General features: G+C 43.0%; 50 protein-coding genes (1 of these 50 running past the window's edge). 13 read left to right on the top strand and 37 right to left on the bottom strand.

The genetic code is table 11. From position 1 onward, the window contains the following. The 9 genes from C9J45_RS10405 to fkpA form a co-directional block, all read right to left on the bottom strand. Positions 1-184: GTP-binding protein (locus C9J45_RS10405; protein ID WP_233217677.1), on the bottom strand; the 184-nt coding region annotated here is incomplete at its 3' end. A gap of 100 nt (positions 185-284) precedes the next feature. Then, positions 285-2,390, bottom strand: coding sequence for an elongation factor G (gene fusA, locus C9J45_RS10400; RefSeq protein WP_107207519.1), 2,106 nt, complete (start codon positions 2,388-2,390; stop codon positions 285-287). An 89-nt stretch (positions 2,391-2,479) separates the two neighbouring features. Beyond that, complete coding sequence (gene rpsG, locus C9J45_RS10395; protein ID WP_005371760.1) at positions 2,480-2,950, bottom strand: 30S ribosomal protein S7; 471 nt, start codon at positions 2,948-2,950, stop codon at positions 2,480-2,482. A gap of 95 nt (positions 2,951-3,045) precedes the next feature. Continuing rightward, positions 3,046-3,420 carry a 30S ribosomal protein S12 gene (rpsL, locus tag C9J45_RS10390; protein ID WP_004399892.1) on the bottom strand — a complete coding sequence of 125 codons (375 nt, stop codon included), beginning with the start codon at positions 3,418-3,420 and terminating at the stop codon, positions 3,046-3,048. Positions 3,421-3,596: 176 nt separating this feature from the next. Then, entirely contained in the window at positions 3,597-3,890 is a 294-nt protein-coding gene (gene tusB, locus C9J45_RS10385; RefSeq protein WP_107260663.1) for a sulfurtransferase complex subunit TusB, read from the bottom strand. Between the two features lie 7 nt (positions 3,891-3,897). Beyond that, complete coding sequence (gene tusC, locus C9J45_RS10380; RefSeq protein WP_005371769.1) at positions 3,898-4,254, bottom strand: sulfurtransferase complex subunit TusC; 357 nt, start codon at positions 4,252-4,254, stop codon at positions 3,898-3,900. A 10-nt stretch (positions 4,255-4,264) separates the two neighbouring features. Further along, positions 4,265-4,657 (bottom strand): sulfurtransferase complex subunit TusD, encoded by a 393-nt coding sequence (tusD, locus tag C9J45_RS10375; RefSeq protein WP_107292503.1) that lies wholly within the window; start codon positions 4,655-4,657, stop codon positions 4,265-4,267. After that, entirely contained in the window at positions 4,654-5,376 is a 723-nt protein-coding gene (locus C9J45_RS10370) for a transcriptional regulator (protein WP_005371773.1), read from the bottom strand. The genes tusD and C9J45_RS10370 overlap by 4 nt, the downstream gene beginning before the upstream one ends. 184 nt (positions 5,377-5,560) lie before the next feature. Further along, positions 5,561-6,415: an FKBP-type peptidyl-prolyl cis-trans isomerase gene (fkpA, locus tag C9J45_RS10365; protein WP_107207516.1), complete on the bottom strand. Its 855-nt coding sequence runs from the start codon at positions 6,413-6,415 to the stop codon at positions 5,561-5,563. A gap of 191 nt (positions 6,416-6,606) precedes the next feature. Here fkpA and C9J45_RS10360 point away from each other — a divergent pair, with 191 nt between their 5' ends. Then, on the top strand, positions 6,607-7,584 hold the full coding sequence (locus C9J45_RS10360; protein WP_107207515.1) for a WD40 repeat domain-containing protein: 978 nt from the start codon (positions 6,607-6,609) through the stop codon (positions 7,582-7,584). 8 nt (positions 7,585-7,592) lie between these two features. Beyond that, complete coding sequence (locus tag C9J45_RS10355; protein WP_005371779.1) at positions 7,593-7,814, top strand: SlyX family protein; 222 nt, start codon at positions 7,593-7,595, stop codon at positions 7,812-7,814. 73 nt (positions 7,815-7,887) lie between these two features. On the opposite strand, the gene slyD is transcribed toward C9J45_RS10355, so the two are convergent. From slyD to kefG, 4 genes are all read right to left on the bottom strand, one after another. Further along, positions 7,888-8,451, bottom strand: coding sequence for a peptidylprolyl isomerase (slyD, locus tag C9J45_RS10350; RefSeq protein WP_107207514.1), 564 nt, complete (start codon positions 8,449-8,451; stop codon positions 7,888-7,890). Between the two features lie 82 nt (positions 8,452-8,533). After that, positions 8,534-8,743, bottom strand: coding sequence for a YheV family putative zinc ribbon protein (locus C9J45_RS10345; protein ID WP_107207513.1), 210 nt, complete (start codon positions 8,741-8,743; stop codon positions 8,534-8,536). A gap of 35 nt (positions 8,744-8,778) precedes the next feature. Then, a complete protein-coding gene (kefB, locus tag C9J45_RS10340) occupies positions 8,779-10,584 on the bottom strand; it encodes a glutathione-regulated potassium-efflux system protein KefB (protein ID WP_107292502.1) in 1,806 nt (601 codons plus the stop codon). Continuing rightward, entirely contained in the window at positions 10,574-11,164 is a 591-nt protein-coding gene (gene kefG, locus C9J45_RS10335; protein WP_107207511.1) for a glutathione-regulated potassium-efflux system ancillary protein KefG, read from the bottom strand. The genes kefB and kefG overlap by 11 nt, the downstream gene beginning before the upstream one ends. A 229-nt stretch (positions 11,165-11,393) precedes the next feature. Between kefG and C9J45_RS10330 the strand changes: the two genes are divergently transcribed. Beyond that, the gene (locus tag C9J45_RS10330; RefSeq protein WP_107207510.1) at positions 11,394-13,316 is read left to right on the top strand and encodes an ABC transporter ATP-binding protein; all 1,923 of its coding nucleotides are present in this window, start codon (positions 11,394-11,396) and stop codon (positions 13,314-13,316) included. Positions 13,317-13,394: 78 nt separating this feature from the next. On the opposite strand, the gene C9J45_RS10325 is transcribed toward C9J45_RS10330, so the two are convergent. Next, a complete protein-coding gene (locus tag C9J45_RS10325; protein WP_107207509.1) occupies positions 13,395-13,994 on the bottom strand; it encodes a LysE family translocator in 600 nt (199 codons plus the stop codon). Between the two features lie 178 nt (positions 13,995-14,172). On the opposite strand from C9J45_RS10325, the gene C9J45_RS10320 reads away from it, so the two are divergent. From C9J45_RS10320 to C9J45_RS10305, 4 genes are all read left to right on the top strand, one after another. Further along, a complete protein-coding gene (locus C9J45_RS10320; protein ID WP_107292501.1) occupies positions 14,173-15,576 on the top strand; it encodes a PLP-dependent aminotransferase family protein in 1,404 nt (467 codons plus the stop codon). Positions 15,577-15,588: 12 nt separating this feature from the next. Next, positions 15,589-16,560: a hydrolase gene (locus C9J45_RS10315; protein WP_107290821.1), complete on the top strand. Its 972-nt coding sequence runs from the start codon at positions 15,589-15,591 to the stop codon at positions 16,558-16,560. 60 nt (positions 16,561-16,620) lie between these two features. Further along, entirely contained in the window at positions 16,621-16,836 is a 216-nt protein-coding gene (locus C9J45_RS10310; protein ID WP_005371799.1) for a YheU family protein, read from the top strand. A gap of 181 nt (positions 16,837-17,017) precedes the next feature. After that, the gene (locus tag C9J45_RS10305) at positions 17,018-17,887 is read left to right on the top strand and encodes a phosphoribulokinase (RefSeq protein ID WP_005371800.1); all 870 of its coding nucleotides are present in this window, start codon (positions 17,018-17,020) and stop codon (positions 17,885-17,887) included. Between the two features lie 69 nt (positions 17,888-17,956). On the opposite strand, the gene C9J45_RS10300 is transcribed toward C9J45_RS10305, so the two are convergent. Beyond that, on the bottom strand, positions 17,957-18,361 hold the full coding sequence (locus C9J45_RS10300; protein WP_107207506.1) for an OsmC family protein: 405 nt from the start codon (positions 18,359-18,361) through the stop codon (positions 17,957-17,959). Positions 18,362-18,740: 379 nt separating this feature from the next. Between C9J45_RS10300 and crp the strand changes: the two genes are divergently transcribed. After that, a complete protein-coding gene (gene crp, locus C9J45_RS10295) occupies positions 18,741-19,373 on the top strand; it encodes a cAMP-activated global transcriptional regulator CRP (RefSeq protein ID WP_045149918.1) in 633 nt (210 codons plus the stop codon). Positions 19,374-19,561: 188 nt separating this feature from the next. After that, positions 19,562-19,744 carry a hypothetical protein gene (locus tag C9J45_RS10290; RefSeq protein ID WP_008988108.1) on the top strand — a complete coding sequence of 61 codons (183 nt, stop codon included), beginning with the start codon at positions 19,562-19,564 and terminating at the stop codon, positions 19,742-19,744. A 55-nt stretch (positions 19,745-19,799) separates the two neighbouring features. On the opposite strand, the gene C9J45_RS10285 is transcribed toward C9J45_RS10290, so the two are convergent. From C9J45_RS10285 to rpe, 8 genes are all read right to left on the bottom strand, one after another. Continuing rightward, positions 19,800-20,588 (bottom strand): DUF1338 domain-containing protein, encoded by a 789-nt coding sequence (locus C9J45_RS10285; RefSeq protein ID WP_107292500.1) that lies wholly within the window; start codon positions 20,586-20,588, stop codon positions 19,800-19,802. 44 nt (positions 20,589-20,632) lie between these two features. Further along, complete coding sequence (astD, locus tag C9J45_RS10280; RefSeq protein WP_107292499.1) at positions 20,633-22,090, bottom strand: succinylglutamate-semialdehyde dehydrogenase; 1,458 nt, start codon at positions 22,088-22,090, stop codon at positions 20,633-20,635. 29 nt (positions 22,091-22,119) lie between these two features. After that, positions 22,120-23,136: an arginine N-succinyltransferase gene (gene astA, locus C9J45_RS10275; protein ID WP_107207503.1), complete on the bottom strand. Its 1,017-nt coding sequence runs from the start codon at positions 23,134-23,136 to the stop codon at positions 22,120-22,122. A 115-nt stretch (positions 23,137-23,251) separates the two neighbouring features. Then, the gene (locus tag C9J45_RS10270) at positions 23,252-24,472 is read right to left on the bottom strand and encodes an aspartate aminotransferase family protein (protein WP_107292498.1); all 1,221 of its coding nucleotides are present in this window, start codon (positions 24,470-24,472) and stop codon (positions 23,252-23,254) included. 328 nt (positions 24,473-24,800) lie between these two features. After that, a complete protein-coding gene (locus C9J45_RS10265) occupies positions 24,801-25,376 on the bottom strand; it encodes an aminodeoxychorismate/anthranilate synthase component II (protein WP_107207501.1) in 576 nt (191 codons plus the stop codon). Positions 25,377-25,489: 113 nt separating this feature from the next. After that, positions 25,490-26,512: a tryptophan--tRNA ligase gene (gene trpS / locus C9J45_RS10260; RefSeq protein ID WP_107247110.1), complete on the bottom strand. Its 1,023-nt coding sequence runs from the start codon at positions 26,510-26,512 to the stop codon at positions 25,490-25,492. 91 nt (positions 26,513-26,603) lie between these two features. Then, a complete protein-coding gene (locus C9J45_RS10255) occupies positions 26,604-27,290 on the bottom strand; it encodes a phosphoglycolate phosphatase (protein ID WP_369917542.1) in 687 nt (228 codons plus the stop codon). Continuing rightward, positions 27,290-27,964 (bottom strand): ribulose-phosphate 3-epimerase, encoded by a 675-nt coding sequence (gene rpe, locus C9J45_RS10250; protein WP_105061101.1) that lies wholly within the window; start codon positions 27,962-27,964, stop codon positions 27,290-27,292. The genes C9J45_RS10255 and rpe overlap by 1 nt, the downstream gene beginning before the upstream one ends. Before the next feature lie 178 nt (positions 27,965-28,142). Between rpe and C9J45_RS10245 the strand changes: the two genes are divergently transcribed. Then, positions 28,143-28,349, top strand: a complete 207-nt coding sequence (locus tag C9J45_RS10245; protein ID WP_107260651.1) for a DUF2970 domain-containing protein — start codon at positions 28,143-28,145, stop codon at positions 28,347-28,349. On the opposite strand, the gene dam is transcribed toward C9J45_RS10245, so the two are convergent. The 9 genes from dam to pilM form a co-directional block, all read right to left on the bottom strand. Beyond that, positions 28,350-29,207, bottom strand: a complete 858-nt coding sequence (dam, locus tag C9J45_RS10240; RefSeq protein WP_107292497.1) for an adenine-specific DNA-methyltransferase — start codon at positions 29,205-29,207, stop codon at positions 28,350-28,352. A 114-nt stretch (positions 29,208-29,321) separates the two neighbouring features. Further along, positions 29,322-30,959, bottom strand: a complete 1,638-nt coding sequence (locus tag C9J45_RS10235; RefSeq protein WP_107292496.1) for an AAA family ATPase — start codon at positions 30,957-30,959, stop codon at positions 29,322-29,324. Between the two features lie 13 nt (positions 30,960-30,972). Beyond that, on the bottom strand, positions 30,973-32,052 hold the full coding sequence (gene aroB, locus C9J45_RS10230) for a 3-dehydroquinate synthase (protein ID WP_005371828.1): 1,080 nt from the start codon (positions 32,050-32,052) through the stop codon (positions 30,973-30,975). Positions 32,053-32,076: 24 nt separating this feature from the next. Then, positions 32,077-32,595, bottom strand: coding sequence for a shikimate kinase AroK (gene aroK, locus C9J45_RS10225; protein WP_105061105.1), 519 nt, complete (start codon positions 32,593-32,595; stop codon positions 32,077-32,079). Positions 32,596-32,981: 386 nt separating this feature from the next. Beyond that, positions 32,982-34,688 carry a type IV pilus secretin PilQ gene (locus C9J45_RS10220; RefSeq protein WP_107207522.1) on the bottom strand — a complete coding sequence of 569 codons (1,707 nt, stop codon included), beginning with the start codon at positions 34,686-34,688 and terminating at the stop codon, positions 32,982-32,984. A gap of 31 nt (positions 34,689-34,719) precedes the next feature. Beyond that, positions 34,720-35,235, bottom strand: a complete 516-nt coding sequence (locus C9J45_RS10215) for a pilus assembly protein PilP (RefSeq protein ID WP_107207495.1) — start codon at positions 35,233-35,235, stop codon at positions 34,720-34,722. A 3-nt stretch (positions 35,236-35,238) separates the two neighbouring features. After that, the gene (locus C9J45_RS10210) at positions 35,239-35,853 is read right to left on the bottom strand and encodes a type 4a pilus biogenesis protein PilO (protein WP_107247105.1); all 615 of its coding nucleotides are present in this window, start codon (positions 35,851-35,853) and stop codon (positions 35,239-35,241) included. Between the two features lies 1 nt (position 35,854). After that, positions 35,855-36,460 carry a PilN domain-containing protein gene (locus tag C9J45_RS10205; protein ID WP_107207493.1) on the bottom strand — a complete coding sequence of 202 codons (606 nt, stop codon included), beginning with the start codon at positions 36,458-36,460 and terminating at the stop codon, positions 35,855-35,857. Next, a complete protein-coding gene (gene pilM, locus C9J45_RS10200) occupies positions 36,457-37,440 on the bottom strand; it encodes a type IV pilus biogenesis protein PilM (protein WP_107207492.1) in 984 nt (327 codons plus the stop codon). Before pilM ends, C9J45_RS10205 begins: the two co-directional genes overlap by 4 nt. 148 nt (positions 37,441-37,588) lie before the next feature. On the opposite strand from pilM, the gene C9J45_RS10195 reads away from it, so the two are divergent. Continuing rightward, a complete protein-coding gene (locus C9J45_RS10195) occupies positions 37,589-40,225 on the top strand; it encodes a penicillin-binding protein 1A (protein WP_107292495.1) in 2,637 nt (878 codons plus the stop codon). A gap of 69 nt (positions 40,226-40,294) precedes the next feature. Here C9J45_RS10195 and oxyR read toward each other — a convergent pair whose 3' ends face one another. Beyond that, the gene (gene oxyR / locus C9J45_RS10190; protein ID WP_107292494.1) at positions 40,295-41,206 is read right to left on the bottom strand and encodes a DNA-binding transcriptional regulator OxyR; all 912 of its coding nucleotides are present in this window, start codon (positions 41,204-41,206) and stop codon (positions 40,295-40,297) included. A gap of 155 nt (positions 41,207-41,361) precedes the next feature. Between oxyR and C9J45_RS10185 the strand changes: the two genes are divergently transcribed. Next, a complete protein-coding gene (locus tag C9J45_RS10185; protein ID WP_107292493.1) occupies positions 41,362-42,090 on the top strand; it encodes a glutathione peroxidase in 729 nt (242 codons plus the stop codon). Between the two features lie 153 nt (positions 42,091-42,243). Here C9J45_RS10185 and argH read toward each other — a convergent pair whose 3' ends face one another. The 4 genes from argH to argC form a co-directional block, all read right to left on the bottom strand. Beyond that, complete coding sequence (argH, locus tag C9J45_RS10180; protein WP_107260639.1) at positions 42,244-44,121, bottom strand: argininosuccinate lyase; 1,878 nt, start codon at positions 44,119-44,121, stop codon at positions 42,244-42,246. Between the two features lie 92 nt (positions 44,122-44,213). Beyond that, entirely contained in the window at positions 44,214-45,422 is a 1,209-nt protein-coding gene (locus C9J45_RS10175) for an argininosuccinate synthase (protein ID WP_045083862.1), read from the bottom strand. Positions 45,423-45,495: 73 nt separating this feature from the next. Further along, on the bottom strand, positions 45,496-46,275 hold the full coding sequence (argB, locus tag C9J45_RS10170) for an acetylglutamate kinase (protein ID WP_107260637.1): 780 nt from the start codon (positions 46,273-46,275) through the stop codon (positions 45,496-45,498). A gap of 10 nt (positions 46,276-46,285) precedes the next feature. Beyond that, on the bottom strand, positions 46,286-47,299 hold the full coding sequence (gene argC / locus C9J45_RS10165; protein ID WP_107260635.1) for an N-acetyl-gamma-glutamyl-phosphate reductase: 1,014 nt from the start codon (positions 47,297-47,299) through the stop codon (positions 46,286-46,288). Positions 47,300-47,924: 625 nt separating this feature from the next. On the opposite strand from argC, the gene ppc reads away from it, so the two are divergent. Further along, a protein-coding gene (gene ppc / locus C9J45_RS10160) for a phosphoenolpyruvate carboxylase (RefSeq protein ID WP_107247099.1) crosses the window boundary here: on the top strand, positions 47,925-50,266 show its 5' portion. It continues 289 nt past the right edge of the window; only the first 2,342 of its 2,631 coding nucleotides appear in the window; its start codon is at positions 47,925-47,927; its stop codon lies off the right edge, out of view.

Genomic DNA, 50,266 nt, shown 5'->3' with positions numbered 1-50,266 from the left:
TGATACCGCGCTCACGCTCTTCTGGAGCGTTATCGATTGATGCGAAGTCACGAGCAGCACCACCGTACACTTTTGAAAGTGTAGTACAGATAGCAGCAGTTAGAGTTGTTTTACCGTGGTCAACGTGACCGATAGTACCAACGTTTACGTGCGGTTTTACGCGTTCAAATTTTTCTTTAGACACAATTGTGTTCCTTCCTAGTTAAGATACGCCCCCTACTAGGTCGGGGACGGCTCTGAAGTTTGTATTTTATGCGTCAATAGCCATCGACGCAATAATGAAATTAGTTACGTTCTGCAATAATTTTGTCAGTAACATTCTTTGGCATTTCAGCGTACTCGCTAAACTCCATAGAATAAGACGCACGGCCTTGTGTTGCTGAACGCAAATCAGTTGCATAGCCAAACATTGCCGATAATGGAACTTGTGCACGAATAATTTTAATACCCGCATTGCCTTCGTCCATACCTTCGATCATGCCGCGACGACGGTTAAGATCGCCAACAACATCACCCATCCAATCTTCAGGCGTGGTAATTTCAACTTTCATCATAGGCTCAAGCAATACAGGGTTTGCTTGTAGCGCACCTTGTCTTAATGCCATTGAACCTGCGATTTTAAATGCAATATCGTTAGAATCAGTTTCGTGGAATGAACCGTCGAACAGCGTTGCTTTAACATCAACCATTGGGTAGCCAGCAAGCACACCACTCTTCATTTGTTCTTCGATACCAATCGCAGCAGCCGTGATATACTCTTTCGGCACGCTACCATTCACGATTTCATCTACGAATACGAAACCTTCACCAGGCTCAGTTGGTTCTAATCGTAAGCAAACGTGACCATATTGATTACGCCCACCCGTTTCACCAGCTTGGCGAATGAATTTACCTTCGACTTCCGTTGTACCACGAATACTTTCACGGTAAGCAACTTGTGGGTTACCCACATTACAGTCAACGCTAAATTCACGTTTCATTCGATCAACAATGATATCAAGGTGAAGTTCACCCATACCAGAAATTAATGTCTGGCCAGATTCATTATCAATTTCTACTCGGAAAGATGGATCTTCCATCGCTAATTTTTCTAGCGCGATTGCCATCTTATCCTGATCGGCTGTTGAACGAGGCTCAACAACGATCTGAATTACTGGTTCAGGGAAGTCCATGCGCTCAAGAATCACTTTATGATTTTGATCACATAGGGTGTCACCTGTTGTCGCAAATTTAAGGCCAATAGCTGCAGCGATATCGCCAGCACGCACTTCTTTGACCTCTTCACGCTTATTCGCATGCATTTGAACAATGCGACCTAAACGTTCACGTTTATCTTTAATGCTGTTAAAGACAGTATCACCTGAATTTACAACACCAGAATAAACACGCATGAATGTTAACGTACCTACAAACGGGTCTGTTGCAATTTTGAACGCAAGAGCTGCAAAAGGTTCATTGTCATCTGAGTGACGTTCAACAGGGTTACCGTTTTCATCTTCACCAGTAATTGCTTTTACTTCTGTTGGTGAAGGAAGGAAATCAACAACTGCATCAAGTACTGCCTGAACACCTTTGTTCTTGAATGCAGAACCACAAGTCGCGAGTACGATTTCGTTGTTGAGTGTACGTTGACGAAGACCAGCTTTAATTTCAGCTTCAGTCAGTTCGCCTTCTTCAAGGTATTTATCCATTAGTTCGTCATTCGCTTCAGCGGCAGACTCAACTAAATTCATGCGCCATTCTTCTGCTTCTTCTAATAACTCAGCAGGAATGTCTTCATAGGTAAAACTAGTCCCTTGATCAACTTCTGACCAGTTAATGGCCTTCATTTTGATCAGGTCAATTACACCTTTAAATTCATCTTCAGCACCAATATTCAGTTGAATAGGTACTGGGTTTGCGCCAAGACGGGTTTTAATTTGCTCGATAACGCGAAGGAAATCGGCACCAGTACGGTCCATCTTGTTAACGAAAACCATGCGTGGTACTTCGTATCTATCAGCTTGACGCCATACAGTCTCTGACTGAGGCTCTACACCTGAAGAACCACAGAACACAACAACAGCACCATCTAATACACGTAGTGAACGTTCAACTTCAATGGTGAAGTCTACGTGTCCTGGAGTATCAATGATGTTGATTCGGTGCTCGTCGAACTGCTTGTCCATACCGCGCCAAAAGGTGGTTGTTGCAGCAGAGGTGATCGTGATGCCACGTTCTTGCTCCTGCTCCATCCAATCCATAGTAGCAGCGCCGTCGTGTACTTCACCAATCTTGTGAGATAGGCCTGTATAAAACAGGATGCGCTCGGTCGTTGTTGTTTTACCGGCGTCAACGTGAGCACAGATACCAATATTACGGTAGCGCTCGATAGGCGTTTTGCGTGCCACGGTTGTATCCTCTTACTAAGGTGAACCTTAGAATATGGTTTAGGCACAGCAGGAAAACCTGCCGTGCCCAAGCGGTATTACCAGCTATATTACCAGCGGTAATGTGCGAACGCTTTGTTCGCATCTGCCATACGGTGAACGTCTTCACGTTTCTTAACAGCAGAACCTTTGTTGTCAGCCGCATCAAGCATTTCGCCTGCTAGACGCTGAGCCATAGATTTTTCACCACGCTTACGCGCAGCTTCAACTAACCAACGCATAGCTAGTGCATTACGACGTACTGGACGTACTTCTACAGGCACCTGGTAAGTTGAACCACCCACACGGCGAGACTTAACTTCTACCGCTGGACGTACATTTTCAAGAGCTTTTTCAAATACAGCTAGGTGTTCTTCACCAGAACGCTCAGCCATAGTTTCTAGTGCAGAGTAAACAATTTTTTCTGCAGTAGATTTTTTACCGTCAACCATAAGGATGTTAACGAATTTTGCCAGCAATTCTGATTTGAATTTAGGATCTGGAAGGATCTTACGCTGACCGATTACGCGACGACGTGGCATGGATTATCTCCGTTGTCTTCTTCAGGTTATCCAAAACTTTTCAGTTTCTTCAAAATTAAATAATTTTAGTGTTTGGCCTTACTTAACGGAATCCATTAAGACTTAGGACGCTTCACACCGTACTTAGAACGACCTTGTTTACGGTCATTAACGCCTGCACAGTCAAGTGCACCACGAACAGTGTGGTAACGAACACCCGGTAAGTCTTTAACACGACCACCGCGGATAAGAACAACTGAGTGCTCCTGAAGGTTGTGACCTTCACCGCCGATGTATGATGTTACTTCGAAACCGTTTGTTAGACGAACACGACATACTTTACGTAATGCTGAGTTCGGTTTTTTAGGTGTAGTAGTGTAAACACGAGTACATACACCACGTTTTTGTGGGCACGCTTCTAGTGCTGGCACGTTGCTTTTTACAACTTGCTTAGCACGTGGCTTACGTACCAACTGGTTAATAGTTGCCATTAAATAGCTCCTGAATATTACTTTCGTAAGGTGAAAAATCTGCCTCCCAACAACAGGAGGACGCGAAATTTTAGGCATCGCACCCTAGGGTGTCAAGATCTAACCAACGATCAATCAAGTGATCATTTCTTAAACAATCCGTTTTTTATCACTTTCAAGGCTAATATCATACTTATTCACGCCCATTTCATATGCTGCTCATGCTTAACGGTTAACGAAACAAAGCCTTTATAATCAATAACATTAAGATTCTCATCACATTTACCTTGCAATCCACGTGCAATGAGATCAGCCTCAAGTAAATAAATTTTTACGCCAATATTTTTTATTACATTTAAATAATTATTTTTTGCCAAACTGGCGATCACAGCATCTTCTAACAGCAATATTTCATCACCAGCGGCAACATATGCTAAACATTGGACCAAAGATTGGCTTTGATAGGGTGAGCGAGTAACGGTATGAAGCATTACGACCTCAAAATGTAAGAAGTTGTCGACATTGATGCATTTTTTCTATTAATTGTGCTTGTTCACAAACAATCACATCGATGATCAAATCATCTGTTGTTAGTCCGCGCGCACGGAGTGATTCAGCATTCACATAAATATTTTCAACATCATAAAGTTCAAGCATTTTAAATGTCGCAATATAATCTCGACTTAAAATTGCTTGTGGCTGCTGCTGTTTTAATAACTGAAATACGCCATCATCAATAAAATACAGTGACAACTCTTCAGTATAAGCCGAACTTGCCAATACAGCATCTAGCCCTTCTCGCCCACTATTGTTGCCATGTGGTGAAGTTCTAAAGATAAAGCCCAGTGAATTCATATCTATACCACTAAAATTGTATGACGCGATCTGCCGTTAACAAGACTTCAGCAAGACCACCAAGCCCTACCTGTTCAAAGCCATCTGCAAGATTGACAGCAGATAATTGGTTTTGCTCTGCTTCTTGTTCACTGACAATACCGCGACGCAATGCGGCAGCCACACAGGTTTGCAATTCAACATTATGCGTTTTAGCTAATGCTTGCCATGCCGCCACAAGATCAAATTCATCGGATGCTGGTGCCGTTAATGCAGAGCCATTTAACACGCCATCTTGATAAAAAAACACGCGTTGTAATACGTGTCCTTCTTCAATTAATGCACTTGCAAATTGATAAGCTGAACGTGAGGTTTGGTTTCCGTATGCAGGACCATTGACCACGATAGCGTAAGTTAAGCTCACTTCTCACCATCCTCGGTTTTTCGCTGGCGAATATACAGATACACAGTGTGTTTGGAGATATTTAAACGATCTGCAACACGATTAATCGCATCTTTAATATCGAAAATGCCTTTATCAAACAACTCCATCACGATTTGACGGTTTTTGGCATTATTTGATACGTTTTTATCTGCATTAATTTCTTCGATAGTACGTTCTACCGTTTGATCAACGAGCTCATCAACATCGCTGGCAAAGTTAACGGTTGATGCCGCTTGTTTAGCTTCATCAGTAGGCATAAACGACTGCAGAATTTGAGAGAAAGGGGCATCTAAATTAACGTTTATACACAGTAAGCCAATGATATTATTTTCACCGTTACGAATGGCAATCGTGATTGACTTCATTAAGTCACCACCTTTAGCACGGGTGAAATAAGCACGAGAAAAATTGCGCTCAGAACCTTCAATATCGCGTAGCATGCGTAATGCAAGATCAGTGATTGGCGAGCCAACTTTACGGCCGGTATTTTCTCCGTTAGCAATCTTAATCGCAGAGGTGTTGAGATCGGCTAATGAATGGAGCACGATTTCACAAAAGGGACCAATTAACGCTGCTAAACCATCAACAACGGCTTCATAAGAGCGAAGAATAATATAATCATGCTCAGAGAAGATTCGGCTATCGACGATATCACTGTCGACCATCACCTCTGAACCAAAGTTATCAGTTGAAACCACTTTTCAATCTTCCATGTTGCAATCAATACTATTAATACGACTTATACATTCAACTTATGTATTAAATAGAATCAATAAAATTTAAAATATTGCTAGTAAGTTTATCAGATAATTAAAAAGAAAAGACCCGACATAAGTCGGGTCTTGATATTTATCAGCATATTTATTGGTAAATATTGCTCAACTATTGTGTTTTTGTCTCTGTAGCTGCTGGTTTTTCAGCTGGTGCCGCTGCAGGTTTTGCAGTTTTATCACCTTTAATACTTAGTAGCTCAACTTGGAATACCAATGTTGAATTAGCTGGAATGCTTGGGTTTGCTTGAGCGCCGTAAGCAAGTTGTGGCGGAATAACAAACTCAAACTTTGAACCTACAGGCATTAGCTGAACGCCTTCAGTCCAACCAGGGATTACTTGATTTAAAGGGAAAGTGGCAGGTTGATTACGCTGGTAAGAACTGTCAAATACGGTACCGTCAGTTAGCATGCCTTTGTAATTTACTTCAACTGTATCGGTTGCTGTTGGTTTTGGACCTGTACCTTCTTTCTCAATCTTGTACATTAGGCCGGTTTTAGTTGTTACAACACCCGCTTCTTTCGAGAACTTAGTACGGAACTCTTCACCAGCTTTTATGTTTTTCTCAGCTTCAGCTTTTGCTTTTTCTTCAACAATTTTAGCTACGCGCTGGTCAAGTTCTTGAAGCGCTTGTTGGGTTTGCTCTTGCGTTAAACGACTCTTACCCGCAAATACATCTTCAACACCTTGAAGTACGTCTTGACGATTTAGGTCTAGACCTAGCTCTTTTTGCTGATCAAGGTTGGCTGATAGGTATTGCGCCAGTGATGCACCAATTGCATAAGCTGCTTTTTGATTTTCAGTTTTAAATTCAACTTTAGCATCAGCAGCTGGAGTCTTAGCAGCAACCTGCTCTACTTTCGCAGGTTCAGCAGGCTTATTGGTGTCTGCTTTATTATCATCCTGACAACCAACAGCGAGGAAAATTGTTGCTGCCAATACAGACATCTTTAGAACAGGTTTCATGTATTTCTCCATCAGTCAGTGAGGCAATGCCTCATTTTTTAACTGTACTTTTTAGAATGAGTATGAAAATAAAGTTATAACAATATACTACTAGCATTTGATTAAGTAACTGTAAAAAGCATGTCAGTTCAGTTATTTAATCAGACTAATTTACTCTACTAGTTACCCTATGCAAGCGGAACAAGAGCTTAATGTATAAAACTTTTTTTTCATTTTGTTTATTTTTATCCACTTTGACCTTGAGTGGTTGTTTCTTTTCTGGCTCAGAAGTCCAACGCTGGCAATTAGCCCCACAAGGTGCAACCAGTTTTAGCCTTAGCCGAGATGGTCGTTTTGCAATAGTTGCTGCAATCGAACAAGGTATCGTGCTATGGGACTTACATCAAAACAAAAAGTTAGCTGATTTTGGTTCTCAAGATCAACATCACAGTACGGTGATAAGTAGCCATATTTCTGACAATAAACGTTTTGCTATCACGGCCACAGCACAAAATTTTGCTATTTGGGATCTTGGCTGGTCCCAAGCACAAGGTTTATGGTCGATTGATGACACTACCATTAGAGATGTCGCTATTGCCAATAATGGCGACGACATCTTATTAGCGCTAAGTAATGGTAAAGCCTTATTTATCAATATTAGCACAGGAAGACGACTTGAGTTTTTAGCTCATCAAGAGAAAGTTAATAGTGTCGCTCTCTCGCCTAATGGCCGTTACGCGCTATCCGGCGGCAATGATCATAATGGCTATTTATGGGATACCCGAACAGGACAAATCTTGTATGGTTTCCCTCATAAAAGTCGCATTACTCGAGTCGCACTACAACGAGATGGAAAATTTGCCCTGACGGCCGATGGCACCAATGACGTCTTTATTTGGGATTTAACCAACGGCAAGAAAATATCAGAACTAGATATTACCCTTCGCCAACAAACCCTTTCGAGTGCGCGTTTTTCTGATGATGGTTCAATGGTGGCAACTGGCACTCCCTCACGCCGAGTGGAGTTATGGCAAACATCGGATGGGAAAAATATCGGTAGTTGGAAGGCGGAACGTCAGCAAGACACTCGACCCGCTACAGCAGTGGTGTATGATGTCGCTATTAGCCCAACAGGTAACGTCATCTCTGGATCATCATCTGGATTTGCCCAAGCCTGGTCAACCGATTGAAAACGACCATGACTGAGATTGAACAATTACAACACCGTATTGATGAACTTGAAATGAAACAAGCCTTTCAAGAGCAAACTATTGATGATCTTAATGATGCCCTTACCAAACAACAGTTCATGATTGACCGCATGGAAGTTCAGATGAGATTTTTAGTGGGTAAGGTAAAAGGCATGCAAGCACCAAATATGGCTAGCGAGTCGGAAGAAACTCCGCCGCCACACTATTAATCGTGTTTGACTAAAAAATGAAAACAAAAAAGGAAGCCTAAGCTTCCTTTTTTATTGATATCATCAAATGATATTAGTGAGAGCAGCAACCGCCTTTCTCTTCGCCACCGCAGCAACCTTCGTCACTGTTACCGTGATCGCCACAACCGCCTTCGCCGCCACAACAACCACCACCTTGATGTAGGTGACCGTGTGCAATTTCTTCTTCAGTCGCTGCGCGTACTGCAACAACTTCAACATCAAAACCTAGCGTTTGACCAGCTAGCATGTGGTTACCATCAACAACTACGTGATCGCCATCAACTTCAGTTACTTCAACAGGGATTGGACCTTGATCAGTATCTGCTAGGAAACGCATACCAACAGTAATTTCATCAACACCTTGGAATACGTTTGCAGGAACACGTTGAACCATTTCGTCCATGTGCTCGCCGTAAGCGTCAGCAGGAGCAACAGTTACTTCGAACTTGTCGCCAGCTACATGACCTTCAAGCGCTGCTTCAAGGCCAGGAATTAGATTGTTATGACCGTGAAGGTAATCAAGTGGAGCTTCAACTGTTGATTGATCTACAACTACACCATCTTCAGTTTTCACTTGGTAAGCTAAGCTTACTACTGTGTCTTTAGCGACTTTCATGTTTACTCCAAAATTTGAGCTTGGGGTGATAAGTTTTGCTCGACATCATACAGGATAATATGGCAATGATGCTAATTCCGTATTAGTCAGGCTTGAAAACACCTATCACTTGTTGTTTGGTCGTTGACGAAAGTTGTTCACTTTCTTGTACCGATTGTGGCACCCGTGTATCTGCATGATCACAAGCCACACACTCGACATATTCAACATCATCTTGTTGCCACCAGCGTAAAGTATCGATGGTTTGACAACTAGGGCATGCAGCCCCTGCGATAAATCGTTTTTTTATCATCCTGCTCTTTCCTTGATCATCACACAAGCGCTAGCTTAATCCCAACCATGATGGCGCTCTTCCTCACCTCGCATTTCACGATCGAAAATTTCTTCTAACTCTTTACGGGCTTCTTTTTGCCTTGATGCTAAATTGACGTCTTCACTATGCTGCGGCAATAGGTCCCGTAAGGCTTGTGTATCTATTTTACGAAAATGTGCCTCTGCACGTTTCGCTTTATACGGATGCATACCTAAAGATATGAGGGCTTGGCGACCTAAATCAAGAGCACCAGCAAAAGTTTCACGTGAGAAACATTCAACACCTTGACCTAGTAATTGATGCGCTTCAACACGACTTCTCGCCCGCGCTAATATTTTTAAGTGCGGGAAATGTTGCTGACACATAGCCACCACTTCCATGACTTCTGTCGGTGCATCAGTACAGATAATAATAGCTTCCGCATTATCTGCCCCTGCAGCGCGGAGCAAATCTAACTGAGTAGCATCACCGTAAAAAACTTTATAACCGAACTTGCGTAAAAATTGGATTTGGCTCGGATCTCGCTCAAGTACAGTCACTTTAATTTTATTAGCAAACAGTAATCGTCCTATAACTTGTCCAAAGCGTCCAAACCCCGTAATGATGACACGAGGTGCACGATCAACAATATCCGACTCTGGCTCCGGTTGCTCACTCGCTTTGAAGCTTCGCACAAACCAGCGATTTTGAAGCGTTAATACGAGCGGCGTTGTCATCATTGATATACTTACAACCACCAGCAAGAAAGCTAATAATTGCGCATCGAGTAAACCTTCAGCACGAGCGGCAGTAAACAAGACAAACGCAAACTCACCCCCCTGACTTAAAATCGCCGCCATCTGACTACGTGACTTTTCTCTTACGCCAAATATCCGGGCTAAAAGATAGAGCACGATGCCTTTTACTGCGATTAATGCTAATACCGCGGCTAAAATCTGTAATGGATATTGCCACAGTAACCCAATATTTACCGCCATACCCACTGAGATAAAAAACAGCCCCAGTAATAACCCTTTAAACGGCTCTATCGCAATTTCTAATTCATGGCGATATTCGCTCTCAGCTAATAGCACCCCCGCTAAGAATGCCCCTAACGCCATGGATAATCCAAGCGCCTGCATAATCAATGCAATACCAAGCACTAACAGTAATGCCGCAACATTAAACAGTTCACGAACACCACTCATCACCACATAACGAAACAGTGGACGAAGTAAAAAATGTCCACCGACAAGTAATACGGCGATACCACCTAACATCCAAAATGCATCATTCCAACTCCCCCCTTTACCGCCAGCGAGAGCTGGGAGTAAGGCAAGCATTGGGATCACTGCTATATCTTGAAATAACAGTACCGCAAAACCCGATTGCCCAGTTTCACTTCCTGATAATTGCTGCTCTTCTATTACACGTAGTGCAATTGCTGTTGAAGATAACGCCAGCCCCATGCCAATCACGGCTGAATCGCGCCACGTCAACAAAGGTAAAAAGCCATTAAAGCTCATAACCACTACGGCAATAACCCCACTGGTGATCACCACCTGCCCACCACCTAACCCTAAAATGGGTTTACGCATTTGCCACAGTGTTTTCGGATTAAGCTCTAAACCAATCAGAAACAGTAACAACACAACGCCAAATTCAGAGAAATGGAGGATAGCATCAACATCGGAGATCAAGCCTAAGCCCCAAGGGCCAATGGCAATACCCGCAATCAAATAGCCTAACACTGAACCTAAGCCAAGCTTTTGCGCCAAAGGGACGGCAATAATAGCTGCGGCCAAAAAAACCACACTTAGAACAAGGAAATCATTGGTCATTGTTGGTCTCCTTCTTCGTTAAGCTAATTCGAGGCTCAATAATCAAAGGGTTCGCTAACCATGATTGGTATGCGCGTGCATGTTGGTTTAATTCATCCTGCGTGACGCGTCTTGCCCAGTGCAAGATAAGTGGCGGTAACCAATGCATTTGGCAAAGATCAGCACAAATTTCAAATGGCTTTAAAATGGTATCAATACCATAACGGTTATAACCATCTGGACTATAAGCTTCTGCTCCACCGCCAGTCGTGATCACCGAGCGCCAATATTTACCCACGGTTTCATTACCGTCACCGTGAGCGAAGCCTTTGCTTAACACTCTATCAAACCACTCTTTCAACAATGATGGGCAGGAATACATATAGAGCGGATGCTGGAAAATAATGATGTCGTGACTCGCGATCAGCTCATGCTCTGCGACAACATCGATAAAGAAATCGGGGTACGTGGCATATAAATCATGCACAGTAACGTGACCTAATAGCTCAATGTCTTGCAACATTGCGCGATTAGCAACGGACTCATCAGGATCAGGATGAGCAAAAATAATGAGAATTGATGGTAAGTTTTGTCGTGTCATAACATCCTTTGACAATCGTTCATATTCATCATGTGCAACAATAAGGACTTGCTCAGTATTATTCCATCATACCTAATTGTTAACAAACATGATCTTTTGTTTATCATTTGTTCAGCAAAACGTAACCTAAAGCAATAGAGAGATGTTAGCCACTCTGCGCTGTTTGAGTTAGACTTCCGCCCATAAGTCCAGTTTATTTAGTGGAGCGGGCAAGACCCCGGCAATATTGATGATTATCTTTTCAGATATCCAACTTCTACGTGGTGGCAAAGTATTACTTGAAAACGCCACTTCAACGATCCACCCGGGCGACAAAGTCGGTCTTGTCGGTAAAAACGGTTGTGGTAAATCGACCCTGTTCGCTTTACTGAAAAATGAGCTCAGCTTAGATGCTGGCAACTGCCAATTTCCGAGTAACTGGGAAATGGCATGGGTTGCTCAGGAGACACCAGCGTTAGAGCGCGCAGCTATTGAGTATGTCATTGATGGCGACCGTGAATACCGTGAACTTGAACGCCAACTCCTTGCCGCAGAACAAGCTGATGATGGTACTAAAGTCGCAGAGCTTCACGGTAAAATGGACACCATTGGTGGCTATAGTATCAATGCTCGTGCGGCTGAATTACTTGACGGCCTCGGCTTTTCACAGCACCAGATGCAATGGAACCTAACTCAATTTTCGGGTGGTTGGCGTATGCGCCTTAACCTTGCTCAAGCGCTATTATGCCGCTCTGATCTGCTACTACTCGATGAGCCAACTAACCACTTAGATTTAGATGCAGTAATGTGGCTGGAAAAATGGCTGCAAAGCTACCGTGGTACCTTGGTGTTAATTTCCCATGACCGCGATTTCTTAGATCCTGTGGTTAACCGCATTATCCATATTGAAAATCAAACCATGCACAGTTACACCGGTAACTATTCATCGTTTGAAGTACAACGCGCCGAAAAACTAGTGCTACAACAAGCGATGTACCAGAAACAACAAAAGCAAATGACGCACATGCAGTCATACATTGAACGTTTCCGTTACAAGGCCAGTAAAGCACGCCAAGCGCAAAGTCGTATTAAAGCCCTCGAACGTATGGAAAAAGTGTTACCGGCTCAGTTTGATAACCCATTCAGTTTTGAATTCCGCGAGCCAAGTGCTCTGCCGAACCCAATCTTAATGATGGATCAAGTTGCCGCAGGTTATGACGACTTACTGATTTTAGAAAAAATTCGCCTGAATCTTGTTCCTGGTAGTCGTATTGGCCTACTTGGTCGAAATGGTGCCGGTAAATCGACTCTGATAAAAATGCTATCGGGTGATTTACCAGCGAAAGCCGGTGATATGGCGTATTCGCAAGGGGTTAAAATTGGTTACTTTGCCCAGCACCAATTAGAAACCTTGTACCTTGATGATACCCCAGTTCAGCATATGGCACGTATTGCGCCACAAGCAACCGAGCAACAACTCCGTGATTATTTAGGTAGCTTTGGGTTTATTGGTGATAAAGCGCTAGAAAAAGTCGGTCCGTTTTCTGGCGGTGAGAAAGCCCGCTTAGTGCTAGCACTGATTGTATGGCAACGTCCTAACCTATTACTGCTCGATGAGCCAACCAACCACCTTGATTTAGATATGCGCCAAGCACTAACGTTGGCACTGCAATCTTATGAAGGTGCAATGGTTATTGTCAGTCACGACCGTTACTTATTACGTGCAACAACCGATGACTTATATTTAGTGCATGATCGCCAAGTCGTTCCGTTTGATGGTGATTTAAATGATTATCACAAATGGCTTACCGAGCAACAGCGTAATGAGCGCCGTGATCAACAAGCAACAAAACCTGAAACCAACAAAGATAACAGCGCGGCATCGCGTAAAGAGCAAAAACGTCTAGAGGCAGAGTTCCGTAAACAAACAGCCCCTATTCGTAAAGAAATCACCAAGCTTGAAAAACAGATGGACAAGCTTAATGCCATTATCACCGATGCTGAAACCGCATTAAGTGATAGCAGTATTTATGAGGCTGAGAACAAAGTCCGTATGAATGAGCAATTAAAACTGCAAGGTGATGCAAAATCGGATTTGGAAGATGTAGAAGTTGCTTGGATGGAGTTACAAGAGCAATTAGAAGAGATGGAATCTCAATTTAGTGCCGAATAATATCGCCTAACACCTATAACGCCAACGAGTACTTCGTTGGCGTTGTTATTTTCAGTTATCTAGAACAAAGGGCAACCACTACCAAATCATCATCACGCATGCTGCCGTTAGTGCTCCCATCGTCTGATTAAACCGAATCGTGCGACGTTCTGATGTTAGCCAATGACGTATCACCACTCCAGTTGCAGTCCATAGCGAAACGCAAACAAAACCCACCACGAAAAATACCGATACAATCATTAATATCGATAACCAATAGTGCTCCCCGCTAACGGCGAAGGTGCTTACTGCCGTTGCTGACATCATCCATGCTTTAGGATTAACGTATTGAAACAGAGCAGCAGAGAATACACTCATCGGTTTCGCCTTCACTGTTTGCTCTGTTTTACTCATGCTGCCAGCAGTGGCTATTTTCCATGCTAAATACAATAAGTACGCACACCCAACAACTTTTAATACCTCGTGAACCATAGGATAACGTTCAAAAATAATGCCGAGCCCTGCCGCCAGTAAACTGATCATGCTCGCCATACCCACACTGATCCCCGTAATATGCGGAACACTACGCCAATAACCAAAGTTTGCTCCAGAGGCGGTCACCATCATATTGTTAGGCCCCGGCGTGCCTGTCATTAATATGGCAAATAAAATAACTGAGATGATTGTTGATCCTTCCACACACTTTCCTTAATAAACGATAGAAATAAAACTATCCAGATCATCTCCCACGAAATTGTACCGATACAATTTTAGTTATTTCGCGACAACATAAAAAATCTCTGGCAATACGGTTGTTTTGTGCGCACAATTTAACCTAACAAGGGAAGTTATTAAGATCAAAGGATTTATTGTCACCATGACAATCGAGAAAAAGTTATTAAATATCCAACTTATCGCTAAAACTAAAGAACCACTTTATCGTCAAATTGCAGATGGAATTGCACGAGCTATCGAGCAAGGTGACATCGCAATTGGGGAGAAACTCCCCACACACCGCGCACTTGCCGATCAATTACAGGTTACCGTCGGTACAGTGACACGTGCTTATGCAGAAGCGGAACGACGTCATCTTGTCGAAGCACGTATTGGGGCTGGGACGTATGTCTGTGATAACAATAAAAACCATCACTGGATCTATCAATTAGAAGAGTTACAGACTGAAGAATGTAATTTCGGCTATAACATTCCTCCGCGATTTGATCGCAGTGAGATGATAAGCAAAGCGATGGCAAAAATTAGTGCTAATCCCTCGCAATTAAATGACATGATGTTGTATCAGCCACCACAAGGGATCGATAATCATCGTCATATCGTTTGCCAATGGTTAAATCAAAAAGGCATTAATGTTTCATCAGAGCAGATGTATTTCACCTCAGGCGCACAACATGCTGCGGAATTATTGCTGAGTATTTTCTGTCGTGCTGGTGATACCGTGTTAGTCGAACACTTTTGCTACCCCGGCTTTCTAACCCTTGCTCGTCAACATGGTATTACCCTAAAAAGTGTTGAGATGGATGAAGATGGGGTGATCCCTGCCAGTCTCGCATCGGCCTGTGAACTCTACCAACCACGGCTAATATATTTAACACCAACCCAGCAAAACCCAACTTCGGTAACAATGCCGCTCTCTCGTCGTGAAGAAGTGATTAGCGTGTGTCGTGAGCATAATGTGTTAATTGCGGAAGATGACGTCAACGGATTACTGCCGCCCTCACCGCCACCGCCTTTAATCAACCTAGCACCTGAACATGTAATCCACATCGGAGGGTTATCAAAATGCCTCGCACCAGGACTTCGCTTAGGTTACATCCAAGTGCCGAAACAGTGGCAGCAACATCTAAGTGCAGCACTCTATAACCACAGCTTAATGATCAGCCCACTGCTCTCTGCTATCGCTTGTGAATTAATTGTTCAAGGTGATGCCGATCGGGTATTAACGACCGTTCGTACTGAAATACAACAACGGCAATTATTGGTACAGCAATACCTTGGTGAGTTTGCCATTACAACCCAGACTTATAGTTTTCATGTTTGGCTGCAATTACCAGAAGACTGGCGCTTAAGTGATTTTATGGCGGTAACAACAGCCCGTGGAGTCATAGTTAAATCAGCAGAATTATTTACTCCTAGAGGTAATCATATTCAACCAGCAGTACGGCTCGCCATTAGCTCACCGCTAAACCAACAGCAATTGATCTTTGGCTTAAAAACCATTGCCGAGTTATTACGCCACCCCCCTTTATCCCATTTTTCGCTGTAACAGAGGATATTCATGTCTCAATTTACGCCAGCATCAGGGTTACAAAATCCACACATTCAAACCTTATTACCGCGATTTGTTCGTCGCCAGCCACTATTCACACCTGTGACGCAACGACTGACCACGCCTGATGATGACTTTCTTGATCTCGCTTGGACAGAAGCTCCTACAGACGATAGCAAACCATTAATGATCCTATTCCATGGTTTAGAAGGCAGCTTCCATAGTCCGTATGCCAATGGACTATTATATGCTGCAAAACAACAAGGTTGGCTTGGGGTTATGATGCATTTTAGAGGCTGCAGCGGTGAGCTAAACCGTCAACCTAGAGGTTATCACTCAGGTGAAGTCAGTGATGCACGCTTTTTCATTACATGGTTACGTGAGCAATTCCCCCTACGGCCTTTTATCGCAGTGGGAGTATCCCTTGGCGGTAATATGCTGATTAACTATCTTGCAAAATATGGTGACGACAGTGATCTCGTTGCCGCTCAAGCGGTGTCTCCCCCATTAAATTTAGCCTCATGCTCGGCACGTATTCAACAAGGTTTTTCTAAGATCTATCAGCAATATCTACTCAACTCGATGAAGCGCACAATGGCAAAACGAATAACACTTCATCAAGATAAAATGCCCATCACCCACCAGCAATTAGCTGCGATAAATACGGTATGGCAATTTGATCAGCACATTACCGCTCCTCTCCATGGTTTTATTGATGCTGACGATTATTATCAACGTTGTAGTGGCCTTCAACAGCTCAACTTGATCAGTACACCACTGCGGATTATCCATGCCAAAGACGATCCGTTCATGACCGAATCGGTGATCCCATCACAACCATTGCCGAGTAATATCGACTACAACTTATATGAAAAAGGTGGCCATGTTGGGTTCGTTAGTGGTTCTATTTTTAAACCGACGTTTTGGCTCGAACACAGCGTTCCAACATGGTTTAAAACCAAACTCACCACTCCTCAATAGGGCTAGTGATATTTTTATCATATACTGCGCGTATCAGTAACGCAGTCGACGAGACATAAAATGATCATTCCTTGGCAAGATATCGCCCCAGAAACACTGACTAACCTGATTGAACAATTTGTGCTACGTGAAGGCACTGATTACGGTGAAGTTGAAATGAGCTTAGAAAACAAAGTGAATTACGTGATGCAGCAACTGAAATCCGGTGATGCTGTGATTGTATTTTCTGAATTGCATGAATCTGTCGACATAAAATTACGCAATCAGTTGCAATAAGTTTTATTAATGTGAGTCGTGCCCAGAGAGTTACGACTCAAAACTTGCCTCCGCTAGCAGTTTCACTTTTCAATCCCGACATCCCTGTTAACTTGTAGTAGCATTGTTGCCCGATCAGGTAATTTTATTATTGCCTGCTTTCTCATTTATCTTTCGATAATCAACAACGACAAGGTTAGTCATGTCTGCAAAACATCCTATTATTGCAGTTACTGGTTCATCAGGAGCAGGAACCACGACGACTTCTGAAGCATTCCGAAAGATGTTCAATATGATGAACATTAATGCGGCATGGCTAGAAGGCGATAGCTTCCATCGCTATACCCGCCCTGAAATGGACACTGAGATCCGCAAAGCTAAAGAGCAAGGTCGACATATCAGCTATTTTGGCTCAGAAGCCAATGACTTTGCCCAATTAGAGCAATTTTTCAAACAATATGGTGAAGATGGCACTGGCCGCTTTCGCCGTTATCTACACACATTTGACGAAGCCGTACCCTACAACCAAATGCCCGGAACGTTTACTCCGTGGCAACAGTTAGCAGAAAACACTGATTTACTCTTTTATGAAGGCTTACATGGTGGGGTTGTCGATGGCGAGATCCATGTCGCACAGCATGTTGATCTTCTTATTGGCATGGTACCCATTGTTAACTTGGAGTGGATCCAAAAAATTGTTCGTGACACGAGAGATCGAGGGCACTCTCGCGAAGCGGTGATGGAGTCAATCGTTCGCTCCATGGACGATTACTTAAATTATTTAACTCCGCAATTTTCACGCACACATATCAACTTTCAACGTGTACCAACCGTTGATACCTCAAACCCGGTGAGTGCCAAAGGGATCCCAAGCTTAGATGAAAGCTTTGTTGTGATCCGATTTCGCGGTTTAAATAATGTCGATTTTCCGTATTTACTTTCCATGATCCAAGGCTCATTTATGTCACGTCATAACACGCTTGTCGTCCCTGGTGGAAAAATGAGTTTTGCAATGGAATTGATCATGCGCCCCCTTATCGAGAAACTGATTAATACAGGGAAAATCAGTTAAGTTTGCACAAACGAAAATAAATAGAAAAAAGGTTGGCACAAACACCAACCTTTTTCATCTCAATCATTATTAAGCAGTGATGATTTCATACGAATGAGTCAACTTAACCTTTTCACCAATCATCAAGCATACAGAGCAATATTTCTCTAAAGAATCAGCAATGGTGTTAGCCACTAAGGTTTCATTTAAATCAAAACCTGAAACAATAAAATGCAAATTGGCTGCGGTAAATAAACGTGGCGCTTGCTCTCGACGCTCAGCTGAAATAAGAACCTCACAACCCACAATATTTTGCGCTTGGGATTGTAAACCACTGACAACATCTACTGAGCTACACCCTCCCGCCGCCATTAATACCAATTCCATTGGACTTGGAGCTTTATCCCCTCCATTACCATCCATGACTACACTATGACCGGAGCTAGATTGACCTAAAAAAGTCATATCTTCTACCCATTTTACTCGGGACTGCATCGCTTAATCCTTATTCAAACGCCCAATAATTGTCTCTAGTCTTATTGATTAAATAATGAATGTAAATCCTAATTCTCCGCCTTAATAACAACTTTTTTCCTCTCTAAAAATCGTCGTAATAATCATTACTTATCGCACCACTTAAAATTATCTCGCCGCATTGTGATCCTGTGCACAGTTATCCATATGAAATGAACGAATCTACTAGATCAATATCAAGAAAAAGGCGCAGAAAAAGGATACACTCTAACTTATTCAAGTTAGCTTGCAGCCCAGCGGCTGAATGGATACCCTATCAGTAGGCAGTTTTTTTTCTCGTGATAAAAGTTAGAAAAGAAACCAATGCTGTTGGGCAACAAATGCAGAGGAAGTTAGTAATATGGTTCCAGGTAAACCGCAAACAGATCCAACTTTAGAGTGGTTTCTTTCCCATTGTCATATTCACAAGTACCCATCGAAAAGTACGCTGATCCACGCAGGTGAGAAAGCAGAAACGTTGTACTACATTGTGAAGGGTTCTGTTGCTGTACTAATCAAGGATGAAGAAGGTAAGGAAATGATCCTTTCTTACCTAAACCAAGGTGACTTTATTGGTGAGCTTGGCTTATTCGAAGAAGATCAAGAGCGTACTGCTTGGGTTCGTGCGAAAAGTCCTTGTGAAGTAGCAGAAATTTCATTCAAAAAATTCCGTCAGTTAATTCAGGTTAACCCTGATATTCTGATGCGCTTATCTGCTCAAATGGCAAGTCGCCTACAAGTGACAAGCCAGAAAGTAGGTGATTTGGCATTCTTAGACGTTACAGGTCGTATCACACAGACATTGCTAAATCTTGCAAAACAACCAGATGCAATGACGCACCCTGATGGCATGCAGATTAAGATCACTCGTCAAGAAATCGGTCAAATTGTTGGCTGTTCTCGTGAAACAGTGGGTCGTATTCTGAAAATGCTTGAAGAGCAGAACCTTATCTCTGCTCACGGTAAGACGATTGTTGTTTACGGTACGCGTTAATTTTTAACGTCTTTAACCGTACGAAAAAAGCCGCACACTGTTGCGGCTTTTTTATTTCTTATTGATTAATAATCCCCCCATAAATACCTTTAAAAAGTGTGTCATTAATGCCATTAATTAATTTGTATTGCTCAAATTAAATGCTAAATTCAAGCAATGAATGGACTTCATCTTTTTTTGGTTTTTATATGGATATTGAACGTTTTGCCCCGAATAGCTACACCACTGTACCTGGTGCTATCGCTCCTCAACCTACAACTATTGAGATGACAGGCTTTAGTGACCGTCGTTGTTATTTAGAACAGCAAACAGGTTTACGTCGCTGTCCTGTTGAAGACAGTGGTATTTGGGGATCGCCCCTCGATAATTAACAGATTTAAAAAAAAGCAGCCAATTGGCTGCTTTTTATTGCCTTGTTTACACTGTTCAAGAGTTATAAGTACTTTCAAAGATCTTATCTGCCGAAGCTTCTACAAACCCGGTATAAATCTCACCATCTGGCTGTAAATAACGTTTAGCAAACTCATAAAATCCGCCAGAGACCAACATCTCACCATCAGAAAACGTGACCATGACTTTATCAGCCATGGTTGCTGATTGCTCTAACATCACAGTAGGATCGCCTTTTACCGCACCTCCCGCCTGATTAATGTCAAAACCACTTGATTCGAGAAAATGGTTCACTTCAGAAATTTCATTAAATTGCTCAAGCTGATTAATATCAACAGTAAAATGATTAGCACCAAAACCATGCGCTGCCACCCACCCTGCATATTCACTTTCTGCATTTAAAAACTGATAACTATCACGGCTTAACTGCCATGGTTTACCTTGAGAAAGAAAAGCAGGATCAGCAAAATAAGCATCATCAACTTGATCGACAAGCTGACGTACTTCTGTTTGTAACTCTGTTGAACATAACCCTAATTGCAGTTCACTAATAAATACTTTAGGCGCAGAAGGATCGGGATGTTCAAAGTGCTCTGCATATAACTTTTTCGCTTTGAAATGATATCGACCTTTGGGTTTATAACCTACCGCAATAAATGGAGCCGCTAATCTTGCTAAACCACATTTAGGTAGTGCAAAGGTACGCAACGCAATATGATCATTTCTAAGTGACGCATCTTCGGTAAGTAATTGCCGAATATTCAGCGCTGAAGGGCATAATCGCTGAGTATAATCTTGCCATAACGCGGTAAATAATTGTTCCATGCTGCACAATCCTTACTGTAAGTAATACAGTGAACCTATTAGTCTCAGAGTGAAATACCCGGAGATAACTGCTCAGGTAAGCATGTTGCCTCACCTTCCATTGATGCCATTGGGTAAGCACAATAATCAGCAGCGTAGTAAGCACTTGGGCGTAAATTACCAGATGCTCCTGGGCCACCAAACGGTGCATCTCCACTCGCTCCCGTTAACTGGCGATTACGATTTACAACCCCCGCGCGAATATGATCAATAAAATATTGCCATTCACTATCATCGGTTGATACAAGCCCGGCTGATAAGCCATAACGGGTGTCGTTCGCAAGACACACGGCTTGAGCAAGATCTTGATAACGCACTACCTGCAATAATGGGCCAAAGTATTCTTCATCGGGTAAATTTTCGATATTCGTAACATCAACGATCCCAGGTGTAACCACCGCTCCCTGTCCGCGCTTTGCCTCTACCAATACTTCGCCACCAAGCGATACTAATTGTCGTTGAGTTTGCACAATATTGTCTGCGGCTTGGCGGGAGATTTGAGGCCCCATAAACGGTGCAGGCTCGGCAAATGGTCCATCGACCACAATCGCTTTGGTTGCTTCCACTAAAGCTGCCAACAACGCATCCCCTTCGCTACCCAAGGGTAAGTATAGTCGGCGAGCACAAGTACACCGTTGTCCTGCGCTGATAAAAGCAGATTGTAAAATGGTATAAACGGTAGCATTGAGATCACCATAAGCATTGGAGATCACCATCGGGTTATTCCCCCCCATTTCTAATGCCAGCATCTTGCCCGGTTGACCTGCAAATTGGCGATGCAGAATATGCCCAGTATTGGCACTGCCCGTAAATAATAAACCATCAATATCTTTTGAAGCCGCAAGTGCCTCTCCAGTTGGGCGAGCTCCCTGCACAAGATTAATAACCCCATCAGGTAATCCGGCTTGTTGCCAGAGTTTCATTACAACTTCAGCCGTTTTAGGCGTTAATTCAGAAGGTTTGAATACCACCGTATTACCTGCAAGCAATGCAGGTACGATGTGGCCATTGGGTAAATGACCGGGGAAATTATAAGGCCCAAATACAGCCATCACCCCTAATGGTCGATGACGTACAACTGCTGTGGTACCTGCGATATCTTTCTCGCGTTGGCCTGTCCGTTCATGATAAGCACGTAAAGAAATCGCCACTTTCCCCACCATTGCTCCTGCTTCTGTTCGCGTCTCCCATAACGGTTTACCCGTTTCTTCTGCTATCGTAATGGCAATATTTTCACTATTGGCTTTCACCAGCTCAGCAAATTTTTCCACGATGGTTTGGCGCTCAACAAGGGAAGTATGACGCCATTGAAGTAATGCTTCACGCGCGGCATTCACCGCTTGCGAGACTTGCTCACTTGTCGCGGCTCGGCCTTGCCAAATCACTTCATCAGTAAAGGGGTTGAGCGATGCCATCTCATCACCTAAACCATCAACCCATTGACCCGCAATCCATTGACTCATACTTTTCTCCCCTCTTTATATTCGTAGTTTTACAGCTCAATAAAGCGCACAGGCTCACCGGTATTAACCATGAGAGTATCAGCGACCTCTTGCGTCATAACCACGGTTTGCGCTTTATCATTGATTTCCAGTGGGCTCGCAACCGCACGAAAATCAGTAAATGATGTATTCGCCACTAGGCACTGCTGTTCACTTTGATGATCGTTAATTTCAACGATATAACGCTTTGAGTGGCGAACCGTTTCAACATTACGTACATCACATTCAACCGTCGGGCCTGCATCAAAAATATCGACATAACCACGGCATGAAAATCCTTCATTTTCTAGCAAGCGTAATGCAGGACGCGTGTTGTCATGAACTTGACCTATAACCGCTTGGGCTTCTTTGCTCAATAAATTGACGTATATCGGAAGTTTAGGCATTAAGTCCGCAATAAAGCCTTTTGCTCCGATCCCCGTTAGATAGTCAGCATGAATAAAATCAATCGAGAAAAAGTTATCTTTTAGCCATTGCCAAAAAGGTGAGTTCCCTTCTGCATCGGAAACACCGCGCATTTCAGCAAATACCACATCGGCGAAACGATGACGATGCTCTGCCATCATTAAAAAGCGCGCTTTAGACAATAGACGACCATTTAAACCTTCACGCCATGGTGTACGTAAAAATAACGTGCAAAGCTCGGTATCTCCGGTGTAGTGATTACCTAATGTCAGTAACTGTACGGTATTGTGGACCCCTAATCGGCGCGAGGCATGAACCACAGTACTTAGATGATAGTTATAAAAAGGGGCTTCTAAGCCAATCGCCGCTTCAATGGCAGTAGTACCTGCTATCTCGCCGGTATCTGTATCTTCAGCGACCATCAGGTAGCCTTCATCCTCAGGGCGAACGACATGTTTGGCAAAGCTGCGCTCTGAATGAGCAATGCGGTTACGAAGCATTTCTTCGTTAACAGGTAATGAAGTAAAACCATGACCTGATTCTTCAGCGCACTGCATGAGTGCAGAATAATCATCAGCGATGATAGGACGAATAACCAGCATCGACTTCCCTCCTGATGCAGGTAGTGACTATTGTCACTAACTAGATGGATAACAATAAGTCTTATAAGATAACTGGCAGTCGTTCCTCAACTGCCAGCAGCAATGCAAAGTAGAATTACTCGGCGTTATAGAGTGTTGCGATAGCGCGTTCTAGACGAGCCATACCTTCATCCACATCGGCTTTTTCAATCACTAGCGATGGCGTAAAGCGCACAACACTCGTACCAGCAACTAGCATCATTAAGCCTTCTTTGCCAGCTTGAACAAGAATGTCACGTGCACGACCTTGCCACTCTTCTGTGAGAGACGCTCCCAGCAGTAAACCTTTACCGCGGATCTCAGCAAAAATTGGGTATTTAGCATTAATCGCTGTCAGCCCTTCACGGAACCACTGTTCACGCTCTTTCACGCCAGCTAGAACATCGGGTTTACTCACTTCATTAATTACCGCTTCTGCGACAGCGCATGCTAACGGATTACCGCCATACGTTGAACCATGAGTACCGACTTTTAAATGTTCTGCTAATGCTGTTGTGGTAAGCATTGCGCCAATTGGGAAACCACCACCCAGTGACTTAGCCGTCGTTAAAATATCAGGTGTTACACCTAAGCCTTGATAGGCAAAAAAATCACCGGTACGACCATTGCCAGTTTGGACTTCATCAAATATCAATAGGGCTTGGTGCTTATCACATAACTCACGCACGCCCTGAACAAACTCAACGCTCGGGCTAACCAAACCACCTTCACCTTGCAATGGCTCCATCATCACCGCACAAGTTCGCTCAGACATAATCTCAGCTAAAGCTGATAAGTCATTATAAGGAATATGCGTTACCGCTTGAGGTTTAGGGCCAAAACCATCTGAGTAAGCTTCTTGCCCACCAACAGTAACGGTGAAAAAAGTACGACCGTGAAAACCTTGATGAAAGGCAATAATTTGATCTTTTTCAGCACTAAACTTATCGACCGCATAACGGCGAGCCAATTTCAGTGCCGCTTCGTTAGCTTCAGCTCCCGAGTTAGCAAAAAAGACTTTGTCAGCAAAACATAACTCAGTGAGTTTTTTCGCTAAACGCAATGCAGGTTCATTAGTTAACACATTACTTAAATGCCATAACTTATCGGCTTGATCTTTTAATGCATTAACCATAATTGGATGGCAATGACCCAGACAACTCACCGCAATTCCACCGGCAAAATCGACATATTCACGATCATGTTGATCCCATACTCGCGCACCACTGCCACGTACTGGGATCTCAGCCATAGGTGAATAACAAGGTACCATTACCTCATCAAATAAATTACGTTCTACTCTTTGCTCTGTAGTCATCACATTATCCTTCTGTGTATAACGCTATAATCATAGTATTTACATTTTATTAACCTTTGCCAATAGCAGAATATTTTTTTTGCTCTTTGGCAACGATGCTTTTTTTAATAAAACTGACATAGTTATGCGTTATCTCGGCAAGTTTATTAACCAACAAAGACAAAAAGGTGTGTTTCCTATCAGGAAATGAATAGCACAGAGAAATATGCTAGTGAATAGCTTTGCAATTTCAACAAATGAGAGTTGGAAATATAAAAATAGAAGATGTGTGGTTGATATCGCGATTTTAAGACAGGAATATAATAAAAATCGCGATTTAATTCGAAATCTAGCGCTTAAGAAAGTTGGCTAATAAGGCGTGCCCTTGCTCCGTTAGAATACTCTCGGGATGAAATTGCACCCCTTCTAACGGCAATGTTTTATGAGCGATCCCCATAATTTCATCAAGTTCCCCTTCACGCTCAGTCCATGCTGTAATGTTAAAGCAATCTGGCAGCGTATCTTGTTTAACGACTAAGGAATGATAACGAGTCACTGTTAATGGATTATTTAACCCTTCAAACACACTGGTATTATTATGCTTGATCGGAGAGGTTTTACCATGCATCACTTGCCTTGCTCGTACCACATCCCCACCAAAAGCTTGTGCTAACGATTGATGGCCTAAGCACACGCCTAAAATAGGCAATTTACCAGCGAAGTATTCAATGGCTTGTAGTGATATACCCGCTTCATTTGGGGTACAAGGTCCAGGAGAGATGACTAAATGGGTGGGTGCTAGCGACTCAATACCTGCGAGATCAATCTCATCATTACGGACAACCTTAACCTCAGCGCCTAACTCACAAAAGTATTGATACAGGTTATAAGTAAATGAATCATAGTTATCAATAATTAACAGCATATATCTACAGCGACCTTTTCTATTCTGCGCCCTATTGTGCAACACATCACTAGAAACGCAAACCATAAAAAAAGCAGAGCAAATGCCCTGCTTAATCTATCTATCGTTACTCGTTAGTAAGGGCGAGCAACAAAGCCTACCGCTTGGTATGCTTTTTTCAGTACTTCAGCCGCACGTGCAGAAGCTTTTTCAGCACCTTGCTTCATTACGCTATCAAGGTAAGCACGATCAGCACGAATACGATGGTATTCAGCTTGTACTGGCTCAAGCATAGCAACTAATGCTTCACCCACATCTTTCTTAAATGGGCCATACATTTCAACGCCTGCATATTGTGCTTCAATTTCAGCATACGTCTTGCCTGTTGCGCCTGAATACAGACCCATTAGGTTTGAGATCCCTGCTTTGTTCTCGGTATCAAATGCAATGCGTGGTGGTGTTTCTGCATCAGTTTGTGCTTTGTTAACCTTCTTAAGAATCGATTTTGGATCTTCCAACAAAGTGATCACGTTCTTACGGTTATCATCAGACTTCGACATTTTCTTAGTCGCGTCTTGTAGGCTCATGACACGCGCACCAACCGATGGAATGTACGGCTCAGGAATTTGGAAAATTGGACTTTCTTCTGTGCCATACAAATTATTAAAACGTGTAGCAATATCACGAGCTAACTCTAAGTGCTGCTTCTGATCGCTACCTACAGGTACTTGATGTGCGCCATATAATAAAATATCAGCTGCCATCAATACTGGGTAACCGAATAAGCCCACGTTTACATCATTCGCATGACGCGCTGATTTGTCTTTAAACTGCGTCATACGACTTAGCTCACCCATTTGGGTGTAACAGTTTAATAACCAGCCTAGTTGAGCATGCTCCGGCACATGTGACTGAACAAATAACGTGCTCTTTTGTGGATCAACCCCCACCGCTAAACAAATCGCTAATGCATCTAATGTTGCTTCATGTAGCGCTTTAGGATCTTGACGTACTGTAATGGCATGTAAATCAACCACACAGTATTGGCAATCGTAATCGTCTTGCATCTGTTCCCACTGACGCAGCGCACCTAGGTAGTTACCAATACTTAATTCACCAGAAGGCTGTACGCCACTTAATACAATGGGTTTACTCATGATCAGACAATCCTGTTAGTTTCTTATTCATAGAAAAGCGAGAGGCATACTCCCGCTTTTTACTTTGTTAGCCAGTGTACACTGGAACGTACTAGTCGCCTAGTTTAACCACATTTGCTAATTGCTTGAAGTGATCGCACACAACATCAGGTGCACTATCTGCAATAGGCTGACCGTAGTTATAGCCGTAGGTTAAACCCAACGAATGACATGTTGCAGCCTTTGCTGCCAAGATATCATTGCGAGAATCACCCACCATTAACATCTCAGACGCGGCAATATTGTGTTTTTCCATTAACCAATGCAGTGCATAAGGATCTGGTTTTTTCAGTGGGAAAGTATCACCACCAATCACATCAACAAAATACTCGCTGATGCCATGCTCTTCAAGTAAATGCGGGACAAATTGCGACGGTTTATTGGTTACAATCGCCATTGACATACCCGCTTGATGAAATGCAGCGAGTGTCGCTTTTACATCTGCATACAATGCACTTTTTACATGACCGCCAAGCTCGTAGTAGTGATCAAATAATTGGCGAGCTTCTTTTTGTAGCTCTGGATCAATCGTTGGATCGACATCAACACTTCGGCTTAATGCGCGACCAATTAAAATATCAGCACCATTACCGATCCAAGTGGTAACTTGCTCTACGGTCACGCCTTCTCGTCCAAGGTGACGCATCGTTTTATCAGCAGCATCTGCTAAATCAGGTACGCTATCGAGTAATGTGCCATCTAAATCAAACGCTATAAACTTGATGTTTTCAAATACCATTAGCATTTAGCCTCAGCTAATTCTGCGCGCATTTTGTCTATCGCGACTTTATAATCAGGTTCATTAAAAATGGCAGAGCCCGCGACAAACATATCTGCGCCAGCAGCTGCAATTTCTCGAATATTATCAACTTTCACGCCACCATCAATTTCAAGACGAATATCACGGCCTGATGCATCAATACGTTTACGAACTTCACGTAGTTTATCAAGTGTTGCTGGAATAAAAGATTGACCGCCAAAGCCAGGATTCACTGACATCAATAAAATCATATCGACTTTATCCATAATGTAATCAAGGTGGTGAAGTGGCGTTGCCGGATTAAAAACCACACCCGCTTTACAACCATGCTCTTTGATCAGTTGTAAAGTACGGTCAACATGATCTGACGCTTCAACATGAAACGTGATCATCGTTGCGCCTGCTTTAGCAAAATCAGGAATAATGCGATCCACCGGTTTTACCATTAAATGCACATCAATCGGTGCGGTAATACCGTAGTCACGAAGAGCCTTACAGATAGGCGCACCAAACGTTAAATTAGGCACGTAATGATTATCCATAACATCAAAGTGAATAACGTCTGCACCCGCAGCTAACACCTTGTCAACGTCTTCACCCAAACGTGCAAAATCAGCCGATAAGATAGATGGAGCAATCAAGAAGTCCTTCATGTACTTGCCTCTCTTCGATACACAAAACCTGATACTTGGAAAACCAAGCTCAATAAATTGCCATAATTCTACCCGAACCGTGAAATATTGTCCCAATGGATTTATTTATTACTTCAGTTGATCAAAATGATGAGACAAGCCACTACACTCAGTAAAAAGGGGAAGAAGAAGAGGGTAGATGAATATAGCTAAGTCAAAGAAAAGCACACCATTACAAGTTATTGTGAGTGTGTTAGCGGCGTTATTTGGCGTTCAATCAGATAATAATCGGCAGCATGATTTTAAGCAATCAAGCCCATGGTCATTTATTGTTGTGGGGATTGTGGTTATTGGCGCAATGATTATGGCAATCATTGCCGTTGCGCAATGGGCAACGGCGATCTAATTATTCTTCTTCAGAAGCAAACGCGGGCGCCTGCTCTGTGCTTGAAACGGAGAATAAAGCTAACAGCTCATCGACCTTATTGCGCCCACTACCATTGCGGCTAATGGTACGTTTTACTTTAACCACAGAAAGATCTGCTCCTGTGTATAAACGACGCGTTAGTGCTGTATCGTGGTTAGAAATCAACACCGCTATATCTCGCTCTGCTGCCGCTTTTTCTGCAACGTCAGCAAGGGTGGCCTGATCATCTAAGCTAAAGCCATTACCAGAATAAGAGGTAAAATTAGCCGTGCTAGATAATGGCGCATAAGGCGGATCGCAGTACACCACACACCCTTTTCTCGCGCGTGAAAATGTTTGGAGATAACCTTCACAGACAAACGTGGCTCGTTTTGCTTTTTCCGAGAAATAATACATTTCAGCTTCAGGGAAATAAGGTTTTTTATACGAGCCGAACGGCACATTGAAGCCACCTTTTTTGTTATAACGACATAAGCCGTTAAAACCATGGCGGTTCATGTATAAGAAATACAATGAGCGTAAATACGGATCATCACTCGCATTAAATTCTTCACGAATTTTCAAATACGCTTCTTTATTATTGTATTCAGGCGTGAAAAATTTACGTGCATCTTCAATATAGCGTTCAGGCTCATGCTTGAGGATGTTATAAAGATTGATCAGATCAGGGTTGATATCGGCCAATAAGTAATGGTCGTAATCGGTATTAAGAAAAACCGACCCCGCCCCAACAAAAGGCTCAACCAATTTACGCGCAGGCGGTAGATGTCGTTTAATATCCTCAACGAGAGAGTATTTACCCCCAGCCCATTTTAGGAATGCACGATGCTTTTTCATTAAGCTAAACCCACCAACACTAGCAATATTGTCACGAAAGGTCGCGGATTGTACCTCATTTCTACCCTCTACCGATACCAATTCACGTAAATAACTGCCCTCACAGCTTTATTTTCAACGTTCTATTTCTTGTTGAATTTTTCGATATGATTTAGGCCACGGCCTTAACGCTTTTAATTGCTTCGGTAAGGCTTTTATTGCCGAGCGTGCCCGAGTCGCTGTTGTGTAATCACCCGAAATTACAATAAACCATATTTTGTCGTCTCGACGTGTTTTATAAATACGAGCAGAAGACTGGATTTTATTCTTTTCAACAAAGGCTTTAGTTTCATTCCAGCTCATCGAAGCTGACAATTGAATAGCATAATGCCTTTTATTTATCGCGAGTATAGAGGCCGTATTAGCAAGCTTAATCGGCGTTTGAACAGCCCCCTCTTTTTTCGGCAGTCGCGGTTTACTATCTGACTTTGCAGTCATTGTCGTTGCAGAGAGCTTTACTTTGGGCTCTGTTATCTTAACAGCAGATGCAGGTAAAGCGCTTGAATCATGTGACTTAATACTAGTCACTGACGAGCTTTGGGCTTTTACGTCAGTCTCATCTTCGAGTGTTACCGCATTGCCTGTAATGGCTTGCTGACGAGTCTGTGTCGCTACACCATCAGATATAACAGGCTCACTTTGAGCAGGTACGTCTAGCACCTCTTGGGTAAATTCTTTGGCAGCACTTTCGCCTGTACCACCAACACGTTGCTCATCAAGTATCGCATCAATCAGTGGTGATGGTACAACTACCCGTTGCGCTTCATTTTCAGCACGTCCCACCGTCAGCCCTTCACTATGGATCTCTGTTGGTAATGGCGTTTCATCAATAACAATACCACTACCTGTACTCTCGATGGTATCGGCCACAATAGGCTCAGCCTTAGATGCAAGAAAAGTCTCACCAGACGTAACTTTCGTTGTCTTTGTGCCTTGTAATGCCTTAAATCCAAACCATCCCACAATGCTGATACACACTATGGCAATCAACCCTATTAACAGTTGCGCCGGGGGTAAACGTCGTGATCCTTGACTCATCGCAGTCACGTCCTGTTGTGGTAATTGTTGTAATGCACCAGGGCGAGGCTCAACTCTCGCTAATCGTGACTTAATATCTCGTCGGTGCTGACTTCCAAGCAGCTCATCATTGAGTAACATCTCGCTAAACTGACTAATTTCATGCGGGCTTAATTCACTAATTTCTAACTCAAGTAAAGCCGGCCCTATTGTACGAACAATATCGCCGAATGGCTGAGTGATGGCATTAGGATCAGCAAAGAGCAATACATTAATTTGCCAACCAGAATGCATTTCTGTTTGACGAACCAGTGCCCATAATTCAGCAAGTAATTCAGGCGCTAAAAAGTGTGCATTATCAATAATAATAACGAAGTTGATCTTTTCAGGCAGTAAATGCTCAGCACTTTGACTTAACGAATCTTGCTCGTTAAACATTGGGGTTGAATGAAATTGTTGCAGTAGCAGTGTTCGTTGTTGCAGCAGTGTTTGATCATCTGTGCACGTCAGTAATGCTTGTTCAGCATGTTGGGCATAGTTTTCGAGGTATTGATGTGCAAGCCATGTTTTTCCTGAGCCCTGCGTACCATTCAATAAAATAAGATGAGAGCTAAATCGAGTAATAAATTGTACTCGAGAGAGCAACTGGATCTGGCTATCCAGATCCAAGTTTTTTGCCTCTAGTGTGCTACGCATGAATAACCACGACTTAGTGATTAATCACATCCCGCAATACTTCATGTGTCACGTTAGACACGACTTCAGCACTGCCAATGGATGTCGGTAGAACCAATCGTAGCTGGCCTGATAATACCTTTTTATCGCGCATCATGTGCTTAATAAAATCATCGAAGCCCATTGTTTCAGGTGCGATTACCGGTAGCTTTGCTCGCTCATGCAGTCGAATAATTCGCACTACATCGTCATCACTAATAAGGCCTTGTATTGCCGCAGTTTTAGCCGCTAGTACTGTGCCTGCCGACACCGCTTCGCCGTGCAGCCAGTTACCATAGCCCATCTCTGCTTCAATCGCATGACCAAATGTATGACCGAGATTAAGTAAAGCTCGTACACCTGATTCTTTTTCATCAGCCGCAACAACATCTGCCTTAATTTGACAACAACGTGCAATGGCATAACACAATGCATCGTTATCGAGTGCTTGTAAGCGTTCAATGTTGTCTTCTAACCAGACAAAAAAGTCGTGATCGGCAATAATGCCATACTTGATCACTTCAGCCATTCCCGCTGCAAACTCACGTTCAGGTAGGGTTTGTAAGCAGTGATTATCAATCACTACCGCTTTGGGCTGATAAAAAGCGCCTATCATATTTTTACCCAATGGATGATTCACTGCGGTTTTGCCGCCAACAGATGAGTCCACTTGAGAAAGTAATGTTGTAGGTACTTGAATAAAATCTACGCCACGTTGATAACTTGCAGCAGCAAAGCCCACGACATCACCAATGACACCGCCACCGAGCGCTACAATCACAACATCACGACCATAATTACCATCAAGTAAGAAAGTCATGATTTGATTAAAAGTCTCTAACGTTTTGTATTGTTCACCATCAGGGAGAGAAAGTAATGCCACTTGGCACTCTAATGAACTGATGGTTTCCATTACCTGCTGTGCATACAGCGGGGCAACAGTTTCGTTACTGACCACTACCACCCGCTTTCCCGCAGGAATCGCAGATGCAAACAACGCCGAGTTGCAAAACAACTCGGCGCCAATTGAAATAGGGTAGCTTCTGTCATCTAAATTGACATTGATCCGTTCCATGGTCAGCTTCTCTCTTTTTGTTGATTAACGCTCTTCTAGCATTTTGATGATTTGGTTCGCCACTACCTTCGCACTTTGATCATCAGTGCGAACAACGTAGTCAGCGACTTCTTCATATAATGGATTGCGCTCTTCTGCAAGTGCTTCCAGCACTTCACGAGGCGTATCAGTTTGAAGTAGAGGACGCTTTTTATCGCGTTGAGTTCGAGCAAGTTGCTTCTCGATAGTCGTCTCTAGATAAACTACGATACCACGTGCAGAAAGGCGATTACGGTTCTCTTTAGTTTTAACAGAACCACCACCTGTTGCCAGAACAATGCCTTGCTCTTGTGTTAGATCGTCGATAACGGCTTCTTCGCGAACACGGAACCCGTCCTCACCTTCCACATCAAAGACCCAACTAATATCAGCACCTGTACGTTCTTCAATAACTGTATCTGAGTCAAAGAATTCCATATGCAGCTGCTGTGCAAGGTGTCTACCAATAGTGCTTTTGCCGGCACCCATTGGGCCGACCAAGAAAATATTTCGTTTTTCAGCCATTTTTAGCAATTTTACGCGCGGTTAATAAAACGACACCACCCGCAGGCTCTATTTAATTAATAAGCCCGAGGCGCCAAGTTCCTCACATATAATTCGTGATAAGACAGAAAATTATCTCAGGACTGATAGCTACATTGCAAGCGCTAGTCACTCCTAATCAGTATTTTATTATGCCTGTCCTACCCAAAGAGGTCGCCATAATGGCTCAGCAGCGGTCTAAGGTCAATCGTAATAACCTTGTAATTCCGCTATTGCTGAGCATGAATATGGCAAAATAATAATTATATAGTCCAAAAAAACAACGGATGGAACTAATTTAATAAGGATCCATCCGCTGCTATAACAGTGTAGCTAAATTTTTAAGGTTTGTTGATTACCAGTAAAGACTACTGAATAACAATTTTAGGTGTCACAAAGATAAGTAATTCACGCTTACCCATTTGTTCCATTTTATGACGGAATAATGCACCTAATACTGGAATATCACCCAATAACGGTACTTTACGTGTCACGTTGGTCATACTGTGTTGGTAAATACCGCCTAAAACCACTGTCTCGCCATTATTTACCAGTACTTGAGTACCAATACGCTGAGTATCAATAGAAATCGCAGTGCCCGTACCGGTAGGGACATCTTCACCCTTGTTATCTTGAGTCACTTCAAGATCTAACACGAGTTTATCATCCGGTGTAATTTGTGGTGTAACCATTAAGCTCAGTACTGCTTTTTTAAACGATACCGATGTTGCACCACTGGATGACGCTTCTAAATACGGAATTTCTGTACCTTGCTCGATATACGCCGTCTTCTTATTAGTGGTCATCAAACGAGGACTAGAGATAATTTCTGCTTTATTTTCAGTCTGTAAGGCCGATAGCTCTAAATCAAGTAAGATATTACCTAACTTTGCAACCTGGAACGCTATTGAAGCGGCACCAGCGCCAGCACCTAGATTAACGTTAAGAAAATCATCAACGCTTGCATCTTCACCCAATAGGCCAGAGCTTGCTAAGTTACCTTCAATTGAACCGCCAACAGTGGTATCGCCATTCACTTTCGAGACCCCCCAACGCACACCAAGCTCATCAATATCACCTTCATTAATGGTGACAATACGCGCTTCGATTTGTACCTGCTTAACCGGAATATCAAGTGATGACACAATATCTTTGATACTACGAATATTATCAGGGGTATCTTTGATGATAAGTGCATTGGTACGCTCATCAACATGCAATGAACCACGTTCAGAGAGCATCCCAACACCATCAGTACTGCCGCTTAAAAGCTCTGCAATGTCCGTTGCTTTCGCATAGTTCACTTGAATCAAATCAGAACGCAGGCTCAACAACTCTTGTTGCTTACGCTTCGCTTCCATTACCTGATGTTCGCTTGCTGTAAGTTCCGCTTTAGGGGCAACCAATAACACAGAACCACGCACTCGCTTATCTAAGTCTTTTGATTGCAGAATAATATCTAACACTTGCGGCCAAGGTACATCATCAAGACGTAGCGTGACATTACCACTAACCGAATCCGAGACAACCAAGTTAAAGTCGTTATAATCAGCAATTAGCTGCAGAACATTACGCACAGGGATATCTTGGAAGTTAATTGAAATCGGCTTGCCTTTGTAATTGATCTTGGCGTTAGAGCTGGTGCCTTTTACCGCTTTTTTCACACGCTTTTCAATGATCACTTCAAGACGCTTACCACGAAGATTGTAATCATAATCGTAACTGCCTTTCATAGTGAAAATTAAGCGCGCACCGTTCGATACACGCATAGTTTCTATACTATTAACAACCGTTGCAAAATCAACGACATCAAGCGTATAAATCATGTCATCTTTAAGTACAGTATCAAAAATATCTAACTGCAGTTTGTTACCATTACGACGTAAATCAACTAACGACTGCGGCTTATCTAAACGAACGGTTAATACCCCTCGTCCTTTTCCATCACGACGAAAATCAATAGCTTGAATCTGATTATCAATCATTCCAGCTGCAGGTATAGCAGCAACACTCGGAAAAGCTAATACCCCACAGCATAACAGCCAAAGTGTTGCTAGATACTGGCGGCTTAACATCCACACATTCCCTTTCATAACTTATCCTTGATTACTGCTGAACTAGCGCCAGTTTAGTCGGTCGTTTAAGCCAACATCCTTTGCCATCTGGTAATGTTTCTTCGATTTCAATTACTTTGTCGCTAACTGTAAGTACCTTGCCGCGATTAAGACCAATATATTGACCGGGCTTAATTTTCATCAAGTCGCCTTCAGGTGTAAAAACTAGTCCCCAAAGTTGCTTTTTGTTTCCAATTGCCCCTTTCATTGAGAGTTTTTCTAACGCAAAGTTTTCAAGTTTACTGAGTTGACGATCAAGTTGTGGTTGCCAACACTCGCCCGTCTCTTTCTTGGCCAGCAACTGCTCTGGAATTGGTTTAACAAACGGTACTCGTTTGCTGGTCATTACAAACTTTTCAGCCTCAAAGACAAAAGGCTCAGGCAAAGGCTTAACTCGCGCTTTTGCTTCGTTATGGGTCGTTGCGATAAACTCTGCGACAGAATCATCATTGGCCTGACACCCTACTAAACCAATAACAATAGGTAATAACCACACTACTTTTTTCATAGCTTAGCCCTCATCACTATTGTTCTTTTCTTGGCTTGGTGTCTTGAAACGATAGGTCGTTGCAGAGACTTTCAAAGACAAGGTTTCATCAGGCTGACCTAACGGCTTAACGCGACTTAACTCAGCATTGTTTAAGTTCACAATACGAGGCAAGCGCGCAATAGCTTCCGCAAACTTACCAATTTGCTCGTAATTCCCCGTCAACTGCATATTGATAGGTAATTCGTAATATAACTCGTGCTCAACTCTGGGTGCCCATTTGATTGATTGAAACACCAAACCATTGTTGACACCGATATCATTAATTCCCGCGAGCAAACTCGCAAGTTCTTGCTCTTCCGGCAACTGCTCAATCATTTCATTGTAACGACGGTTTAATTCTGCAACTTGCTCTTTAACCCGAGGCAGTGCAGCGACTTGTGAAGCTCGACTGACTAGCTGGGACTTAAGGGTCTGCTCTTTTTGTTTCATTTGCTCAAGCTGATCATTTTTAGGGCTAACCCAATACCAATAACCAAACGCGCTTAACGCCACAGCCAAGACCGTTGCCACAATACATTGAGGCAGCAAAGGCCATTCAGTGATTTCATCTAATTCAAGTTCTTGCCAATCAGCCATATCACTTCCCCTTATTAATGTCTTTTTTTGCGACTTTATTTACTTTTGGTTGCGCAAAAGAAGGCACAGTTAAATCAAAAGAAGCATTGAACTGAGAAAGCTGTTCAGACTGACTACCTTTGGTTGTCACCAATGAATGCATATCAACATTAATGAACCATTTAGATTGCTCTGCCCCACCCAGTAATGCGGCTAAGTGACCGTTAGAATCCCCCACCCCTTTAATGCCGACTCGTTGTGAGTTCAAATTTAATGATTCAAGATAGACACCGCCAGGTACAACATTCGGTAATTGATTCAATAACTGCGTTGCGCGATTACGTGATTGTTGAATATCAGCAATCACGTTTAGCCTCAGCTGAATCGCTTTACGCTGCTCTTCTAACTTAGGTAGAAAGGCTAATCGTTTTTCGAGTAAATCAATTTCCTGTTGAAATTGGTCATTACGGGCTTGTTGCTGTTGTTGCTGCAAATCTAGGTATTGAACTACCCCATAATTCGCTAAAAACGCAACCAACACCGCAGAAGCCATAAGCCCAATAAAACGCTGTTTATGTTGCTTACGACGTTCTTCACGCCATGGCAGAAGGTTTAATTTATCGATCATGCCATCCCCCGTAACGCTAATCCGGTCGCGACAGCATATTGACTCGACATATCACTCGGTAATGTCACTTTCTTCGGCTGGCTAAAATGTTCAAACGGTTTGATCCAAACAACCTCTAGTCCCACTAACTGCTTTAATAGCGCATCTGAAATCAAGGACTGACAACCACCAGCAAGCCATAACCCTTTAATGCTACAGCGAGGATGTGTTGAGTTATAAAGCTGGATTTGGCGTTTTAATTGTTCAGCAAATTGCTCGGTAAAACGCTCAACAGTATTCTCTTCTTCAGCCTCTTGTTGATATGGTGAATCCTCAAATTGACTAGTACCAAAGCGAATTTCACGGTGGTAAGCATTGCTACCTTCCGGTTTCATGCAAAATTCTGTGTGGCATTTACCGACATCAACCAGTCCCCACTGCGTATACTGGCTGCCTATCTCAGCTAAATATTCGGTTAGCCATAACAATGCGTTGGTCTGTAATTCAACGACTTTTGGTTTAAAGCCAACTTTCTTTAAAACAGTAACGCGGCTATCGATGGTTTCTTTACGAGAAGCAAAGACTTGATATGGTGCTGTAGTGGCAGCTTCTGAGAAACGTTCACTCACCATGGGGAAGTAATCAAACCACAACTCTTCGACAGGAAAAGGGGACGCAGCGCCCAATGCTTGGACGATAGCAAACTCAGCCTCATCTTCATTGAGACTGGTATCGAGTTGAACAACTTTGCTGATAACAGCACTATCAGGTAAGGCTAAAGTAACGTTTTTGGCTTGCCACGGCAGTTGTTTCTTTAATTGACGTATTGCTGACAACAGCGCTGTCGCATTTACATTATGCTGTTCATTGATTACCGATTTGGTTAATTCAACTTCAGCGTATGCAGCCAATTCAAACTGATCTTTTTTCTGCTGTAGCGCCACAGCTTTTATGCTATGGCTACCAATATCTACCCCAATACTTAATGGGTTCCGAAACATCCGTGTTATGCTCCCATGTGGCGAAAAAACAAACTATTTCGAATAAACACCATCAACGGCATTAATTTTCTTTTTGTTATCTTTATACTAGTAATTAAAAGATAATGGATAATGACAATTAGCACGATGGCGTAACGGGAAATCTCAAGTGAAGTTCATAAAGCGATTACTAATACTTGCATTAATTTGCATAATTCTTGGAGTTGGTACTATTTTTGGCTTTTACCTGTATGTAAAGCCTGACCTTCCAGATGTAGCAACGTTAAAAAATGTCGAGCTGCAAACACCGATGCAGGTGTATAGCGAAGATGGTAAACTGATCTCACAGTTTGGTGAAAAGCGACGTATACCTCTTAAATTAGATCAAATTCCTCTTCTCATGCAGGAAGCTTTTATTGCGACAGAAGACAGTCGTTTTTATGAGCACCCAGGCATCGATCCTATCGGTATTGCCCGTGCAGCTTTTGTCGTCTTGACATCAGGCTCTGCTCGTCAAGGGGCCAGTACAATAACTCAACAGCTCGCACGAAATTTCTTCTTAACCAAACAGAAGACAATCATGCGTAAAATCAAAGAAGCTTTCATTGCTATTCACATTGAAAAGCTGCTGACTAAGGATCAGATTCTTGACCTCTATTTAAACAAAATTTACCTCGGCTATCGCGCCTATGGTGTCGGTGCAGCAGCGCAAGTGTATTTTGGTAAAACCGTAGATCAACTGACGCTATCTGAAATAGCAGTTATTGCGGGCCTACCAAAAGCGCCATCCACAATGAACCCAATTTATTCTGTTGACCGAGCAACAACTCGTCGTAATGTTGTTTTAGGCCGTATGCTTGAAGAGGGCTACATCACCAAAGCACAAATGGATGCTGCGCGTGCTGAACCTATCGTCTCTCACTATCATGGCGCAGAAATTCAACTTTACGCACCTTATGTTGCAGAGCGTGCTCGTGCATGGATGGTCGATCGCTATGGTGCTGCTGCGTATGAAAAAGGCATGAAGGTATATACGACCATCAATAGCAAACTTCAACTTGATGCCCAGCAAGCCGCAGTAAACAACCTGCTAAGTTATGACCAACGCCATGGTTACCGTGGTCCTACAGCGGTTCTTTGGAAGCCTGGACAGCCAGCATTAAATGCCAATCAAATTGTAAATAAACTTCAAAATCAGCCAATCTATGGCAAGCTTATCCCTGCTGTCGTAACGAAAGTTGATGGTAAAACCGCAGCTATCGTGACTAAAAATGGTGATATTGCCACTATCGATTGGAATGGCATGAAGTGGGCTCGCAAATTCCTTTCTGACTCAAGTCAGGGGCCAGCACCCAAAAAAGCCAGCGACATTCTTACTGCAGGTCAACAAATTTGGGTTCAACATAACCAAAATGTTGTGAGTGATAAAACAGGCGGTGCCACAGTCACCACGAATCAATGGCTACTAAGCCAAGTTCCTGCGGCAAATACGTCTTTTGTTGCGATGTCACCCGAAAATGGTGCCGTGTTAGCAATGGTCGGTGGTTTTAACTACACCCGAAGTAAATTCAATCGTGCAACGCAATCTATTCGTCAGGTCGGCTCTGGTATTAAGCCATTTATTTACTCTGCAGCAATAGAGAAAGGCTTAACCCTTGCTACGCTCATTAATGATGCGCCAATTACTAAGTGGGATAAGTGGCAAGGTACAGCATGGCGTCCTAAGAATGCTGATGGTAAATACGGTGGCCCTACCCGTGCGCGTATTGGTCTCGCTCGCTCAATTAACGTAATGGCAATTCGTGCACTACGTATTGCTGGGCTAGATTTCACCATTGATTACCTTACTCGTTTTGGTTTTAAACGTGCTGATTTACCCCGTGCAGAGCCTATTGCGCTTGGTGCTGGTAGTTTAACGCCACTGGAACTTGTACAAGGTTACTCTGTATTTGCTAATGGTGGTTATGCTGTTGAACCGTTCTTAATTAACAAAGTTGATAACAATGATGGCCAGTTAATTTACTACGCTGATCCTGCCATTGTTTGTAACGATGCATGCCAAGCTAAAAACCCACAAGCGAAGATGCAAGTGGCAATGGCAACCGCTGTTGAAGATCATAAATTCGATCAATCAACAGATACCACAGCAACGACTACGGCAACTAAAACAGTAACTACCACAGCATCGACTGAAACTGAAAAACCAACGCCGGCAGATCTTGAAAAAGTGATACCTATGCCACCCGTTCGCTACGCACCAGAGGTGATCAGCGAGCAAAATGCGTTCCTTGTGCGTGAAATGCTAAACAGTAACATCTGGGGTGAGCCGGGGCATCTATATGGGACAGGCTGGCGTGCAAGAGTACTTAAGCGTCACGATATTGGTGGTAAAACAGGTACAACCAATAACGCGAAAGATGCATGGTACACAGGTTATGGGCCAAATATTGTGGCAACGACTTGGGTTGGCTTTGATGATCATCGCCGTGAATTAGGTCGCACTAGCTGGAACAATAACCTTGGTAAGAACCAAACAATCGGTGGTGAGTTCGGTGGTAATGCTGCACAACCTGCTTGGATTAATTTTATGCGTCAGGCGTTGAAAAATACCCCTGAACAAGAAAAGCAAATTCCAAGTGATATTGTAAAAGTGCGTATCGACCGTGCAACAGGTCAGCTGTCAAACCGTAATGATGCAAGCTCAATGTATGAGTATTTCATTAAAGGTACTGAGCCAACACGCTCTGTACAGCAAGCGGTATCAGAGCAAAAGTTTGATACAGAAACGGCTGAAGAGCTGTTCTAAACGCTGTTACATATATAAAAAGAGCGCTCATTGAGCGCTCTTTTTTTATTTCAGTAAACTAAACAGAGATTATGGTTGAGTATGTTTAGCAAAAACGTCTGGCATTTTTTCTTTGATCACTTCAGCTAGCTTTTCATATCGCGCTTTAAGTGGCGAGCCTGGACGATAGGCTAATGTGATCAAGCGCGTTGGTTGAGGATGTTTCGCTGCGATATAGCACACCCCATCACGACAATGCTCTTTTGGGCTGGCTAATTGTGGGAGTAATGTAATGCCACTGCCCGCTGCAACCATATTACGTAACGTTTCTAAACTGGTGGCTTTAAAGCGACCATCATCACGCGCACCTGCCGCAAAACAAAAGCCAAGGGCTTGATTACGTAAGCAGTGCCCATCTTCTAGCATCAATAAACTTTCACCGTGTAACAGAGACATATCAATCTCTTTTTCACTCGCCCATTTATGGGTTTCTGGCACAGCTAACATCATCGGCTCATCATAGAGCGGCAACTCAATAAACGGCTCACTTTCTTTTACCGCCGCTAAAATAATGCAATCTAATTTGCCCTCTTCTAATTGCTGAACCAATTGATGGGTTTGTGCTTCATGTAAAAAAAGTTCTAACTCAGGAAATGCATCTTTCAAACTTGGGATAATTTGCGGTAACAGGTACGGACCCACCGTTGGAATAAAGCCAATATGTAACGGTCCCGACATACTTTCTCCTTGCACACTAGCAAGTTCTGTAAGTATTTTGACTTCAAGCAACACTTTCTGTGCCTGAGCGACTAAACTCAGACCTGCGTCAGTGAACAATACTCGACGGCTAGTTCTTTCTAATAATGAAACACCTAGCTCATCTTCTAGTTTTCTAATTTGTCCACTTAATGTGGGCTGACTGACGTAACAAGCTTCGGCTGCTTTGCGAAAATGTTTGTGCTCAGAGAGAGCAACAAGATATTCCAGATCACGAATATTCATTGGCATGTCTTATAATAGGATTTGACTATTGAAACCATAGCAGCAAACGATTGGAGCTATCAAGAGTAAAGTTAGATAATAACTTCAGTAAACGGAGCAAATGATTAAATACTCCGATTACATCAGACTCATTTATATTTTTAAGGGATTACATTATGTTCGCATCTAAAGAAGGTCAGGCTGTACCACAAGTTACTTTCCACACACGTAAAGATGATCAGTGGGTTGACGTAACAACTGAAGAGTTATTCGCTAATAAGACCGTTGTCGTATTCAGTCTGCCTGGCGCATTTACACCAACATGTTCTTCAAGCCACTTACCTCGTTACAACGAGTTAGCCCCAGTATTTGCTGAAAATGGCGTGGATGACATCCTATGTGTATCGGTAAACGATACCTTCGTAATGAATGCATGGAAAGCCGATCAAGACGCCGAAAATATCACTTTCATTCCCGATGGTAATGGTGAATTTACGAAAGGCATGGGTATGCTTGTTGAGAAAGATGATCTAGGTTTTGGTGCTCGTTCATGGCGTTACAGCATGCTGGTTAAAAATGGCGTTGTTGAAAAAATGTTCGTTGAAAACGAAGAGCCAGGTGACCCATTCAAAGTGTCTGACGCAGACACTATGTTGAAGTACATCGCACCAGAGCAAAAGCTACAAGAATCAATTACGGTATTTTCCAAACCTGGTTGCCCTTTCTGTGTGAAAGCAAAACAAAACTTGATCGACAAAGGTCTACAGTATGAGGAAATCATTCTCGGTAAAGATGCGACAACTGTTTCTTTACGTGCAATTACAGGTCGTAGTACGGTTCCTCAGGTATTCATCGGTGGTAAACACATCGGTGGTAGCGAAGAGCTAGAAACTTACCTAGGCTAAGTTTTGAAGTATTGTCTGGATTGTGGTCCAGATTGTTCATCAATTAAAACCTGCAGTTTAATTGGTGAGCCAAAACAAAACCGCAACAACTCTCCAAATAAAAAGCCCTCTAATGAGGGCTTTTTTTGATCTAGATAATTGGCATAGTAATCGTTAAGCAACATTAACCGTCGGAATTCGCTGCTCTTGATCCAATCGCACTTCAAGCGCGACTTCATCACAGGCATGTTGACGCGGACAACGATCGCAATCTTTCATTACCTTTTCTGGCAGTAATGATTTTGATGTCGGGGTAAAGCCACGTTTCATAAAGAACTCAGGAACACGTGTTAGTACAAAGACTTTCTTAATTGCCATTTGTTCGGCTTTTTCAAGCAAGTGCTCAACAATGGCTTTACCTTGCCCTTGTTGCTGCCAACCCGCTTCAACACCTAGCGAACGAATTTCCGCAAGCCCTGAATCATAGACATATAACGACGCACAACCTGTGACGACACCATGATGCTCCGCAACCGCAAATGAGCCAATATCTCGGACTAATTCGTTTCGGTTACGTGGTAGGTTCTCACCCAGCCCCGCCCAGTACACCACCATACCTTCAATCGCATCAAGATCCGTTAAACGAGCACCACGCACTTTCACACTTGGCGAATAACGTTTCTCTAACCTTTTTTCAGCCTGACCAATGGCGTAATCCACTTGATTGGGTGCCACACCACCCAGTGCACAACGCTTATCTAAACACGATTCAATAGTCAGAATTGGATATACATCGTCATCAATTACTTCAGAGAATTGCTTCATCTCCTCAAGTGATAACTCTTCTAGTGCGCAACCTTTAGCAATGGCAGCAACCACAGCAACACCAACAATATGGTGTGCTTCACGGAATGGAATGCCTTTCGCCACTAAGTAATCTGCAAGCTCTGTCGCATTCGAGTAACCTTGCATAGCCGCTTCTAAAGTACGGTCTTTGTTAACCTTGATGCCATCAAAACACAACGCCGCCATTTCCATACAGTCATGCCAACTATCGAGGGCATCAAACAAGCCTTCTTTGTCTTCTTGCATATCTTTGTTATACGCAAGCGGTAACGCCTTCACTGTCATCATCATGCCAGTCATCGCGCCATAAACACGCCCACATTTACCACGAATAAGCTCTAATGCATCTGGGTTTTTCTTCTGTGGCATCAAAGATGATCCTGATGTCACCGTATCTGCCAGCTCAATAAAGTTAGATTCACCTGAGTTGTAGAAGATCAAGTCTTCAGCCATACGTGATAGATGCAGCATAGAAATAGAAGCGGTAGAAAGCAGCTCCATCACATGATCGCGATCAGAGACTGAATCCAAGCTATTACGTGTTGCACGGTGGAAACCTAAACTATGTGCTAGCACCTCACGGTCAATCGGATAGGCAGTACCCGCCAATGCGCCAGAGCCTAACGGACAGGTGTCTAAACGATCGAGGGCATCAGTTAAACGAGAATAATCACGCTCAAACATTTCAACATAGGCTAAGCACCAATGGGCAAATGTCACAGGCTGAGCACGTTGCAAGTGAGTGTAGCCCGGTAGAACCGTAGCTTGATGAGCACGGGCGACTGTCACTAACTGCTGCTGTAAGCGGTCTAGCATTAATAGCAATTGCTGACCTTGCTGACGACACCATAATTTTAAATCGGTCGCCACCTGATCATTACGTGAACGTCCGGTATGAAGCTTTTTACCAAGATCACCGACTTTGGCAATCAGCTGTTGCTCGACCCAACTATGAATATCTTCCGCATCTGAGCATAAAATTTGCTCCGGATCTTCCATCACAGCGAGCTTTAGTTCATTCAATGCTAACTCAAGCTTTTGCTGCTCTTGCTCAGTTAATACATCGACCTGACGTAGGGCTTTAGACCATGCGATTGAGCCAACAATATCTTGTTCTGCTAGACGATAGTCAAAACGCAGTGAATCATTGAATTGTTTAAACCGTGTGTCAGCTGCCTGACTAAAACGTCCGCCCCATAATGCCATGGTACCTCTCCTTTGCTCTACGTATCGACTTGCTTATCTTGTTATGGCGTGATCAAACGGGGCTTAAGTAGGGAGCCCCGTGATTGTTTTGGTTATTTCTTTTGGCTATTTAAAGCACGAATACGACTTGCTAGTGAGTAAAGACGAATGAAACCGCCAGCATGGCTGTGATCATAAACATCATCTTCACCAAAGGTCGCAAACTCTTCCGAATATAAGCTGTTAGTTGAGCGTTTCTGAATCACGGTTGCTTGACCTTTGTACAGTTTAACAACCACTTCACCACTCACATCTTTTGCTAGCTCATCAGCTGCTGCAATTAATGACTGGCATAATGGCGTAAACCAACGACCATCATAAATAAGGTGCGACGCTTTAAGACCTAGCGTTTGACGGAAATCGAACGATTCTTTATCCAGTACGAGCTGCTCAACCGCACGTAGCGCTTCCATCATAATTGTGCCCCCTGGTGTTTCATAACAACCACGAGACTTCATACCTACTAAGCGGTTTTCTACGATATCGATACGACCAACACCATGCTCGATACCTTTTTCATTGAGGTACGTTAGCACGTTGTATGGCGTCATTGCTTCACCATCAACCGCAACCACTTCACCTTGTTCAATCTTAAGTGTTACCGTTTCAGCTTGATCTGGTGCTTGCTCTGGATCTTTTGTCCAAACCCAACACAAATCGTTTGGTGCATTCCACGTATCTTCTAGCACCCCACCTTCTGTTGATACGTGCCAAGCATTCGCATCACGAGAGTAAATTTTTTCAAGCGATGCGGTACATGGAATATCACGCTCAGCAAGGTAATCTAACAGTGCTTCACGACTACGTAGATCCCATTCACGCCAAGGAGCAATCACTTTAAGCTGTGGTGCTAGTGCGGCAAATGCACCTTCAAAACGTACCTGATCGTTACCTTTACCAGTACAACCGTGACATAACGCATCAGCACCCACTTCTAATGCACATTCAACTTGTGCTTTAGCAATAATTGGACGCGCCATTGAAGTACCCAGTAGGTATTTACCTTCGTACACCGCACCAGTTTTTAGTGATGGATAGATATAATCTTTCACCATCTCTTCTTTAAGATCGGCGATATAACAAGATGAAGCTCCTGAAGCCAATGCTTTTTCTTCAATACCGACCAACTCTTCTTCGCCTTGACCCACATCGGCCACGAATGCGACAACTTCACAGTCATAGTTTTCTTTCAACCATGGAATGATAGCCGATGTATCTAAACCGCCAGAATAGGCTAATACAACTTTATTAATCTTGCTCATGTGCTGTTCTCCTTATCAGCCTTGCGGTTATTCCGTTTAGGCGATGTGCTAAATATTGTTAACTTAATTTCAATTACAACGTAAATTTGGTACCGATGCTCTCGCCAGCAAATAGTGCTGTTAATTTTTCAGGGGCACGCCAACTCGCCACTTCAATAGGACGGCCTAGCGCTTTTGCGGCATCAAATGCGGCGCGTACTTTGACAATCATGCCATCGGTGATCACCGCTTGTTCAATTAACGATTCAGCCTCAGCTTCTGTTAACGCTTCAATTAACTGCCCTTCACCATCTAATACACCACTCACATCAGAGAGTAATACCAATTCACCATCAACGGCGGCGGCAACGGCAACGGCGGCTTGGTCGGCATTAACATTCATCAGCTCGCCCTGCCCATCTAAACCAATTGAGCTAATGATCGGCATATAACCCGAAGCCATGATTTGTGTGATCAATGCGCCATTACCCGGCTTAGCGTTACCCACTGAACCTAATTCAGGATCTAATTGCGTCACTTGGCATAAACCCCCATCGGCCAGACTGAGCCCGACTGCTTTTACGCCAGACTTAATCGCCTGTCCTTGAAGTAATTTGTTCGCAGTTCCTGCTAATGCACCAGCAATAACAGCAATTTGATCACTAGGCGTTACGCGTAAACCTTGTTTTTTTACTGTCGGTAGTTGCAGTTTTGTCATTAAGTCATCAACCAAATAACCGCCACCGTGCACTAACATTAATGGACGCTGCGAATTAGCTTGATAATGATCAATCGCCGAAAATAACTTTTCTAAGGTTTCTGTACATGAAAGTACTGCACCACCTAATTTAATGACCAATGGAACCTGACTCATCATCGAACTCCTACACTAAAGCGGTTAATTGTGGGAAACCATTTCGAATATTTATGCACTGCATCGCTTGCGAAGAAGCCCCTTTTAAAAGGTTATCAATCGCTGATGTTAAAATGATATGTTGACCATCCACGTGCCAACCAATATCACAGAAACAAGTACCCACTACATTTTGCAAACGTGCCGCTTGTGTTCCTAAAAGACGTACCGCATGTTTATCTGCTGTAGATGCATATGCTAGGTTCAATGCTTCCGTTACCTGCTCTAGCGTAACGCCTTGTGCTAGCTTCGCTGTAATCGTTGCAAGAATGCCACGTTTAAAATTGCCAAGATGGGGGGTAAAAATAACGTCGCGACCTAGATGAGTACTGATTTCAGGTTGATGACGGTGGGAAAATAAACCGTAAGCTTGGAGACTTACTTCACAGAAGCTATTTGTCATGGTCGCTTTTCTACCAGCACCAGATACCCCACTGACCGCATTGATCACTGGCCACTGCTCGGTATCAAGTAAACCGGCTTCAATTAATGGTTTAAGCGCTAATTGTGATGCGGTTGGATAACAGCCCGGAACGGCAATTAATTGAGCTTTAGCAATGGCATCATGATTCCATTCAGCTAACCCATAAACCGCTTGTTCAAGCCAATTTGAGTACTGGTGTTCAAAACCATAATACTGGGTATAGAAATCATCACCTTTGACACGAAACGCACCGGATAAATCAAAAACCTGACACCCTTCGTTAAGGAAACTAGCAGCAAGGTCATGGCTGACTTGGTGGGCTGTGGCAAGTAAGACAACATCAGCATTTTTAGCAATATCACTTGGACTGATTAACGGTTGTAACGGTAAATCAACAATGCCTTTCAATTGACCATGCAAATCACTTAACGGTTTACCCGCATCAAGGCTATTTTCAGAAACAAATAAACCCGCAAGTTCTAAATGAGGATGCTTAACCACCATTTTCGCAAGTTCTGCACCGGTATAGCCACTTGCACCGATAATTAAAGTCTTTAACATTACAAATTCCATTTTTAGTCTAATGATTGTTGTTACCGTTTAGGCGCAAAACTGGCTTGAGTCTTTATTTTTCGCAGCAGTAACGTGTAACAAGGAGTGCTGAAAACAGCAAATATGAGGGGCGCATACGCACCAAGCGAATATGACTTAGCGTCGTCGGAAGGTATGAGTAAAAAGCTTCGCTTGGTTCATGTTAAAACATCCTAAATTAACAATGGAGACCCGGCATTCCTTGCTCAGGTTACGGCTAAATAAAGCAATAAATTATTCGTTTGCGTTGCATTTATATGTTTACTGATTAATTAACGTACTGTCAACAGAAAAGCCTTAAAAACCTCACTTTCGCCATCCTTTTCAAAACTTTTTATTCATCTTTTTGTAACATTTTCATCATTCATCGATTTGACATCAGTTTGAGACAATATTATTACTAACTGTTATTTGTTAGCAAACGAGCAATAATGAAACAAAATTACAGACTTCAATCGCATTTATGACCAAAATCAAAGTAGAGTGGTTTTAACACTTATAAATGTAATGATAGTTGACCTCAAAGTGAGATCACGGCTAGATTGTCTGTTAGAAGTTTAAATTGGATGTAACTAAATTACGAGATGGATGCGATATGAATGAGAAATACAGCACGTTAAAAAGTAACGTAAGTATGCTAGGCCACCTGCTTGGTAATACCATTAAAACGGCACATGGTGACGAACTGTTAGATAAAGTCGAAACTATTCGTAAACTATCTAAATCAGCACATTCTGGTAGTGAAGAAGATCGTGCAAAGCTTATCGATGAGCTACAGAACTTACCCGATGATCAATTACTTCCAGTTGCTCGCGCCTTTAGCCAATTCCTAAATCTCACGAATATTGCAGAGCAATACCATACTATCTCTCGTCAATGTGAAACCACACTATGCAGCCCTAATGCACTCGATGAGCTATTTAATAAGCTGACCGATAATGACGTCAATCAGCTTGATTCTATTGAAGCGGTTCGTGAACTAAATATTGATTTGGTGCTAACAGCACACCCAACAGAAATCGCCCGACGTACCATGATTCACAAATTGGTACAGATTAATAAATGTTTATCTCAATTAGAACTTAGCGAGCTATCAACCTCTGAACGCGCGCGTATCGAACAGCGCCTAGAACAGCTTATTGCCCAAGCATGGCACTCCGATGTTATTCGTCAGCAACGCCCAACCCCGATTGATGAAGCCAAATGGGGCTATGCCGTTATTGAAAATTCACTATGGCAAGCTGTACCAGAATTTCTTCGCCTATTTGATGAAAAATTACAGCAACATCTTGGCGAAGCCCTACCTCTTGACGCATCACCTGTCACCTTCTCATCTTGGATGGGTGGAGACCGAGATGGTAACCCATTTGTTACCTCGAAAGTGACACGTGAAGTGCTCGCTTTATCACGCTGGAAAGCGGCAGATCTTTACCTCAATGATATTCAAGAGTTAATCAACGAATTATCCATGACTCAGTGTAACGAGACGGTGCGGGAGCTTGCAGGCGAAGAGCATGAACCTTACCGCGCGATTCTAAAGCAACTACGTAATAAGCTGCTTCACACTCGTGACAATCTTGATGCGAAGATTCATGGTCAAAAACCCGCCTCCGATATTATTATTGAAGATATTGCAGAGCTGTGGGATCCCCTGTATGCGTGTTACCAATCATTGCATGAGTGTGGCATGGCTATCATTGCTGATGGTCTACTGCTTGACACATTACGTCGCGTTAAATGTTTTGGCGTACACTTAGTCCGTTTAGATATTCGTCAAGAAAGTACTCGTCATTCAGATGTAATTTCAGAGCTTACTCGTTACCTTGGACTGGGTGATTACGACCAATGGAGCGAGCAAGATAAAATTGCTTTCCTTGTTCGTGAACTATCATCAAAACGCCCACTCCTTCCTCGTGATTGGGAGCCATCGGCAGAAGTTAAAGAAGTCATTGAAACCTGTAAAACTATTGCTGAACAATCCCGTGAAGCATTAGGTTCATACGTCATTTCAATGGCGCGAACGGCCTCTGATGTACTTGCTGTTCACTTACTACTGCAAGAAGCGGGCTGTCCATTTAGAATGGATGTCTGTCCATTATTCGAAACCCTTGATGATTTGAATAATGGTGCAGATGTGATTGAACAACTACTGAATATTGACTGGTATCGTGGCTTTATTCAAAACCACCAAATGGTCATGATCGGCTACTCAGATTCAGCTAAAGATGCGGGTGTAATGTCGGCAGGTTGGGCGCAATATAGCGCAATGGAAAAACTGGTTGATGTTTGCGAACAAGCTGGGGTTGAAATCACCCTATTCCATGGCCGTGGCGGTAGTATTGGTCGTGGTGGTGCACCAGCTCACGCTGCACTGTTATCCCAACCACCACGCAGCTTAAAAGGTGGCTTACGTGTAACCGAACAGGGCGAAATGATCCGCTTTAAGTTAGGTTTACCAGAAGTCGCTATCAATAGTTTAAGCCTTTACGCGAGTGCAACACTGGAAGCTAATCTACTTCCGCCTCCAGCGCCTAAACAAGAATGGCGTGAACTGATGGATGTGTTGTCTGAAGTCTCTTGTGAAGCTTATCGTAATGTTGTACGTGTTGATCCTGAATTTGTTCCTTACTTCCGTGCTGCGACGCCTGAACTTGAATTAGGTAAACTGCCTCTTGGTTCTCGTCCAGCGAAACGTAACCCGCAAGGTGGTGTAGAGAGCTTACGTGCGATCCCATGGATTTTTGCATGGAGTCAAAACCGCCTATTGCTACCCGCATGGCTGGGTGCTGGTGAAGCTATTCAGTATTCAATCAACAACGGCCACACGAAATTGTTAGAAGAGATGTGCCGAGAATGGCCTTTCTTCTCGACACGTCTAGGTATGCTTGAAATGGTTTACACCAAAACCAATATAGGTATTGCTAAATACTATGACGA

This window comes from Photobacterium sp. GB-1, assembly GCF_003026165.1.
Lineage (GTDB): Bacteria > Pseudomonadota > Gammaproteobacteria > Enterobacterales > Vibrionaceae > Photobacterium.
Note: the sequence above shows the minus strand (reverse complement) of the source record. Positions and strands in the feature narration are given on the sequence as shown.

What these genes read in the sequence shown, in the direction of transcription:
- rpsG (WP_005371760.1), bottom strand. Translation starts at nt 2,950, where the DNA reads ATGCCACGTCGTCGCGTAATCGGTCAGCGTAAGATCCTTCCAGATCCT.
- rpsL (WP_004399892.1), bottom strand. Translation starts at nt 3,420, where the DNA reads ATGGCAACTATTAACCAGTTGGTACGTAAGCCACGTGCTAAGCAAGTT.
- tusB (WP_107260663.1), bottom strand. Translation starts at nt 3,890, where the DNA reads ATGCTTCATACCGTTACTCGCTCACCCTATCAAAGCCAATCTTTGGTC.
- tusC (WP_005371769.1), bottom strand. Translation starts at nt 4,254, where the DNA reads ATGAATTCACTGGGCTTTATCTTTAGAACTTCACCACATGGCAACAAT.
- fkpA (WP_107207516.1), bottom strand. Translation starts at nt 6,415, where the DNA reads ATGAAACCTGTTCTAAAGATGTCTGTATTGGCAGCAACAATTTTCCTC.
- C9J45_RS10360 (WP_107207515.1), top strand. Translation starts at nt 6,607, where the DNA reads ATGTATAAAACTTTTTTTTCATTTTGTTTATTTTTATCCACTTTGACC.
- C9J45_RS10355 (WP_005371779.1), top strand. Translation starts at nt 7,593, where the DNA reads ATGACTGAGATTGAACAATTACAACACCGTATTGATGAACTTGAAATG.
- slyD (WP_107207514.1), bottom strand. Translation starts at nt 8,451, where the DNA reads ATGAAAGTCGCTAAAGACACAGTAGTAAGCTTAGCTTACCAAGTGAAA.
- C9J45_RS10345 (WP_107207513.1), bottom strand. Translation starts at nt 8,743, where the DNA reads ATGATAAAAAAACGATTTATCGCAGGGGCTGCATGCCCTAGTTGTCAA.
- kefB (WP_107292502.1), bottom strand. Translation starts at nt 10,584, where the DNA reads ATGACCAATGATTTCCTTGTTCTAAGTGTGGTTTTTTTGGCCGCAGCT.
- kefG (WP_107207511.1), bottom strand. Translation starts at nt 11,164, where the DNA reads ATGACACGACAAAACTTACCATCAATTCTCATTATTTTTGCTCATCCT.
- C9J45_RS10330 (WP_107207510.1), top strand. Translation starts at nt 11,394, where the DNA reads ATGATTATCTTTTCAGATATCCAACTTCTACGTGGTGGCAAAGTATTA.
- C9J45_RS10320 (WP_107292501.1), top strand. Translation starts at nt 14,173, where the DNA reads ATGACAATCGAGAAAAAGTTATTAAATATCCAACTTATCGCTAAAACT.
- C9J45_RS10315 (WP_107290821.1), top strand. Translation starts at nt 15,589, where the DNA reads ATGTCTCAATTTACGCCAGCATCAGGGTTACAAAATCCACACATTCAA.
- C9J45_RS10310 (WP_005371799.1), top strand. Translation starts at nt 16,621, where the DNA reads ATGATCATTCCTTGGCAAGATATCGCCCCAGAAACACTGACTAACCTG.
- C9J45_RS10305 (WP_005371800.1), top strand. Translation starts at nt 17,018, where the DNA reads ATGTCTGCAAAACATCCTATTATTGCAGTTACTGGTTCATCAGGAGCA.
- C9J45_RS10300 (WP_107207506.1), bottom strand. Translation starts at nt 18,361, where the DNA reads ATGCAGTCCCGAGTAAAATGGGTAGAAGATATGACTTTTTTAGGTCAA.
- crp (WP_045149918.1), top strand. Translation starts at nt 18,741, where the DNA reads ATGGTTCCAGGTAAACCGCAAACAGATCCAACTTTAGAGTGGTTTCTT.
- C9J45_RS10290 (WP_008988108.1), top strand. Translation starts at nt 19,562, where the DNA reads ATGGATATTGAACGTTTTGCCCCGAATAGCTACACCACTGTACCTGGT.
- C9J45_RS10285 (WP_107292500.1), bottom strand. Translation starts at nt 20,588, where the DNA reads ATGGAACAATTATTTACCGCGTTATGGCAAGATTATACTCAGCGATTA.
- astD (WP_107292499.1), bottom strand. Translation starts at nt 22,090, where the DNA reads ATGAGTCAATGGATTGCGGGTCAATGGGTTGATGGTTTAGGTGATGAG.
- astA (WP_107207503.1), bottom strand. Translation starts at nt 23,136, where the DNA reads ATGCTGGTTATTCGTCCTATCATCGCTGATGATTATTCTGCACTCATG.
- C9J45_RS10270 (WP_107292498.1), bottom strand. Translation starts at nt 24,472, where the DNA reads ATGACTACAGAGCAAAGAGTAGAACGTAATTTATTTGATGAGGTAATG.
- C9J45_RS10265 (WP_107207501.1), bottom strand. Translation starts at nt 25,376, where the DNA reads ATGCTGTTAATTATTGATAACTATGATTCATTTACTTATAACCTGTAT.
- trpS (WP_107247110.1), bottom strand. Translation starts at nt 26,512, where the DNA reads ATGAGTAAACCCATTGTATTAAGTGGCGTACAGCCTTCTGGTGAATTA.
- C9J45_RS10255 (WP_369917542.1), bottom strand. Translation starts at nt 27,290, where the DNA reads ATGGTATTTGAAAACATCAAGTTTATAGCGTTTGATTTAGATGGCACA.
- rpe (WP_105061101.1), bottom strand. Translation starts at nt 27,964, where the DNA reads ATGAAGGACTTCTTGATTGCTCCATCTATCTTATCGGCTGATTTTGCA.
- C9J45_RS10245 (WP_107260651.1), top strand. Translation starts at nt 28,143, where the DNA reads ATGAATATAGCTAAGTCAAAGAAAAGCACACCATTACAAGTTATTGTG.
- dam (WP_107292497.1), bottom strand. Translation starts at nt 29,207, where the DNA reads ATGAAAAAGCATCGTGCATTCCTAAAATGGGCTGGGGGTAAATACTCT.
- C9J45_RS10235 (WP_107292496.1), bottom strand. Translation starts at nt 30,959, where the DNA reads ATGCGTAGCACACTAGAGGCAAAAAACTTGGATCTGGATAGCCAGATC.
- aroB (WP_005371828.1), bottom strand. Translation starts at nt 32,052, where the DNA reads ATGGAACGGATCAATGTCAATTTAGATGACAGAAGCTACCCTATTTCA.
- aroK (WP_105061105.1), bottom strand. Translation starts at nt 32,595, where the DNA reads ATGGCTGAAAAACGAAATATTTTCTTGGTCGGCCCAATGGGTGCCGGC.
- C9J45_RS10220 (WP_107207522.1), bottom strand. Translation starts at nt 34,688, where the DNA reads ATGTTAAGCCGCCAGTATCTAGCAACACTTTGGCTGTTATGCTGTGGG.
- C9J45_RS10215 (WP_107207495.1), bottom strand. Translation starts at nt 35,235, where the DNA reads ATGAAAAAAGTAGTGTGGTTATTACCTATTGTTATTGGTTTAGTAGGG.
- C9J45_RS10210 (WP_107247105.1), bottom strand. Translation starts at nt 35,853, where the DNA reads ATGGCTGATTGGCAAGAACTTGAATTAGATGAAATCACTGAATGGCCT.
- C9J45_RS10205 (WP_107207493.1), bottom strand. Translation starts at nt 36,460, where the DNA reads ATGATCGATAAATTAAACCTTCTGCCATGGCGTGAAGAACGTCGTAAG.
- pilM (WP_107207492.1), bottom strand. Translation starts at nt 37,440, where the DNA reads ATGTTTCGGAACCCATTAAGTATTGGGGTAGATATTGGTAGCCATAGC.
- oxyR (WP_107292494.1), bottom strand. Translation starts at nt 41,206, where the DNA reads ATGAATATTCGTGATCTGGAATATCTTGTTGCTCTCTCTGAGCACAAA.
- C9J45_RS10185 (WP_107292493.1), top strand. Translation starts at nt 41,362, where the DNA reads ATGTTCGCATCTAAAGAAGGTCAGGCTGTACCACAAGTTACTTTCCAC.
- argH (WP_107260639.1), bottom strand. Translation starts at nt 44,121, where the DNA reads ATGGCATTATGGGGCGGACGTTTTAGTCAGGCAGCTGACACACGGTTT.
- C9J45_RS10175 (WP_045083862.1), bottom strand. Translation starts at nt 45,422, where the DNA reads ATGAGCAAGATTAATAAAGTTGTATTAGCCTATTCTGGCGGTTTAGAT.
- argB (WP_107260637.1), bottom strand. Translation starts at nt 46,275, where the DNA reads ATGAGTCAGGTTCCATTGGTCATTAAATTAGGTGGTGCAGTACTTTCA.
- argC (WP_107260635.1), bottom strand. Translation starts at nt 47,299, where the DNA reads ATGTTAAAGACTTTAATTATCGGTGCAAGTGGCTATACCGGTGCAGAA.